46 protein-coding genes and 1 other annotated feature (2 of these 47 running past the window's edge) are annotated in these 57,671 nt (G+C 33.6%); of the genes, 2 read left to right on the forward strand and 44 right to left on the reverse strand.

The genetic code is table 11. From position 1 onward, the window contains the following. The 6 genes from R9X47_RS07700 to R9X47_RS07725 form a co-directional block, all read right to left on the reverse strand. A protein-coding gene (locus R9X47_RS07700) for an ABC transporter ATP-binding protein (RefSeq protein WP_432666192.1) crosses the window boundary here: on the reverse strand, positions 1-576 show its 5' portion. The gene continues 1,263 nt to the left of window position 1, outside the view; only the first 576 of its 1,839 coding nucleotides appear in the window; the start codon lies at positions 574-576; the stop codon falls past the left edge of the window. A gap of 530 nt (positions 577-1,106) precedes the next feature. Continuing rightward, entirely contained in the window at positions 1,107-1,784 is a 678-nt protein-coding gene (locus R9X47_RS07705; protein ID WP_432666193.1) for a DUF4397 domain-containing protein, read from the reverse strand. Between the two features lie 159 nt (positions 1,785-1,943). Beyond that, a complete protein-coding gene (locus R9X47_RS07710) occupies positions 1,944-2,354 on the reverse strand; it encodes a bacteriohemerythrin (protein ID WP_432666194.1) in 411 nt (136 codons plus the stop codon). A 347-nt stretch (positions 2,355-2,701) separates the two neighbouring features. After that, a complete protein-coding gene (gene ileS / locus R9X47_RS07715) occupies positions 2,702-5,818 on the reverse strand; it encodes an isoleucine--tRNA ligase (protein ID WP_432666195.1) in 3,117 nt (1,038 codons plus the stop codon). A gap of 215 nt (positions 5,819-6,033) precedes the next feature. Beyond that, positions 6,034-6,268 (reverse strand) — a binding site (T-box leader). A 169-nt stretch (positions 6,269-6,437) separates the two neighbouring features. After that, positions 6,438-7,403, reverse strand: a complete 966-nt coding sequence (locus R9X47_RS07720) for a 3'-5' exoribonuclease YhaM family protein (protein ID WP_432666196.1) — start codon at positions 7,401-7,403, stop codon at positions 6,438-6,440. A gap of 254 nt (positions 7,404-7,657) precedes the next feature. Next, a complete protein-coding gene (locus R9X47_RS07725) occupies positions 7,658-10,108 on the reverse strand; it encodes a PAS domain S-box protein (RefSeq protein WP_432666197.1) in 2,451 nt (816 codons plus the stop codon). A gap of 247 nt (positions 10,109-10,355) precedes the next feature. Here R9X47_RS07725 and R9X47_RS07730 point away from each other — a divergent pair, with 247 nt between their 5' ends. Beyond that, positions 10,356-10,625, forward strand: a complete 270-nt coding sequence (locus R9X47_RS07730; protein ID WP_432666198.1) for a hypothetical protein — start codon at positions 10,356-10,358, stop codon at positions 10,623-10,625. A 371-nt stretch (positions 10,626-10,996) separates the two neighbouring features. Beyond that, positions 10,997-11,179: a Spo0E family sporulation regulatory protein-aspartic acid phosphatase gene (locus R9X47_RS07735; RefSeq protein WP_432666199.1), complete on the forward strand. Its 183-nt coding sequence runs from the start codon at positions 10,997-10,999 to the stop codon at positions 11,177-11,179. A 214-nt stretch (positions 11,180-11,393) separates the two neighbouring features. Here R9X47_RS07735 and R9X47_RS07740 read toward each other — a convergent pair whose 3' ends face one another. The 38 genes from R9X47_RS07740 to R9X47_RS07925 all read right to left on the reverse strand — a co-directional run. Further along, positions 11,394-12,782: an MATE family efflux transporter gene (locus tag R9X47_RS07740; RefSeq protein ID WP_432666200.1), complete on the reverse strand. Its 1,389-nt coding sequence runs from the start codon at positions 12,780-12,782 to the stop codon at positions 11,394-11,396. A gap of 42 nt (positions 12,783-12,824) precedes the next feature. Then, entirely contained in the window at positions 12,825-13,712 is an 888-nt protein-coding gene (locus tag R9X47_RS07745; protein WP_432666201.1) for a YitT family protein, read from the reverse strand. A 159-nt stretch (positions 13,713-13,871) separates the two neighbouring features. Continuing rightward, the gene (locus R9X47_RS07750; RefSeq protein WP_432666202.1) at positions 13,872-18,119 is read right to left on the reverse strand and encodes an acyl-CoA dehydratase activase-related protein; all 4,248 of its coding nucleotides are present in this window, start codon (positions 18,117-18,119) and stop codon (positions 13,872-13,874) included. A gap of 443 nt (positions 18,120-18,562) precedes the next feature. Then, entirely contained in the window at positions 18,563-19,147 is a 585-nt protein-coding gene (locus R9X47_RS07755; protein WP_432666203.1) for a TetR/AcrR family transcriptional regulator, read from the reverse strand. 182 nt (positions 19,148-19,329) lie between these two features. Further along, a complete protein-coding gene (locus tag R9X47_RS07760; protein ID WP_432666204.1) occupies positions 19,330-20,574 on the reverse strand; it encodes a cation:proton antiporter in 1,245 nt (414 codons plus the stop codon). A gap of 184 nt (positions 20,575-20,758) precedes the next feature. Continuing rightward, a complete protein-coding gene (locus tag R9X47_RS07765) occupies positions 20,759-21,742 on the reverse strand; it encodes a YeiH family protein (RefSeq protein WP_432666205.1) in 984 nt (327 codons plus the stop codon). A 98-nt stretch (positions 21,743-21,840) separates the two neighbouring features. After that, entirely contained in the window at positions 21,841-22,722 is an 882-nt protein-coding gene (locus tag R9X47_RS07770) for a LysR family transcriptional regulator (protein WP_432666206.1), read from the reverse strand. Between the two features lie 32 nt (positions 22,723-22,754). Further along, the gene (locus R9X47_RS07775; protein WP_432666207.1) at positions 22,755-24,614 is read right to left on the reverse strand and encodes a sensor histidine kinase; all 1,860 of its coding nucleotides are present in this window, start codon (positions 24,612-24,614) and stop codon (positions 22,755-22,757) included. A 190-nt stretch (positions 24,615-24,804) separates the two neighbouring features. Continuing rightward, positions 24,805-25,425 carry a peptide chain release factor H gene (gene prfH, locus R9X47_RS07780; RefSeq protein WP_432666208.1) on the reverse strand — a complete coding sequence of 207 codons (621 nt, stop codon included), beginning with the start codon at positions 25,423-25,425 and terminating at the stop codon, positions 24,805-24,807. Positions 25,426-25,429: 4 nt separating this feature from the next. Beyond that, a complete protein-coding gene (locus R9X47_RS07785) occupies positions 25,430-26,530 on the reverse strand; it encodes an RNA ligase RtcB family protein (RefSeq protein ID WP_432666209.1) in 1,101 nt (366 codons plus the stop codon). A gap of 206 nt (positions 26,531-26,736) precedes the next feature. Then, complete coding sequence (locus tag R9X47_RS07790; RefSeq protein ID WP_432666212.1) at positions 26,737-27,903, reverse strand: amidohydrolase; 1,167 nt, start codon at positions 27,901-27,903, stop codon at positions 26,737-26,739. 222 nt (positions 27,904-28,125) lie between these two features. Continuing rightward, entirely contained in the window at positions 28,126-28,260 is a 135-nt protein-coding gene (locus R9X47_RS07795; protein ID WP_432666213.1) for a hypothetical protein, read from the reverse strand. Between the two features lie 107 nt (positions 28,261-28,367). Further along, positions 28,368-31,442, reverse strand: a complete 3,075-nt coding sequence (locus R9X47_RS07800; protein ID WP_432666214.1) for an efflux RND transporter permease subunit — start codon at positions 31,440-31,442, stop codon at positions 28,368-28,370. 14 nt (positions 31,443-31,456) lie between these two features. Continuing rightward, positions 31,457-32,542: an efflux RND transporter periplasmic adaptor subunit gene (locus R9X47_RS07805; protein WP_432666215.1), complete on the reverse strand. Its 1,086-nt coding sequence runs from the start codon at positions 32,540-32,542 to the stop codon at positions 31,457-31,459. A 153-nt stretch (positions 32,543-32,695) separates the two neighbouring features. Next, on the reverse strand, positions 32,696-33,283 hold the full coding sequence (locus tag R9X47_RS07810; protein WP_432666216.1) for a TetR/AcrR family transcriptional regulator: 588 nt from the start codon (positions 33,281-33,283) through the stop codon (positions 32,696-32,698). 169 nt (positions 33,284-33,452) lie between these two features. Next, positions 33,453-33,875 carry a PPC domain-containing DNA-binding protein gene (locus R9X47_RS07815; protein WP_432666217.1) on the reverse strand — a complete coding sequence of 141 codons (423 nt, stop codon included), beginning with the start codon at positions 33,873-33,875 and terminating at the stop codon, positions 33,453-33,455. Positions 33,876-33,903: 28 nt separating this feature from the next. Then, the gene (locus R9X47_RS07820; protein WP_432666219.1) at positions 33,904-34,716 is read right to left on the reverse strand and encodes a Na-translocating system protein MpsC family protein; all 813 of its coding nucleotides are present in this window, start codon (positions 34,714-34,716) and stop codon (positions 33,904-33,906) included. Then, the gene (locus R9X47_RS07825) at positions 34,706-37,141 is read right to left on the reverse strand and encodes an ATP-binding protein (RefSeq protein ID WP_432666220.1); all 2,436 of its coding nucleotides are present in this window, start codon (positions 37,139-37,141) and stop codon (positions 34,706-34,708) included. Before R9X47_RS07825 ends, R9X47_RS07820 begins: the two co-directional genes overlap by 11 nt. A 109-nt stretch (positions 37,142-37,250) precedes the next feature. Next, positions 37,251-38,762 carry a tripartite tricarboxylate transporter permease gene (locus R9X47_RS07830; RefSeq protein WP_432666221.1) on the reverse strand — a complete coding sequence of 504 codons (1,512 nt, stop codon included), beginning with the start codon at positions 38,760-38,762 and terminating at the stop codon, positions 37,251-37,253. An 18-nt stretch (positions 38,763-38,780) separates the two neighbouring features. Then, positions 38,781-39,278, reverse strand: a complete 498-nt coding sequence (locus R9X47_RS07835; RefSeq protein WP_432666223.1) for a tripartite tricarboxylate transporter TctB family protein — start codon at positions 39,276-39,278, stop codon at positions 38,781-38,783. Positions 39,279-39,424: 146 nt separating this feature from the next. After that, positions 39,425-40,456: a Bug family tripartite tricarboxylate transporter substrate binding protein gene (locus R9X47_RS07840; protein WP_432666225.1), complete on the reverse strand. Its 1,032-nt coding sequence runs from the start codon at positions 40,454-40,456 to the stop codon at positions 39,425-39,427. Beyond that, positions 40,457-40,999 carry a citrate lyase holo-[acyl-carrier protein] synthase gene (gene citX, locus R9X47_RS07845; protein WP_432666227.1) on the reverse strand — a complete coding sequence of 181 codons (543 nt, stop codon included), beginning with the start codon at positions 40,997-40,999 and terminating at the stop codon, positions 40,457-40,459. It abuts the gene before it with no gap. Positions 41,000-41,014: 15 nt separating this feature from the next. Continuing rightward, the gene (citF, locus tag R9X47_RS07850; protein ID WP_432666228.1) at positions 41,015-42,553 is read right to left on the reverse strand and encodes a citrate lyase subunit alpha; all 1,539 of its coding nucleotides are present in this window, start codon (positions 42,551-42,553) and stop codon (positions 41,015-41,017) included. A 1-nt stretch (position 42,554) separates the two neighbouring features. Continuing rightward, positions 42,555-43,445, reverse strand: coding sequence for a citrate (pro-3S)-lyase subunit beta (gene citE, locus R9X47_RS07855; RefSeq protein WP_432666230.1), 891 nt, complete (start codon positions 43,443-43,445; stop codon positions 42,555-42,557). Next, positions 43,446-43,748, reverse strand: coding sequence for a citrate lyase acyl carrier protein (gene citD / locus R9X47_RS07860; protein ID WP_432666232.1), 303 nt, complete (start codon positions 43,746-43,748; stop codon positions 43,446-43,448). 14 nt (positions 43,749-43,762) lie between these two features. Beyond that, positions 43,763-44,812, reverse strand: coding sequence for a [citrate (pro-3S)-lyase] ligase (gene citC / locus R9X47_RS07865; RefSeq protein WP_432666233.1), 1,050 nt, complete (start codon positions 44,810-44,812; stop codon positions 43,763-43,765). A gap of 502 nt (positions 44,813-45,314) precedes the next feature. Beyond that, a complete protein-coding gene (gene citG / locus R9X47_RS07870; protein WP_432666235.1) occupies positions 45,315-46,184 on the reverse strand; it encodes a triphosphoribosyl-dephospho-CoA synthase CitG in 870 nt (289 codons plus the stop codon). 65 nt (positions 46,185-46,249) lie between these two features. Next, a complete protein-coding gene (locus tag R9X47_RS07875; protein WP_432666237.1) occupies positions 46,250-47,410 on the reverse strand; it encodes an ROK family transcriptional regulator in 1,161 nt (386 codons plus the stop codon). A 249-nt stretch (positions 47,411-47,659) separates the two neighbouring features. Continuing rightward, positions 47,660-48,367: a Firmicu-CTERM sorting domain-containing protein gene (locus R9X47_RS07880; RefSeq protein WP_432666239.1), complete on the reverse strand. Its 708-nt coding sequence runs from the start codon at positions 48,365-48,367 to the stop codon at positions 47,660-47,662. A gap of 68 nt (positions 48,368-48,435) precedes the next feature. After that, positions 48,436-49,209, reverse strand: a complete 774-nt coding sequence (locus R9X47_RS07885) for a glycosyltransferase family 2 protein (protein ID WP_432666241.1) — start codon at positions 49,207-49,209, stop codon at positions 48,436-48,438. Then, positions 49,202-50,545: a TIGR03111 family XrtG-associated glycosyltransferase gene (locus R9X47_RS07890; protein WP_432666243.1), complete on the reverse strand. Its 1,344-nt coding sequence runs from the start codon at positions 50,543-50,545 to the stop codon at positions 49,202-49,204. The genes R9X47_RS07885 and R9X47_RS07890 overlap by 8 nt, the downstream gene beginning before the upstream one ends. Next, positions 50,545-51,126, reverse strand: coding sequence for an exosortase family protein XrtG (gene xrtG, locus R9X47_RS07895; RefSeq protein ID WP_432666246.1), 582 nt, complete (start codon positions 51,124-51,126; stop codon positions 50,545-50,547). The genes R9X47_RS07890 and xrtG overlap by 1 nt, the downstream gene beginning before the upstream one ends. 7 nt (positions 51,127-51,133) lie before the next feature. Further along, positions 51,134-53,629, reverse strand: coding sequence for a 6-pyruvoyl-tetrahydropterin synthase-related protein (locus R9X47_RS07900; protein ID WP_432666247.1), 2,496 nt, complete (start codon positions 53,627-53,629; stop codon positions 51,134-51,136). 11 nt (positions 53,630-53,640) lie between these two features. Then, positions 53,641-54,000 carry a 6-carboxytetrahydropterin synthase gene (locus R9X47_RS07905; protein ID WP_432666248.1) on the reverse strand — a complete coding sequence of 120 codons (360 nt, stop codon included), beginning with the start codon at positions 53,998-54,000 and terminating at the stop codon, positions 53,641-53,643. A gap of 2 nt (positions 54,001-54,002) precedes the next feature. Continuing rightward, positions 54,003-54,386 carry a GtrA family protein gene (locus tag R9X47_RS07910; RefSeq protein ID WP_432667603.1) on the reverse strand — a complete coding sequence of 128 codons (384 nt, stop codon included), beginning with the start codon at positions 54,384-54,386 and terminating at the stop codon, positions 54,003-54,005. Positions 54,387-54,799: 413 nt separating this feature from the next. Then, on the reverse strand, positions 54,800-56,872 hold the full coding sequence (locus R9X47_RS07915) for a CotH kinase family protein (RefSeq protein ID WP_432666249.1): 2,073 nt from the start codon (positions 56,870-56,872) through the stop codon (positions 54,800-54,802). Positions 56,873-56,921: 49 nt separating this feature from the next. After that, a complete protein-coding gene (locus R9X47_RS07920; RefSeq protein ID WP_432666251.1) occupies positions 56,922-57,602 on the reverse strand; it encodes a DUF4956 domain-containing protein in 681 nt (226 codons plus the stop codon). 26 nt (positions 57,603-57,628) lie between these two features. Continuing rightward, positions 57,629-57,671 carry the 3' end of a polyphosphate polymerase domain-containing protein gene (locus R9X47_RS07925; RefSeq protein WP_432666252.1) on the reverse strand. Its footprint extends 662 nt past the window's final position, so the window shows 43 of its 705 coding nt (coding positions 663-705); the start codon falls outside the window, past its right edge — the gene reads right to left on this strand; the stop codon is at positions 57,629-57,631.

Raw genomic sequence — 57,671 nt, forward strand, 5'->3', positions numbered from 1 at the left:
AAATGCAAATATTATAGGAATTAGTGATATAGCCACTAAAGTCATTGTAGGATTTAAAGAAATCATTATCCAAAGTGAAAATATCAACATGAATAGCACTCGACCAATTTCAACAAATTGAACGGCTAAAAATCTTCTTATAGTCTCAACATCCGATGTACATCTTTGAATCAAGTCTCCTGTTTCAGCCTTAATATGATAATCGTAAGCTAAGTGCTGCAGATGATTATATAATTTTTCTCTAATATTCTTAGCAACAGATTCCGATGCTACAGCAGACCATTTTCCCTTTAAATATAGGAAAATACCATTTACTATTGTCAGTATAACTATTGCTCCTCCACATATCCATAGGTTTCTTAAAAGTATTGATTTCCCACCAATTGCCTCGATGAAATTTATTATCCAATAGGGAAGTTCTATAGGTTTACTGCCTATTACAGAATCTATTGTTACTCTTAGTACCAGTGGTACTACCATTTCGAAGCACGTAGCTATTCCTATAGCTAAAACAGCTCCTAAATACATAAATCTATTACCTTTCATAAACTTTAGTAAAAGCTTTAACTTGTTCAATCTACATCCCCTCCAATTCCGCTGCAAAATTTCTGCTGTAAAGTTTTTGGATACGGTTATTTCTTTAAACTAAGTAATTTGCTACTCAGTCTATAGAGCTACCTCCATCCTTTTCTGGAGCTTAATTTTTAATCACCTTTCTATACCTCCTTTTATACATAAAAAAGCCATAGGCGATTATACCCATGGCTTAAAAACACTAATAAACTCTCTTAATCTATATCACTAATAGTTAAAGCCACAGGCAATAATACACATACCTATGGCTCTTCTTTATCAATTACATATTACTTTAAAAAACTGTTACAATACTAACTGATACTCCTAGGTCGTGTACTCAATATATAGTTTGAATGAAAAACTTTTCTTAAACTCCAACTAATTAACTTCTTAGTGTTCATCAACACGACCTCCTTCATAAAAATTTATTTACACATACAGTATATTATTTATTGCCAAATATTACAACTATTTTTACTATTTGTAATATTTTTGTAATATATAAGTTAAGGCTTCATTCTCTTTGTAGACTAAACCTTTATATAGGAATTCCCATCTAGTGGAATTACTACTTGAAGTGGTGGTCTCTCACCTGCAAGACCTATTGCATATACAGTGTAAAATCTATTTGGCTTTAGATTGATATTTGGTACATGTAGTACTCTTTTATCTGTTCCAGTCACATACAGGTCTATTGTATAGTCTCCTGGCTCAACAAGTTTATAATCTGTAATCTCCTTATATTCTACATCTTCGAATAAATTTCTTCCATTTGGTAACCTAACATCTACGGCCGGTGCATTTGGAGATAAGTGACCTACTCTTACATATGTCTTACCCATCGGTATAGGCATAGGAGTATCCTCTATTGCATATAGGCTCAGGTCTTTCAACTCATTAATTGCCGCAACGGTTAATATTGTATTCGGTGGTATATTGACATTTGTATTTATTACAGGATTCATAGTTCTTCCAGCGGGGAAGACCTTGACATTGCTTACACCAGGCGGCAGTGGAAGATATTCTGTAAAACTTCTGTACCTTAGATTTGACACTACTGGTTTATTATTTACATATACATCAACTGGGGGTGCATCTGGGGATGCATGGAAAATCCGAACATAGGTAGTATCTATAGGTTCAGGGGGCATTCTAAAGAAATTGCCTCTATAGAGATTCATTGGATAGAAATCATAAAATCTAAACATTTATTCAACACCTCTCAAAATACTTTTTAAGTCTTCACTATTAGAATATTCAAGTATTTTGAAATTGTTACAACAAAAAAAAGCGTCAATGACGCCTTTTTAAAGCAATAATTTAGCTTATCCCGTTTACTATAAACAAAAGTTGATTCTATTTCTGTTCTAAAATACTCCTTTTTCATTTAAGAAGTCTTTATACATATGGTCAACTTTAAGTATGTGATTTTCTATCCAATCGGCAATAAAGACTAGAATTTCCATCGTAACACCTTTTTGATTCTCATCTATATCTTCACTACCAACTTCATTTACCTTATCAATAAAATTTTGATGAACTTGTTTATGCTCATCTAGTCCATCAAACCCGTATTTCTCCATTAAGTCCTCTTCAGTCTTGAAGTGATAGATTGTATATTTTTTTAGTTCATCAAGAAGCCCAATAATTTCATCATAATGGTCTACATCCCTTGTACGAATTAAAGATGATAGGTCAGACCCTATCTCCAATAATCGTTCATGCTGCTTATCAATCTCCTCAATATTACAAGAATAATTCTCTCTCCATTTAAACACTCTTCTTCCCCCTTTTTTTAATTCACAAGATATCCATACACTATAATACAACAAAATATTACCAAATGAAAGTAGAATTTTGATGGAGATTGGAAAATCGCATCCATTGATTATACTATGTTACAAAAAAATAAAAGGGAACACTTTTATATGTTCCCTTCAGATTGTAGACAAAGTCTACAAGATGGCAGACTGTTGAGAAGTCTGAAGTTCGAGGCGTGCCGAAAGTAAGAGACCGCAGCGTATACAGACATACGTAAGGGTTCTTGTTGGAGGCAACAACGAAGAAATTCGGGTTTCCGGGCAGTCTCAAGGGAACAATTTTATATGTTCCCTTTTACCATTAATTAATTATTAACTTTTTCTAGCTTCACACCGGTTTCATGTCCATTTAAGTCTTGCTTCTCAAAGCTTTCATCTGAAACTCTTTCAATGCTCTTAGCTAAAGTTTCTTCCATAATATAGTCTTTATGGATCTCTACTGCATTTGCTATTTCATCATCTCCATCGAAGAAGATCTTAATATTATCCATCATTTCATAACCATTATTCTTTCTTAGCTGCTGAATTTTAGAAATAAACTCTCTAGCGAAACCTTCGTCGATTAACTCTTGACTTAAGGTTGTATCTAAGATAACAAATAGATTATTTTCCATTTCTACAGTAAAGCCTTCTTTAGCTGAAATATTTATCATTACAAGCTCACTTGTAACCTCTAAATCTTCGCCATTTAAGTCAATTACTATTGATTCTCCATTTTCTAGCTTAGGCGCTGCCACTGAAGCATCGAGTGCAGCTAAGGCCCCACCGAAGGCTTTTATATTCTTACCAAGCTTCGGTCCAGCAACTCTAAAGTTAGGTTTCAAACTAAAGTCCATAAATTCTTTTAAGTCCTTAGCAAATACTACTTCTTTTACATTTAGTTCTTCCTTTACTAGTGGAACTAGGTCAGATACAATTTCCTCAAATTTACCATCAACAAGGACTTTTTGAATAGGTTGACGAACTTTGATTCTAACCGCTTCTCTAGAAGCTCTACCAAGTTTAACAAGATTTCTAACAAGGTCCATCTTTTCTTCAAGCTTAATGTCTACAAGCTTCTCATTTGAAACTGGATAATCACTAATATGAACTGATAAATCACCAGTTAAATTTCTATATATCTCCTCTGATAAATATGGAGCAAATGGAGCAACCATTTGGCTTATGCCTACTAGTATTTCATAAGTAGTATTGTAAACTGCCTTCTTATCTTCTGTCAGCTCAGTAGCCCAGAAACGTCTACGTGAACGTCTTATATACCAGTTTGATAGGTCTTCATTAACAAATTCTTGTATCTTTCTAACGGCCTTTGTTAAGTCAAATACTTGTAAGTCTTCTGAAACAGATTTTAAAAGGCTATTATATTTTGATAAAACCCATCTATCTATTTGCGGTCTATCTTTGTATTCAACAAAGAACTCCTTTGGATCTATTCCATCGGTATTTGCATATAGTACGAAGAAATTATAAACATTTTTAATTGTACTAAAGAATTTACTTTGAACTTCCTTTAGTCCTTCTTCGTCAAACTTAGTTGGAGTCCAAGCAGGTGAAACATAAAGTAGATACCATCTAAGGGCATCTGCACCATACTTATCAAATAGTGCAAATGGGTCTACAGTATTCCCTCTTGACTTCGACATTTTTCTACCATCTTTATCCAAAATAAGGTCGTTTACTAAAACTCGCTTATAAGATGACTTTCCTGTAACAAATGTAGAAATTGCTAATAGTGAATAGAACCATCCTCTTGTCTGATCTATACCTTCACATATAAAGTCTGCAGGGTATAACTCATCAAAGAACTTGTCGCTATTTTCAAATGGATAATGATGTTGTGCAAAAGGCATTGACCCACTATCAAACCAACAGTCAATAACTTCCTTAACTCTTGTCATAGTGCTCGAACACTTCTCACATTTAATATGGATATCATCCACATACGGTCTGTGTAGTTCTATGCTTTCATCTATATCTTCTATCGCTTTTTCAGCTAATTCTTTTCTCGATCCTATGCTGGCAGTATGATTACACTCATCACATCTCCAGATATTTAGTGGAGTTCCCCAATATCTACTTCTTGATATAGCCCAATCATTTAGGTTTTCAAGCCAGTTTCCAAAACGTTTTTGACCAACATAGCCTGGATACCACTCAATACCATTGTTGTTTTCAATAAGTTTATCTTTAAGTTTAGTCATTTCAATATACCAGCTTGGTTTAGCATAGTATAAAAGAGGAGTCTTACATCTCCAGCAATGTGGATAATTATGTGCAACCTTTTGCTTTTTATAAAGTTTACCTTCGTTATAAAGCCACTTAATAATCTCCACATCGGCATCCATAACAAACATGCCTTCCCAAGGAGTAGTAGTGTACTTTCCTTCTTCACTTACAGGTTGAAGTACAGGTAAGTCATATCTCTTACCAGTGTTATAGTCATCTTCCCCAAAGGCTGGAGCCGAGTGAACTATACCAGTACCGTCCTCAGTAGTAACATAATCAGCAAGGGTTACAAAGAAAGCTTTTTTCTCTGCCTTTACAAATGGCATAAGCTGCTCGTACTCCATATACTCTAGGTCTTTACCCTTACACTCTTCTAATACTTCATATTCCCCTTCTACAACACTACTAGCTAAATCCTTTGCTAAATAGTAAACATCTCCATTCTCAGCCTTAACCTTTACATATGTTACCTCAGGATTAACCGTGAGAGAAACGTTTGAAGCCAATGTCCACGGAGTAGTTGTCCAAGCAAGGAAGTATTCATTTTCCTTATCCTTAAGCCTAAACTTTGCAACAACTGTGTTGCTCTTGATTTCTTGATAACCTTGAGCAACCTCATGGCTAGCAAGGCCTGTTCCACATCTACTACAATAAGGAAGAATTTTATGTCCTTCATACATAAATCCTTCTTTATTAAACTTGTCTAAAATCCACCATACACTTTCAATATAATTATTATCAAGGGTAATATAAGGATTTTCCAAATCAATGGCATAAGCCATACGCTTAGTCATTTCTCTCCATAGACCCTCATACTTAAAAACAGATTCTCTACATTTTTCATTAAATTTGTCAAGGCCATATTCTTCTATGTCCTGCTTGTTTTTAAGGTTTAACTGCTTTTCAACTTCGATTTCGACAGGTAATCCATGGGTATCCCATCCTGCTTTTCTCTTCACCTGATAACCTTGCATAGTTTTGTATCTACAAACTGAATCCTTTAGGGTTCTGGATATAACATGGTGAATACCTGGTCTTCCATTTGCTGTCGGAGGTCCCTCATAAAATACAAAGGATTCTCTTCCTTCTCTAGATTCTACACATTTCTCAAGAATATCTATTTCATCCCAAAAGTCAGATACTCTTTTTTCATTTTCGCTAGTAGACAAATTTGATAATTCTTCAAACTTTTTCATCACTTCACCCTTCCTTATATTCTCCCGAACTATTCATGAATAATTCAGGATTATCTGTACTATTAATAGATTTATAATTCTTATGTATAAAAAAGTCTCTTATAAAAATTCTCAAGGTTGACTTTTTTGAAATACATAGCGGAAATTATATTTGTTCATAACTTTAATTGGTTTATAATTTCCTATATATTATAAAAAATCCCTAAGTCAATAGACTTAGGGACGGATATTTCCGTGGTACCACCCAAATTATAGGTAAAACCTATCACTCATTACTTTTAACGTATTTATACGAGATATCTTACTATAACTCATTTCAGATATCTGGCTCAAAGGTGATCTTCACAAGGATGTAAGTTAATGATCTTTCAGCCATGGATCATCTCTCTTAGGTTTCGATTATATACCTTAAACTCCATTCCAAGCTACTCTCCTGTTCACAGCCCTTAACCTTATTCAATTTTTAATCTTTTACATTTTATATACTTTACTACTAATATATAATACATTAAAAAATCATAATTTGTCAAAATTTTTTTTAAGATTTCTTCAAAATTTATTAAATAGTTTTGCCAAATCCTCACTTTTCTATACATATATAGCTTATTAACATCTCAAGCTATCCTTCACTGCGCTGTCTATATGCTACTTTGTATAGCTTTCTATTGTTTAACGTCCATACCTTATCAGAAAAACCTCTTGGCTTAACATTTTCTAATGTCTTTCTCATGTCGAACATCCTCGCATCGATTACATCTAGATAATGTAATATTTCTGCCTCTGGAATCATTGGCCTCTTAGGGCTTCCAAACTCAGGTTCATAATGATGGGAAAGAACCATATGTTGAAGCAAAGTCGTTATTTCTTTATCTGCACCAACCTTATCAGAAACCTTTTCTATATTCTTTATACCTTGAATTATATGTCCTAAAAGCTCTCCTTCACTTGTATATGATGAAACTATTCCGAGTTCATTGGAGTCCATCTCCTCAAGCTTTGCCATATCATGGAGTATTACCCCACCAAACAATAAATCTCTGTCTAGAAAAGTATATATTTCACAGACTCTTTCGGCCATCGTTAACATAGTTAATGTATGATACAACAGCCCTCCATGTATCGCATGATGATTGGATTTAGCTGCTGGATAAAACATTAAACGGTCTTTATTTTCTTTAAAAACATAACTTACAATATTATGTACGTCCTTGTTATTCATAGCCTCAATATAATTTAGTATCTTTTCATACATTGTTTCCGATTCTTCCGGTGCAGTAGGTACATAATCATCTAAGGATATATAGTCTTCATCATCAGCAAGCCTTATTCTCATAATTTTAAGCTGAAGTCTATTTTGCCATTCTGAAACATTTCCTCTAGCCTTTATAAGTTTTCCTTCAACAAATTCATTTTCGTCTTCCTTTGTGCTGTCCCATAGCTTAGCATTAATTTCACCAGTCTTGTCGGCTAAATTAAGATCAAGAAATGTTTTATTATTACTTGATGTCTTCACAGCTACAGACTTTATAAGGTAGAAGCCCTCAATGTTATCTCCTACTTTAAAATCACTAATTTTCTTGTACATAAATATCTCCTCTGCATTTTATTTGCTGTCTATTCTTATTTATAGTGTTCATATAAAGAAAGTTCCAAGTAAATCTTAATTTACGCATATCAAAATATCCGATGTTTCTGGAGATTTTTGATGTGTATAAATTAAAGTTTTGACTGGAATCTCTATAATAGAAATTTTCAATGAAATAAGTATACCATAATTAGATGGGCATATCTCTAAAATCGTTTATTATAATTCATATTAATTATAACATTTATTCGAAATTATGCGTATATATCAGAAAACTCAATATTAATTATTTCAATTAAGTTACTCTCCATTTCGTTTTCACTATTCTCTCTTATGATAGTTACATCGTCTTCTAAAATCTTTGCTGGTAGTTCAATAACAAATTCACTGCCCTTGCCATACTCACTATTTACATTTATAGTTCCACCATGTAGTTCAACCAAGGATTTCACCAGTGATAACCCTATACCGCTTCCTTCGTGATTTCTTGTAAAGGACTTGTCAACCTGTCTGAAGTGTTCAAAAATATATTTTAGCTCATCTTTCGGTATTCCTATCCCCGTGTCCTTAACTGATATAACAATATTCTCACCCTTATCAGTCATAGTTACGAATATGCTTCCATCAGGCTCCGTAAACTTAATAGCATTCGAAAGAAGGTTTAGCATTATTCGTTCAATTTTGTCTGGATCACAGGCAACATTTTTTTCCTCAACATCCGTATCAAAAACGAGTTTTAATTTTTTTTGCTCAACATACCCTGCCACTGACAGAGTTATTTCTTCAACAACGTTTACTATATTATGGTTTTGCAAGCTAAGCTCATAAAAACCGGCATCAATCTTCGTAATATCAATTAGGTTGTTTACTAACCTCAATAATCTATAGCAATTTTGCTTTAAAATCTTTATTCTATTTTCAAGCTTTTCATCTTTATTCTTAAGCGATTTTTCTTTCATATACATGGTTAGAATTTGAATAGTTCCTAATATTACATTAAGAGGGGTCCTTAATTCATGAGAGAGATTTGCAAAAAATTGTGTCTTTAGCTTATCAAACTCAATTGCATCGTTAAAGAGTTTAATATATTTTTCAGCCTTTCTTCGATCGCATAAATCTCTCATTAGAATAAGGGTTGCTTTTTTATTACTATAGTCAAAAACTGTCGATGCAATTTCTGCGTCCAGAACAGCGTTATCGGATTTTCTAATTATCTTAACCTCATCAAAACTGCTAAAATTATTCATTTCCTCTTTTAAATTCTCCATTGTCAAAGTTTTGCTTTCACTTGGATGGAAGTCTACAAACTGGAAAATGTCTTTCCCGATAAAGTGGTGTCTATTTTCTCCACCTAAAAAGCTAATAGCAGCATTATTAATATAAAGAATTCTCCCATCCTTTTGCAATATGATGGGATCTGGCAGTAGCTCTACCAATCTTCTATTGCGTTCTTCACTTTCTCTTAAGAATTTTTCTATCCATTTCCTACTAGTAATATCTCTTACAATAGAAATTATTACCTCTTCTCCGAAAAGTTTAAACTTATGGGCATTAACTTCAACTGGGATCTTGTCTCCATGTTTTGAGACATGTACTGATTCAAAGGTATTATGCCCTTCTTTAATTACTTTTCCCACCTTTTTCAATATATCATCGTGATCTTCGGGAGTCCTAAGATCCTCTATTGTCATATTTAAAAACTTCTCTCTATCATACCCATACATCTTGCAAGCCATGTCATTAACTTCTCTAAAATTAGCAACAGTCCCATCCCTATTTACGTTGCACAACCAAATGGCATCATTAGCTTTATTAAACAATTCTTTAAATTTTTTCTCACTTTCATCTAAAGCACTTAAAATCTTCTTCATCTTAGTTAAATCATGTACAATAAAATACAGTAGATCTTTACCATTAAAATTTACCTGATTACAATGCACTTCAACAAATCTTGTTTCATCATTAGCTAATCGTTGATTTAAGTAAAAACGATTCTTTTTACCTTCAACAGCCGTCTTTATTACCTTTATTAGTTTCTCATCGCTATTCAATATATTTAGCTTCGAAATATTCATGTTCATCAATCTTTCTTTGCTATATCTATAAAACAAGCACGCTGCATTGTTGGCATCTATTATCTTACCACTATTTGGATCTATTAAAAGTATAACGAAGTGGTTCGTTTCAAACATATTGCGATAGAGCTTCTCTTTTTCTAAAATTATTTTTTGAATCTTTTTTCTTTCACTAATCTCCCTTAAAACTACACATGACATAGCATCTCCAACCGTTGGTATCTTTGTAATAGTTGCTTCTACTGGTATGCTTTGTCCATCTTTTCTTTGAATTATCCACTCAAAAACAATCTTCTCATCGGTATCATCCATTACCTCTTTATATCTTGAATCAAGTGAATTCTTCTCCATCTCACCAGAAATTTTTTCAAACACAATAGACCCTATTAAATCCGTTTTAGAAGTATATCCAAACATTATGACGGCTGCATTATTACACTCAACAATTCTTTCATTTTTAATGAAGATATAGCTTTCTTTAGAATTTTCAAAGAACAATTTACATATAAAACTTTTTTCCCCACCGAAAACACCGTTATTTAAATGGTTAATTTTGTCTTCTAATTCTTTAATCCTCTGATCTCTTTTTCGTAGTTCTTCAATTATCTCCCCTTTTGTTTTTTCTAACACCTGAAAGCTCCCCCTTAAATAAACGCCTCGAACTCCGAGAATTTGTTATTGAAAAATAAACTCATATTTTCTTTTTAATTTATTATTCCACATTTTCTATATAATTCCTACCATAAAATGCCACAAATTTCATATTTTTTTTTACCTCAAAGATAATTGATTCGTAAATGCATTATATATATTTGGATATACTATAGAAAGCCTAAATATTTTCTTAAATTTTAAAGCCTATAAGGAGTGAATTATATTGAAGATAAATGATATAAAGAAAGTAGTTTATAACAATGATATGGTTGAAGTTTTTGTCGAAGTTGAATTAGAAGCAGATACTCTTAACAGGTGGGAATTAGCAGATCCTTACGCCTTAGTAATCTACAATTCCTTAGATAGTTTTCAACTTGATCATATAGAACTTATTGATAAAGGTATGAAGGTTCACGGTTATGAATTCTCTGTGGAAGAAGAGGACGAGATTTCTAGTTTTTTAGAAACAGAATTGTCTAAAATAAATCATTAAGCTAAATGATAAAACTCTGATTAAATTTTTTGAACATATTTTGACAAAAGTTTTGAAAACCAGAAAGAAATATGTTATAATCTTACAGATATTGTATTATTTAATAACCTATTACATTGACTGGTTTTCTTTTCATATATATTGACTTTCTAGAGAGTAATCAAATTAAAATTCTCATTATGAACTAAATTTCAACTTGATATTTACCTATAGAGTTTTAGAATTTCTACAAATTATGTCATATTTCCTTATGATTTGCTGGGACTTTTGTAACATTTAATTTTTTTGTATATAAATTTTATTTTTTGACAATTTATGACACGGAAAATGGGTATAATTAAAGTATACTTCAATACCAAAGGATGATGTGTATGACTTTAGCAAATTCTTACGACAACTTAAATGCTTTAGAAAAGAAAATAAGATCTCTTAGATCTAGGATGCACGAGCTTATTGAAACAAAAGGAGATATCAGTGCTCCTGAGATAATTGAGATTAGTCAAATACTTGATAAGGTTTTAGTACAGTACCTAAAGCAAAAATCCTTTGAATAAGTGTTCTGTAACGTCTATACTCATAACTAATAATAGGTCTATCCACTCTCTCTAATTATTCTAATACAATCAGTAGTTAGATATGTGGATATGATCAAGTATTTGACTTTATTTCTAATTACCATATGAGTTTTATGATACAACTCAGCCTCTCTTTTTGAAACTTATCTCTTCATGCTAAAGTTTCTTAGTTTTTTTGACAAAAATTTTTCTTTTATTCGTATCTGACTTTCTTCTGTTCGATTTTATAATCAGAACTATTTGAGCCTTTATAATTTTCACGAATAAACCACATCACTAGTATAATTCCTTTAAATACACTGCTTAAACTGATACTCCACCAAACTCCATTTAAACCCAGTAGTTCAGGTCTTGAAAGAATCCATGCTGCCGGAATTCTTAAACCTGTAAAAATAATACTAACGATGGATGGCGGTAGTGTCCTTCCCAAACCATTAAATGCTCCAGCAGTGGCTATCTCAAGACACATAAAAAGTTGAGATAATCCTAGTATCCTTAAATATACAACTCCATATGCAATGGCTTCTTCTTCAGGAATAAATAGGGCAAATATTGGTCTTGCACAAAGGATTAATAATAACGATGTAGTAAGTCCTATAACTGTCATAATACCTAGTGCAGTGAAATAACCTTTATTGACACGTTTCCATTTTCCTGCACCATAATTTTGCCCGACAAATGCGCTAAGGGCCGTTGCAAATCCGTTGGCCGTCATCCATGAAATTGATTCTATTTGTGATCCTACTTTCTGTACAGCAATAGGTAAAGGACCCCAGCTTGCAATAATTCGAGCTATAAACATAGCAAAGATTGTAAACATCCCACTTTGCAGTGCAGCTGGATAACCTATTTTAACAATTCTTTTTATATAATCCACTCTAGGCGCTAAGAAAAACCTTACCCCCGACATAACAGATGTATCTCTTTTTATATATATTAAGAAAGTTATAGTTACTATCATCTGAGCTATTACAGTTGCTATAGCTGCCCCTTTAACTCCCATAGCAGGCAAAGGTCCCACTCCAAATATCAGCAAAGGATCTAATATCATATTAACTATCAATCCAATAGTATTAATCGCAAAGGGTGGCCTACTTTTACCAGATCCATTGAAAATACCTGATAATACTGGATTAGCAAAGAAAAATATAGATCCCATAGCAGCGATGCTTAGATAATCTATTGACATTTCTACTACATAAGAGTCAGCTATATTAAAAAAGCTAATTAGAGGTCTTCTTAGCAGTATAAGAAATAATCCATAGGATATAGCTATTACAAAGTTTAACTGTATGGCACTCTGAGCATAATTTCTAGCCTCTTTTATATCTTCTTTTCCAATGGACTGCGCCACTCCAACTTCAGCACCGATTTGCGATATCCTAATAAAAGCCATTGCCAGCCAAAGGAAAAAACCTGCTGTTCCAACTGCAGCTACAGCCTTACTACCAACACGACCAATCCAAATCATATCTACCATGTTATAGGCCATTTGTAAAAATGATGTTCCCATTATTGGAATCGCTAACTTTACTAGTTCTTTAAATATATTTCCTTGTGTTAATGAATTTTCTTGTCTCATTTCTATCCCAACTTTTTACTTATTTATTATCTAATATTAATCTTAGGCCAATTCTTCTTCTATAAGACTATCAAAACCTACTCCTTTACCCCACACTGAAATAACTGGAAGAACATCTACGAAGGCGTTAGGGTCAGTCTCTGCAATAAATCTTTTTATCAGCATTGATTCACGTGGAGAACATATTGATATGATCTTTTGCTTATTTTGATTTGTATATCCACCTTTTATCTCATAAGCGCTAATCCCTCTTTTGATCGAATTCATAATATAATCCTGAATAATTTCGTTCTCATCACTAATAATCTCTATCTTAACCTTCTTTGACCCAAATCCAAATAGTATTGTATCAAAGGCTTTCGTAAATACTACTTGAGTTAGAATCGCATATAATGCAACCCTACGATCATATATAAATGCTGACATGGTTATAATCACTAAGTCTATTCCGAGTAATATCTGGCTAAGACTCATAAAAGGAAATATTCTTCTATGGATTATCTTCGCAATCGTATCGGTTCCACCCATGGAAAATCCTCGCTTCAATATAAGCCCACAACCGGCTCCAGCTATAATTCCATAATAAACTGAAGCTAATATCATGTCATCTTCAATAAAGTCAAAATTCAAACCTTCAAAAACTATCAACAATGTAGGAAAAAGTAAAGATAAAAGTATGATCTTTAAAGCTTCCCTTTTGCCCAACAATATCCTTGAAGCTATAAGAATCAATAATGATAATGCATAATATACATAGGTGTATTTTATATTTAACAATTTATCTAAAATGACTGAAATCCCCGTTACTCCTCCAGTTACTAATCCATTAGGCTTCAGTATAGAGGCAATTCCAAAGGCAAGCAATGTACAACCCAATGCTAAAAACAAGAAATCAATCCCTAACTTTTTATACTGCTCTTTTTTAATCAACTTTCTTACTCCTTTCAAATTTCATTTCTGTAATAGTATAACTTATTATATGCTTTGTGAATAGTTCTTTAAGGTTAAAATTTTGTAAAAATAAAAAAAGCGATTAAATCGCTTTTTTATATAACACTAAAAACTTCTAATTAACCCTTAATTACCTAACTACATTGCAAAACTTTCTTCCTGTTCTAAGTTTTTAAAGGCAACTGAAAGCATCAGCTTTATGCGGTTTAATTGATTAACCTCACTAGCTCCAGGATCATAATCTATAGCTGCAATATTAGCCATTGGATAATTTCTTCTAAGTTCCTTTATCATTCCTTTCCCTGTTATGTGATTAGGCAAACAAGCAAAGGGTTGTAAACACACTATATTGTTGATTCCATCTTCTATGAGCTCAACCATTTCTCCTGTTAACAGCCACCCTTCTCCCGTTTGATTTCCTAGGTCTAAATGTTTTGCCGCTCCCATTGCAACTTCATGGATATGCTTAGGTGGTTGGAATCTTTTACTAAGGCTTAGGGCTTCCCTCATTTGTCTTCTATAGCCTTCTATAATTTTTATGACTGCACTGCTAGTAATCATTTTACCCAAGCTTCCCGATAGTTCTTGATATTTTACCTTACTGTTATATGCACAGTATAATAAGAAGTCTATTAGATCCGGTACTACGGCTTCAGCTCCTTCAGTTTCTAATAGTTCTACTATATCGTTATTTGCTGTAGGATGAAACTTAACTAATATTTCTCCTACTATCCCAACCTTTGGCTTAACTATATCTTCATCGATTTCAAGATTGTCAAAATCCTGTACTATTCTATGTATATTTTCAGTAAAATCCTTCGTTTTTCCCGATCTTAATGATTTTTGGCACCTTTCTACCCAATAATTATATAAATCGTTTGCTGATCCATTCACCTTTTCATAGGGCCTAACTCTATAAAGGACTCTCATAAGTAAATCCCCGTAGACTAGCCCCCTCATAAGATTATCTAACATAGGTATTGTTATCTTAAATCCTGGGTTCTTTTCTAATCCACTTGCGTTGAGAGATATAACCGGTATATATTCAAGCCCTGTATCCTCAAGAGCCTTTCTCAAAAATGCTATATAGTTTGTGGCACGGCACCCTCCACCGGTTTGCGTAATCAGTACTGATGTATTATTTAAATCATATTTACCGGATTTTAATGCCTTCATTAGCTGGCCTACTACTACTATTGCAGGATAGCAAGCATCATTATTAACATATCTAAGACCTTCATCGATTGCAGTCTTGTCAACGGAGGGTAGTATTTCTACATTGTAACCAGCCTTTTTAAATCCGGTCTTTAGAAACTGGAAATGTACTGGTGACATCTGAGGAGCCAATATTGTATGGGTCTTCTTCATTTCCTTTGTAAATATTTTTCTATCTGAATCCGATGACATCTGCTTGGGCAGTGAGGCAATTTTATGCCTTTCATTTATTGCTGCTATTAAGGATCTTATACGTATCCTAGCTGCCCCAATGTTACTGATTTCGTCTATCTTTATTAATGTATAGGTCTTTCTATTCTTTTCTAATATTTCTTTTATCTGATCTATAGTTACTGCATCCAGACCACACCCAAAGGAATTGAGCTGAATGAGTTCTAGGTTCTTATTTCTAGCCACAAATGTGGCTGCAGAGTACATTCTAGAGTGATACACCCATTGATCTATAGCCCTTAGTGGTCTTTCTACTTTAGCCAGATGTCTAACGGAATCCTCCGATAAAACCGCAAAGCCATAGGATTTAATCATTTCCGGAATTCCATGATTTATTTCTGGATCAATATGGTATGGTCTTCCCGCAAGTACTATCCCCTTTATTCCTTTCTCTTCTATATATCTTAGTGTTTCTTCTCCCTTTTTTCTTACATCTTCTTTGTATCTTTCAAGCTCTCCATATGCTTTTTGGGCCGCTTTATTTATCTCTTCCTTTGATATTCCTTCAGTAGATAATTCTTGAGTCAGTCTCTTTATCATCTTTTTAGGATTATCTATAGGTAAAAATGGATGTAATAGTTTTACATTATTAGTCCTAAGTATATCAATGTTTGCCTTAATGGTCTGGGGATATGATGTTACGACAGGACAATTATAATGATTTCCTGCTTCTTCATCCTCCTTTATATTAAAAGGAATACAGGGATAGAATACTTTATCAACTCCTCTTTTAACTAAGTTAACAATATGACCATGTACAATCTTTCCAGGATAACAAACTGACTCCGAAGGTATAGTCTCCATACCCAGTTCATATATTTCCTTGGATGACCGTCCTGAAATTATCACTCTATAGCCAAGCTCTGTAAAGAATGTAAACCAGAAGGGATAATCCTCATAGATATTTAATACCCTAGGTAGCCCTATAGTACCCCTTATAGCCTTTTCCTTAGATAATGGTTTGTAATCAAATACTCTTTTATATTTATAGTCATAGAGGTTTGGTATGTCATTTTTTATAATCTCTCTGCCTTCTCCTCTTTCACATCTGTTACCTGAAACAAACTTATCACCATTTGAGAAATGTTTTATAGTAAGAAGACAATTATTGCCACAAAGTCCACACCTCTTCATTGATGTTTCCATCTCAAATTTCGCTATTTCTTCGCTCCGCAGAAGCCTCGAAATATGTCCTTTTTTATATCGATTCTTAGCGATAATGGCTGCACCAAAGGCTCCCATTATTCCCGCTATATCAGGACGCACTACCTCTCTGCCAATTATATTCTCTATTGATCTTAGTACAGCATCATTATAAAAGGTTCCACCCTGAACAACTATTTTTTCTCCTAGTTCCTCAGCACTTCTAAGTCTAATCACTTTAAATAGGGCATTCTTAATGACAGAAATCGATATACCTGCAGAGATATCTTCAACATCGGCCCCTTCTTTTTGTGCCTGCTTTACTTTCGAGTTCATAAAGACTGTACATCTAGTTCCTAGATCTACTGGGTGCTTAGATCTAATACCTGCCTCTGCAAAGTCTTTAATTTCCATGTTTAGGGATTTAGCAAAGGTTTCAATAAATGAACCACATCCCGACGAACAAGCTTCATTTAGCATAATAGAATCTATCACACCATCGGTAATCTTTAAACTTTTCATATCCTGTCCGCCAATATCTAGGACAAATTCTACACCGGGAAGGAAAAAGTCAGCAGCCTTATAATGTGCCACGGTTTCGATTTCTCCAAGATCTACCCTAAGAGCCGCCTTTATTAAATGCTCTCCGTAGCCAGTTACTGTGGAGTTTACTATTTTTGTTTCATCATTTAATTTATCGTATAGATTCTTTAGGGCATCTATAGTAGATTCCAATGGACTTCCCATATTGCTACCATAGTAGGAATACAATAATCCACCATCTTTATCTATTAATGCCATCTTAGTCGTGGTAGAACCAGCATCTATACCAAGGAATGCATCACCAGAATAATCTTCCAATGCTGTTCTTCTTACCTTAAATTTATCGTGTCTCTCCCTGAACTTAATATATTCCTTGTCATCAGAAAATAATGGCTTTATTCCATTATTCTCTTTAATATTTAACTCACTGATACCAGGTACACTTTCATAAAGGCATTCAAATGGAATAGGCTCTTCCCCCCTAGAGGACAAGGCTGCTCCTATTGCGACAAAATACTGAGAGTCATTAGGAAATATAACGTTTTTATCCTTAAGTCTTAATGTTTCTATGAAACGCTTTCTTAGCTCCGACATAAAATGCAGCGGTCCTCCTAAAAAGGCTACATTTCCTCTAATAGATCGTCCTTGGGCTAGACCCCCTATACTTTGGTTAACCACGGCTTGGAGTATTGAAGCTGCTATATCTTCCTTAGCAGCGCCTTCATTTAACAGGGGCTGGACATCTGTTTTCGCAAATACTCCACATCTCGATGCAATAGGATAAATAGTCTTATGTCCTTTTGCCAATTCATTAAGCCCTGATGCATCGGTCTGCAACAGCGATGCCATCTGATCAATAAAGGCTCCAGTTCCCCCAGCACAGGTTCCATTCATTCTTTGTTCAATGGAGTCTCCTAAATATGTAATTTTAGCATCTTCACCGCCCAGCTCTATTGCCACATCTGTATTTGGAATAATATTTTCAATTGCATTTGTGCATGACATTACTTCCTGAATAAAGGGCACCTTAAGTCTCTCTGATATATTAAACCCTCCAGAACCTGTGATCATCATAGTAACTAGGTTTTTTTGAAGTATTTCCTTTGCACTTTCAATCATAGATACTACAGTATTTTTTATATCCGAAAAATGCCTATTATATTTTTTATAGAGGACATTGCCTTCCTCATCTAAGATAGCCATTTTTACAGTTGTTGAACCAACATCTAAGCCAACATTCAAAATCTTGCCCATCTATAATCCCCCTTATAGCGTAATACAACATTATTTCTTAAATAAAACCTAGCTTTACTTAGCTGCTCACTTGTGTATAAGGACAATAATGTCTAAATCAAAGATGTCTATGTTACTTGTTTTTCAATTATAGATAAACAACATTAACATTCAAAATAAATTTCAGAGAAAATAATGAAAGCTTTTACATTTTTTCTTTGAAATTTATTAAACTTTAAAGTTGTTTATCTCTAATCTTTCTAATCTAAATCCCAATTTTATTACTTTAATAATTATTTGTACCCTTTATATTTACATTTAAGCACATTATTTTTAAGAACCATTAAAAACAAACAAGCCTATTACTAATTAATATTTCAATGCTATTAACTTTAGGATAGTTTTTTTATATCCATATAAAATTTTACAGATTCTATATACAATCCTGTAGATTTTTCTACCTTCTATTTACAAGAAATAATCCCCTTAACAAAGGTATTGACAAACTCTCTAATACAAGTATTCATTTCTGCATTCGTATCATAGACCTGGAAAATTATAAAACCAGCAAAGATCCCAAAGTTGCCTGATAAAAAGTTAATAGCAAGTACCTCAGGATTGTTTTTCACAATATCCAGCTCGTTCATTTTAGTAAAGTATTCAACTAGAAATTTTTTAAACTCATTTGGAAACTTCTTTAGTGGAAAATCAATATCACTTTCAGAATCATTACTTTTAAATTGCATTAGTATTGTGCTTCTGTTTTCAATTAGAGCCTCCTGATAAGCTGAACTTATTTTCATAAGATCTTTCTCTAAATCCCATTCCATCTCTTCATTGAATACTTGCTTTATTTTAGGTGAAAATATGTATCTATCAACAGCCTTTTCATATAGATTTTGCTTATTTCGAAAATGACGAAACACTGTCATTTCGCTAATTTCAGCCATTTTTGCAATTTCCTTTGTAGTGACATCCGTATATCCTTTTTCCGAGAAAAGATTCATGGCTGCCTCTAATATTCTTTCAGCTGTACTTACTTTATTCACTAAATCCCTCCCAACAGCATGTTAGTGACAACTAACATAATAATTATATCATTTCTAGAATTTATTTACAATTAATCCTATGTTAACCTATGATTAAAAAAATGAAAAAACACCTTCAGTTTTTCAAATTTCTGAAGGTGTTTTTTTAATCTCTATTTATTAAGATTTTACCTAAATTGACTCTACACATTACTATAGCTTGTTTCATGTTCTTGATGCTCATCTTGTTCGTCTTTGAATCCACAAATTTGATTTGCTTCACCAGCCTTAAATATAGCTATCTTTGCCATTAGTGGTCCTATTAATTCATATACAACTGTTGCTGCCAGTATAATTGTTCTTACTCTCGTTCCAAATGGCGCTGGCAATGTACTTTCGGCAACCATTGCAAGTCCAATAGCTACACCTGCCTGAGGAATTAGCGTAAATCCTAGGTATTTTTGAACTGTTTTAGGTGAATTCGCAATTCTTCCTCCAATATAAGAACCTGCGATCTTACCTATCATTCTAATCACAATATAACCTGCACCTACCATACCAACATCTTTAACTAATACTAAATCTAATTCAACACCAGCAAGTGTAAAGAATGCAATATAGATTGGTGGAGTAAAGCTTTCGACACGATGCAGTACTCTTATATTTTTTATATGGGGTACTACATTACAAACAGTACCACCTAAAATCATACAGAGTAATATTGGCGAGGCATGGAATCTATGGGAAAGACCCACTCCTATAAATAGAACAGATACAATTATCGCTATCAATAACTCCTCTTCTTGCATTTTCTTGATAATTATACCTAGTATAACGCCTAATCCAATTCCAATTACTATTGACGCAAATATTTCTTCTAAGGGCATCAAAATCATGTGTGTCATAGACAGGTGAGCTCCAGCACTTGATAGGGCTGTGGCCACAGCTGCACAAATACCAAAAATTACAATACCTAAAGCATCATCTAGAGCAACAAGTGGAAGCAGTGTATCAACTACTGGACCTTTTGCTCTATATTGCTTTACAATCATCAATATAGGACCTGGTGCAGTTGCTGTTGCAATGGCACCCAATATTATACTAAAAGGAACTGGCTGTTTAAATATGTAGATCATAGCTAAGTCCACTAGTACAACGGCTCCTACTGCTTGAAATATAGTTATTATCACAACACTTTTACCTGTTCTTTTAAGATTGTTAAAGTTAAATTCACATCCGATTGAATATGCTATAAAACCAAGGGCAATTTCAGATATTATGGTCATCTTTGAAGTTTCAACATGAGGCACCAGCCCTAATATGCTTGGTCCTATGATTACTCCACCTATTAGATACCCTGTAATGTGAGGAAGCTTAAAATACGATGCTACCTTCCCCATAATTAAACCCGAAGTTATTATGACTCCAACATAAAATAGAATATGCATTACCAGGACTCCTTTTTCTCTAATTTAGAATTAGTTCGATAATCAATATTATATAAAATATTCTGAAATTTTTCAAAAGTTTTTTCTTAATTATGTATAGAAAAAAAGACCAAAATATATGGCCTTTTCCATTAGTTATTATCTATTACATTTTTATTTACTCAAATTTATACTTACCACACATTTATAAGAAATTTATAATCGTAACCAAACTTAGAGATGATAGAATTATGAACATTATCGTTCCTATAAGCAATGCTTTAATTCCTTTGTTTATTATACTCTTAAAATTAACAGATAGTCCCATAGCAGTCATTGCCATCAATATAAATATAGAACTTGATTTTGTTAATATCTTGGTAACCGATGGTGGGATTATTCCTAGTGAATTTATAACTCCAGCTAATATAAAGTATAAAACATACATAGGAAATTTTGCTTTTTGACTTTTTGATTTTTCTTTATTATATATATATCCTAAGGCTAACGAAACAGGAACAAGCATAAGCACTCTTGTCATTTTGACAAAGGTTCCTATCTCTCCAGCAGAGTCCCCTAAGGCAAAGGCTGCCGCTAGGGCATGTGAAACACCATGAAGTGTCAGTCCAGACCATGCTCCATATTGTATTTCTGTCAAGTCAAGATTACCTGCTGCTACTGCTGAATATATTAGTACTCCAATCGTTCCTAAGAAACTAACTATCGATACAGCAATTACTGAATCATCATCGTCTGCACCAATACATGGAGTCAATGCCACTACGGCTGAAGCTCCGCATATACACGATCCTACACCTATTAATGTTGCCAATTTGTTATTTGCCTTTAAAGCTTTTCCTAATATCATAGCTAGTATCAATGCAAGAGGAACATAAATAATTACCATAGTAAGTATTTGAGGACCAAGCTTTAATATGGCATGGATATTTAACTTGAAGCCTAGCAGAACTATACCTACCTTCAGCAGCTTTTTTAAAGATAGTTTAACACCATCCTTGAATATATCTTGGGTTCCCACTAGGTTATTATAGATAATCCCGATGATAATAGCTATTGTGAGTGATTCAAGATTAATATATGCTTTGAGATAATCGCTTAAAAACATAGCTACATATGAAATACTTAGTACAAAAATAATTCCTGGAATATATCTCTTGATATTTGTCATTTATAGTCATCCCCTTAAGAATTAGTTGACAAGGGTAATTATATCACCATATAACCATAAAGTGAAATTATAAAAAATTATATTTCTATAAGTAAAATTTATCCTTTCTCACAAAATTTAATAAAATTATCGATAAAGTCTTTATTCAAATCATCTAGATATATAAAATTGAACTCTCTGCAAATCTCAAAATCCTTTATTGGAATCGTCTTTAGCCTATTATCTTTCAAATATGATTTTATCGCTTCTTTAGAAATAATTGTACATCCTAGGTTGGATTCCACTAAAGATATTAATGCCATTATACTGCCTATTTCCATATAGATATTCATATCCTCTAACTTATGTCCCGATGCTAAAAGCCTGTTCTCAAAAACTTTTCTAGTGCCAGATCCCTTTTCCCTTAATATCAACTTATCCTGTAGAACTTCATCAATAGATATGGACCTACGGCTGGCAAATGGATGTAAAGGCGAAAACGCCAATACCAATTCATCATCCCTGTATTTCCTATACTTAACTTGGCTTCTATCAAATGGCCCTTCTATTATACCCATATTTATTTCACCATTAAATAGCCTTTTTATTATTGCTTCAGTGTTTTCTACATGTAGGATGATATCAATATTTTCATGTATTTTTCTATATTCACCTATAATATTCGGGAGCACGTATCCACCTATTGTTAGTGTGGCACCAATATAGTATTTTTTTATTATGGTTGATTTATTTTCTATTTCAAGCTTCATCATTTTGCTCAATCTATCTAGCTCTAGAGCATGCTTAAATAGCACTGATCCTTCTTCTGTCAGCTCCATTTGTTTCCCACTTTTATATAAAAGCTTTGCATTATAATATTCCTCTAATGCTTTTACATGTTGCGATACAGCTGGTTGGGTTATATTCAAAATGTCACCGGCTCTTGTAAAATTTTTTGTCTTTGCTACGATTATAAATGTTACAAGTTTAATATCAATCATTTCCCTACCTCATTAAATTCATTTATACACTTCTAATCATATATATCAGAAAACTCGATCTGTATTTTTTCAACATTGCTTTGTTGTGAAAATTCTTCAGTAATATGATTTTTCTTTTCCTCATAAATAAGTTTTACAGGTAATTCAATAACAAACTCAGTTCCATTTCCTTCTTCACTTCTAACTATCACCTTTCCACCATGCATCTCGACTAAAGATTTTACCAACGATAGTCCTATTCCACTGCCTTCATTGCTTCTACTATATAGTGGATTAGCTTGAATGAATTTGTCAAAAATTATTTTTTGCTTATTCTCTGGAATACCTATCCCCGAATCCTTTACTGAAATTTGAACAGCATCTTTCCTATCATAAATCATAACCGCAATACTATCTCCAGCCTTTGTAAATTTAACGGCATTAGATATAAGATTTAAAATGATTCTTTCCATTTTTTCTGGATCAAATGCAATTATTTTTTCTTCTATTTCCGTATCAAATACTATATTTCTACATTTGCTTTTCACATATTCCGCTGTTGATAAGGTTATATTTTCTACCACTTCCACGATATTTTCATTTTTAACATTCAGCTCCATAAAGCCAGAATCAATTTTTGTAATATCTATAAGATTATTAACTAACCTTAACAGCCTATAACTATTTTGTTTTATCATATCTATGTATTTATTTAGCTTTGCAGGGCTGATATCTTCTTCTGCTTCAGAGGTACATAAATATAATAACTGAGTTGATGAAAAAATTATATTTAACGGTGTCTTCAATTCATGGGATATATTAGAGAAGAATTCTGTTTTCATTTTATCATATTTTATTGTTTCATCTAGCAACCTTTTGTTTTCCTTTATCAATGTATTAAAACTGTCAGAAAGTACTCCTATTTCATCCTTAGATGATATATCTGAATGAACTGAAAAATCTCCTTTACTTGCTATTTCCATATACGTCTTTAAAGTATTTATAGGTTTAACTAATGCCTCTGTAAGAAAATACAGTATTAATAGAATTATTATTACGATAACCAGTCCAAGAAATAAAATACTATTTCTAAGTATCAAGACCCCCTTAGTAGCCTCATTATAGTCAGCAGCCATTCCTACAGACCAATCAATAGAGCTAATAGGTTTATAATATATCATTTTCTTCTCACCCTCAAAATTATAGAAGCCTATTCCAGTTTCTCTATCAACCATATCCTTAATTATTTGTTGAAAGCTTGTACTTTCACTATGCTTTAAAGTATTCTTAAGTAAGAACTCTGCTCTAGGATGTGCAATGGTTTTTCCTTTTGAATTAACCATATAGGCGTATCCACTATCGCCAAGCTTTTCTTGATTAATACTATCCGTAATTTGAACTAAATTTATAGTGGCTCCAATTAAGCCTATAATATCTCCATTATCATTTCTAATAGGTGCTGCAATAAGAATGATTGGGTTACCTGTTAATTTACAGGCTATCGGTTCCGATATAACAGTTTGTCCATTTATAGCTTTACGAAAATAATCTCTATCTATTATATTTCCTTTACACCCATTTGAAGCTATAAAATTCCCATTTTTATCAGAGATAAGAAACACCTCATACTGTTTAGAAATCTCCTCAAATTTTAGCATTTTCAAGAAGAATTTCTCATGTTCCATCTTCTTTACTTCATCAATTGATGCGAGGAGTTCCACTTGATTAGTCCACTCCTTTAGCTCGCCATCGATAAAATTAACGAGCTTTTCTACCTTATCCTGTATTACGACTTCTACATATCCAGTTACTATTTGCTTTGATTCATTGTATGTAAGATAAGATAATAGAATAATTCCTAGTGTTGCAACTAAAAATACGGGTATCATGATCTTATATTTAAGGCTTCTCATCTTCTCCTCCTGCCGGGTTAGATCTCTAATAAAGCTAGAAATCCTATTTTCTTTTATTAAATTAAGGCTCCTATAATATAGTAAAACATTTTCCATAAAAATCTTGTTCTTATTTGTCGATATTAAAAATTTAAGATACGTAAAAAAAACAGAACATATTAAACTCTTAATATGTTCTGTCTTAAATAACCTATAAAATTTCTCTAAAATCCCTGCCTTTAAATACTCTTATAGGATAACCTCTTTGTATACTCTGGTGCTGTTCCCAACGATTTCTTTCGACTTTTCTACTTTTGTCATTATTCAATTTATCTAGCGCTTTCCTTAATCTAGCCATTGCAAGTTTCTTGTTCTGATACTGGCTTCTCTCTTCTTGAGCCTTTACAGCAACACCTGTTGGTAGATGGGTTATTCTAACACCAGTCTCAAGCTTATTAACATTTTGACCACCATTTCCACTGCATCTAAGGGTTTCAATTCTTACATCTTTAATATTAAACTTATACTTTTCTTCTTTACCAAAAGTCTCTATTTCAATAAACCAGTTCTTTCTCTTATGGTTAGGTCTATATTGGCTTTTACATATCCATTGCATACTTCCTTCAAGACCAGATACGTATTCATTAACACTTTCGCCGCTTAATCTTAAGAAAGCTGATTTTAGGGTTTCCTTTTTATCTCCTTCAACGCACTCCAAAAGTTCTACTTTAATATTTCTTTCCATACATTCTTTCTTCATATAATTTAAAAACAGATAAACAAACCTACAAGATTCAATAGGTGCTAAACCTGCGCTAATCTGAACCCACATCAACTTATACCTTATAGGTAATAAGAGGATTTAAACTTGCAACAAGCTTTATCATTTTTTCTTCTAACATATCCTCTATTACTCTTTCAATATTTTTGTAAGCTTCTGGAGCCTCTTCGAACAACACACTTTTTTCTTTATAGATTAAATTATTTGAAGAAATATTACTTTGTCTTATGGCCTTTTTTGAGTAGATTTTTTGGAGTTTTTCCTTGCAACCAAAGCGAGACCATTTTCTCCCTGCACCATGGGAAACTGAAAATACATATTCAATCAAATTATCAGTCGGCTCAACTATATAGGATTTTGTTCCCCTTGAACCCGCTACTACCACATAGCCTACATCAGATGGTGCAGCTCCCTTTCTATGAATATAGTAGCTCTCACCGTTAATCACTTTTTCAGTTATACTATTATGTGTACTATCTAGTAATTTATTACTGTCCCTTCCATTTATAGCATTTAAAAATCTATAGGCAATTAATTCCCTGTTTAAGGCTCCATATTCCATGGCCATATTGTGCTTAGTTAAGTATTCATTGAATCCTTCGCTAGACACCTCAAGACCTCTTTGGCAAGAATGCTTATCTATGCATTCTCTTAAAATCTGCTCTCCATAGCTCCTTGATCCACTATGAACTAATAAAAATATATTTTTATCATCGATACCAATATCATCTAAAGCCTCTTTATTATACACAGTATCAATCTCTTGAATTTCTGCAAAATGATTACCAGAACCTATAGTCCCTAACTTCTCCTTAAATGGAAACTTTACATCTTCAATAAAGTTCTTTATATCAATATCTCCAAGGCTCTCTAGCCTTTCAAGCTTTTTTAAGATTTTATGGGTCTTAAATTTATTTTTCTTTATACCCGTTGAAAAAAGGGCCATTCCACATCCGATATCATTCCCGATCAAATGAGGATAAATAATTTCCTTAGTCATATAACTGGCTCCAACGGGAGTCTTTCCCACATGTAAATCAGGCAGGCCTACAGCTCTTATTATTCCTCTAAGCTCAGAAGCCTTTTTAAGCTGATCTACAGCATTACTTTCTATCCATGATTTCTCACTTCTAACTATTTTTACTCTTTTATTCATATTCTCTCCTTAATTTTTTTCTTTTTTTCACCCTATGGAGAGAATATAACTAGAAAAAAATTTATTCTTAACTATATCCTCTCACCTTTTTTAATCTCAACATCATGCCAATCACGTCCTTTCGAAAAGACTATTATATTTATACAATCACATATATTTTATCATAAATATTTTATCTTATACAGTTATAAAGGTTTGCTTGATTATTATTTATCTTCAGAAGAATATATAATTTTACCATCTATGATAGTGTATATAACCGAGGAAAATATATTAAGAGGTTCATCATCCCATATTACAATATCTGCGTCTTTTCCAACTTCTAGACTTCCTACACGATCGTCTATTCCAAGAATTTCCGCTGCATTTATAGTAATGGCCTTCAATGCTTCTATCTTGTCTAAACCTTCCTTAACAGCTAAAGCAGCACAAACAGTAAGGTACTGGAGCGGCACAACTGGACTATCGGTTGTTATTGATATTTTTATTCCTTCTTTATTTAATATTCCCGGTGTAATAAAGGATTTATGCTTTAATTCGAACTTTGAACGATGGTTAAAGCTTGGTCCAACTATAGCATTAAGCCCCCTATCCTTAATAAATTCCTTTATAAAGTGTCCCTCAGTACAGTGGTCTAGGGTTATCTTTATATCAAATTCCTCTGCAATACGAATGGCTGTTAAGATGTCATCTGCACGGTGGGCATGCACCTTTAGAGGTATCTCTCTATTGATGACTGGCTGCATTGCCTCCATTTTCATATCAAATGCTGGAGCTTTTGTTGGGTCATCCTTAGATGCCTCTAGCTTTTTCCTATATTCTTGGGCCTTGAACAAGGTTTCTCTAAGTAGCGATGCAATTGCCATTCTTGTAGTAGGTGCTTTCCCTTTTTGATTGTAAACTCGTTTTGGATTTTCACCAAAGGCACATTTCATGGCAATAGGCTCTTTTATAACCATATCATCTACTCTTTTTCCATAGGTTTTTATTGCAGCAAACTGTCCCCCAATAACGTTTGCACTTCCCGGACCAGCTGCTACAGAAGTAACTCCAGCCTCATAGGCTTCTCTAAATGTCACATCCATAGGATTGATAGCATCTATGCCCCTCATCTGAGGTGTTATTGGATCAGTCATCTCATTGTGATCCATCCCTTCAAATTGAATCGAATCCTCCTTAAGCCCTAGATGAGTATGGGCATCAATAAATCCCGGCATTACTATCTTGCCCTCAGCGTCAATTATCTTGGCTCCTTCCGGTATAGATATGTCACTTCCAATTTCCTTAATTTTTCCATCAACTACTAAGATACTTGCCCCTTCTAATATTTCCCCATTCATTGGCATAAGCTTACCATTTTTGATTAGTAACATAATAATCCTCCTCTATAGTTTAACTAGTAATTTTAATTTATAATCCTTTCAGCAATAGGAGTATTCTAGAAAAATATTCTAATTCCTGCATTTCATTTTAGCATTATTTACTAAAATAAAACCGAAGAGAAATCAGTTCCCTTCGGTTTTAATGATATTTCTATCTGATAAATACTTTATATCAAAATATCTATTTATTAAATTGTTTTATAAATCTGTTCATCAGTTGCTTACACAAAGATACTTGGGTCTATTCACTTCGTAATTAGCATCCCCATCGGAATCCTTAAGCCTATCTTCAATATCCCGTAAAGTTATCATTAACTCTATCATCATCGTTATTGCCTTATTCTTCAATTAATTACCCCCTAGATTTGAAAAACTAAATTGATATTTTTCAAATTCTTATTAAGGAAATGATTCTCTCTATATCATTACTTCCTATTTTTATAAATATTATCTTCTTAACCTTGTGTTAATGGTTTTCCTTTATTGCTTTTTCTTTTTTCAATAAAGGTTTCAATTAAACTGTATATAACCGGTATTACAACCATCGTTAAGAATGTTGACACTAGAAGTCCTGACATTAATGATACTGCCATAGGTGCAAACAAGCTGCTTCCAGCAATAGCAAGAGGTAGAAGTCCCATTATCGTAGTTCCTGCACTTAGAATTATGGCATTAAATCTCTTCCCTACTGCATCAACGCAGGCTTCATCTATATCCTGCCCTTCTTTTCTTGCATCATTTATATACTCAATAAGAAGTATACCGTTTTTAACTACAAGACCGATTAAGGCTATAATCCCTAGGAAAGCTGTAAGGGATAGTGGTTGATTAAATATATACAATCCAAGTATAGAACCAATTAGTGATAGAGGTATAGTTACCATTATTACAATTGGCTGAATAAAGGAGTTAAACTGAACTACTAGAATCACATATATTATGAATATAGCAAATACAGCTAACAGCCCAACTATACCAAAGTTCTCAGCTATAGACTCTCTTTCTCCATCAAAATCAACTTTTACTCCTGCCGTATTGATATTTGGTAAAAACTCATTTTCAAGCTTGTTTTCGACAAATACAGGGTCCCCGGATGGAAGAGTATCAGCTTCCACGGTTATAGTTTGCTTTCTATCATATCTCTTTATAGCATCGAGCTTAGACCCAAATCCTATTGTAGCAAACTGCTTAAGTGGAATCTTGTTACCCGTCATAGAAGACTTTATCTCTATATTTTCAAGTTCATTAATGCTCTCAATATCGCTCTTTACAAGTATGCTATATTCATTACCATCCCTTCTATAAACCGAAGGCTTAGCACCATATAGAGCTATATTTATCTGTCTTTGTATATCATACTTTGTTATTCCAAGGTTCATCGCCTTGTCTTCATCTACATTTACTTCATATTGATATGTTCTGTCCTTCATATCGTCCCTTACATTTGTGGTTCCTGGAATTTCACGAAGGCTATCCTTTATCTCCTCAGACACTTCTATTAAACGATCTATATTTTTACCTGAAACTCTTAATACTACCTTTGAGCCCGGTTCTGCCAATTGAAGCTGATTTACAGTACATTTTCCTCCTGAAATATTTTCATCTAAAAGCTTTTGTATATGTTCAGCCAATTCCCCGTTACTTTCAAATCTTCTACTTTTTTCATCTCCAAGATCATACTTAATTACCATTTGAGCATAATCTTGGGATGGTGTAGCTGGTGGTACAGTAACATAAAACTTTGGAATACCATTTCCTACTGATACGGTATAACTGGTTATCTCCGGTTCCTTAGATAGTAGGTCTACAACTTCATCAGAAAGCCTTTCTGTTGCGTCCATATCTCCAGAAACCTCTGTGTCCATCTCTATATAAAATACATTCTTGTCAGCGAATGGGAAAAATTCCGATGGTAGCATAGGCATTACAACCTGTATAACCATCACTAGAACTACAAAGACAGCAATAGTAGTTACTAGCTTCATTTTTAACCCTAGTTTTAGAGTGTTCTTAAAGAATTTTCTTAAGAAACCTTCTTTATCGCTCTTCTTCTTACTCTTTTTAAAGAACACTGCGGACATTGCTGGAGTTATGAACATAGATACTATATACGCCGCAATTATTGATATTATTAGTACCTGCGGTATCGCACCTAAAAATTCACCAGCTGCTCCAGGAAGCCCTAAAAGCGGTGAAAAGGCTGCTACAGTCGTAAGGGTGGCTGTAAATATTGGAACAGCTGACATACTAGTTCCCTTAAAGGCAGCTTCTGTCCTAGACTCTCCATTATCTATTCTCACTTGAATGGTATCACTTATTACTATGGCATTATCCACTAGAACTCCTAGGGCAACTATCAGTGCCGTTAGGGACATTTGGTGTATATATATATCCGTTAGATACATTACGCCAAAGGTCATCAATATTGATAGGGGTATAGCTGCAGAAACTACTACTGCGTTTCTAAGACCCATACCTAAGAATACTACTATAACAACGAAGATTACGCCTTCAATTAGATTTATCATAAAATCATTTACCGACTTACTTACATCATCGGGCTGGTATATAACTTCTTCTACTATAAGATCCTTTGGAAGGCTCGCCTTCACTTCATCAAGAGCCTTTCTAACATCCTTACCTACTATAACTACATTTTTACCTTCTTGGAAATAACCCGTTAAAAGAACGGCATTTTTACCATTTTGCTTATATTTCTCTACACCTTCCTCAAGTCCCATATATACATCTGCAACATCGGAAAGTCTTGTAACAACTCCTGTTTTTTGTGATACTCCTATAATAGTATTTCTTATATCGTCAAGGGATGTATATATACCCGGAGTCTTTACTTTTATCTTTCCACTCTCTGTTTCTATATCACCAGAGGGTATCTCAATGTTTTGAGCCCTAAGTATGCTATATAAGTCCTCTAGGGATATTCCAAGCTGATTTAATCTTGCTGTATCAATGTCAACCTTTACTTCCTTATCAAGCTCACCTTCAATGTCAAACTTTGATATTCCAGAGGTATCCGCTAACTTATCTTTAAACTGCTCCCCAAAGGAAGCCAGCTGCTCATAACTGTAGTTATCTCCCGACAAACTTATTATAATTCCTGCGGTTGAAACTAAATCTGTGTCTATTTGACTATCCATAACTCCACTTGGAAGTTCGCTCTTTGCATCGGCCACGGCATTTCTTACATCCTGCATTGCCTTATCTGCATCTACGTTATTTTCAAAAGCAACCACTACAATGGACAATCCTTCCTTAGAGCTTGAATTCGTATAATCATAACCATCTAATTCGTAGAGTTCATCCTCTATCTTCTCAGTTACTAGATCGTTAACATCCTTCGCAGAAGCTCCTGGGTATGGAGTTATGATCATAGCCATTGGAAACGATACATCGGGACTTTCCTGTCTAGGCAAAACGTAGTAAGCATAAACTCCTAAGAAAGCAATTATTACTGCTAAAAATAGGGTGACTTTTCTCTTATCTATTAGTACCTTTATTAGTTTATTCATTGGAGCGACCCCCTTTACTCACTAATATTTATCTTAGAACCGTCATTCAGATTCTTCATTCCACTTACAACAAGTAATTCTCCAGGACTTATTCCCTTTACCATAACAGTATCTTCATATAGCTTTTCAAGTTCAACTATTCTTTTAAATGCTCTGTCTTCCTCTACAACATATACATAATCTTCTCCATCAGACATAATAGCTGAAATAGGAACCCATACTCCACTTTCTTTTCCAATATTGAACTCTAGCTTTGCAATTGAACCTAATCTAAAGCTTTTATCTGCAACAGTAACTTCGGCATTATATGTTCTTGTTGCTTCGTCCGGTGCTTCTGCTATATTAGTTATTACCCCTATAGCTTTCTCACCATCAACGTCAACAGTTGCTTCAGTACCAAGTTCTATCTTTTTAAGATCCCTCTGAGCTATCCCTGCATTTACTATCTGACTAACGCTTCTAACTATCACAGCAGGATTTCCTCCAGGAACTAATTCTCCTACTTCAAATGGAATCTCTACAATACTTCCATCCTGACTAGCATATATAGTTGCATCCTTTACTAAACTCATTTTATGATCGTAATCGGTCTTTGCAGCATCATATTGAGATTTAGCTTGATTATATGTCGTGCTTGAAGTATCCATTTTTAATTTTATTTGATCGTATTGGTCCTTTGATATACTTCCTTCTTTATACAGGTTATCCATTTTGTTAAACAAATCCTTATCATAGCTAAGTGCGTCCCCTGCTTTTTTAATATTAAGCTGCGCTGTATCTAGAGTTGACTTAGCTGCAGAAAGTTGAAAATTTAAGTCCTGCATATCTAATTGTGCTAATCTATCTCCCTTTTTAATCTTATCTCCCTTTTCTACAAAAACACTTCCTAATTTTCCAGTTGACTTAAAGCTGTATTTAATCATGTCCTTTGAATTAACTGTACCTATATAGCTTAGGGTTACGGGATTCTCTCCTTCTTTTATCTCCCTTACCTTAACTGCCCTTGCCCTTTCTTCCACTACAGTTTCTTCTGCCGCCGAGCATGCTGCAAGTGTAAACATCAGACTCATCATTAATACTACTGCCACAAACTTTTTCATGAAAATTTCCCCTTTCACAGATCCTTCGTAATTTACAGAAAATTATAAAAATTTAATGAATGAATTTTCATTCATCTTTTTTGTTTTAAAAAATGAAATTTTCTTCATTTATTCTTAAAAAAATGAAAAACCATTCATTTATATTTAAAAAAATTACTTTAAGGCATTTAAAATAATTTCTGTTATCCTATCAACTTGTTTTTTTCCAAACTTTTCTTCACTACCATCAGTATCTAGATTCATTGTTATATAGCTAAATGGAAGAGTAAATAAAGCAAGGACTACTTCTTCTGATGTGGTATTAGGTCCTATTTCACCATTTTTAATCCCTAGCCTTAGAACAGTCTCTACTAGCTTCTTAACTTTCCGATCTTCTTCTCTCTTTCTTCTAACTTCGAAATTTTGATCAAAAACAAGAACACTTAAAAATTTTGCATGTATTGGATCACTAATTGATACGTGAAACAACATATTAACTACATCATGTATAGTATCCCTAGCAGTGCCTTTTTCCTCTGCAGTTTTACAGAATATATCTTGCACCACTTGAAAATTATTATCAATCAAATCATCAATTAGATCAGTTTTCCCCTCGTAATGCCTATATAAATATCCAGTAGAAACTCCCGCTTTTTTTGCAATAGCACTAATAGAAGTTCCTCTATAACCATGCTTAACTACTAATTCCATAGTAGCCTTTTTAATTCTCTCTAGCTTTGTCGGGTCTGTTATTCTCGCCACGCTTTCACCTACTTAAATGAATCTTTTTTCATTTATAATATTATACCTATTTTTGCTAAATGTCAACATCTTTTTCTGATATTTTTATATAATAAATCTTTTACATTTTTATTCCTTAAATAGCCAAGGTTTCAAGGCTTTTTAAGGAATAAAAATGTAGCTTTATAAATTAAAATTTATACAGATTTAATCCTACTTCATCATTAAATTTCCTATCTACTATGCCATCTATTATATCAATTACTAATTCACATGTACCACTTATTACAGCTTCATTTAAATGGCCTCCAAAGGCTCTCATATCGTGGTCAGATAGTGTTATATGAAGATGTAAATAGGTTTCTCCATCCATCGTAGAAATATTCCCAGTTAGGTTAGTAATTTCATAATCACTACCACTAAATTCAATAGAATGATATTTTTGCTTTTCTACATTGAAAGCCCCTACTTTAATTCTATCGGCTGCACCTAAACCACTAATTGATCCCAAAGTGATTTTTTGGTCAGTACAAAATTCCTTGATTGTCTCTACTACCTCTTCACCTCTATCAATCCTCATAACCACCTTGTTACCAAATCTTTTAAACTCCATATGCTATACCTCCTATAATAAATCTAAATTATAATGCTGGCTTCGTTTTAGACTCTCTATTCAAAGTATAAATTCTAAACTTAATTTGATCAATATCTAATTTAGAATCAATTATTATTTCGTCAATTTTTACATCTGTATTTAGTATTTCTCTTACAATAGATTCTATTTGTTTGCTACTATCCTTAAAAAACAATTCTCTATTATAGTCAACTAGTCGAATATTCTGGTGATTTGCCAGTAGCGTCTTTTCATAAACTGTCCTTGTTTCGAAAAATTGAACGGTAAGCATATCCCCTTGAATAAATGCCTGAACGTTTTTAGGCCCCTTGCCTGTACATGTTTTAATAATCTTTGCCATTGCAGTTTGAATCTCTGCTTCTAATTCCTTCTTCTTTGTTTTTTCAAGAACCATTGAATTAATTACGGTTTCCTTTGACTTCATCTTGTAAAGCTTTAATGCGACCTTCTCCATGCTTTCAACCAATTCATTAGTATCAATAGGCTTTATAATATATTTATCAATACCAACATCTACTGTATCAATAATAGACTCAGCATCTGATATAGCCGTTGTAACGATAATTGGGCAAATGCTGTCAATGTTTCTAATCTTCTTTGACATTTCAATTCCACCTATTTTAGGCATTCTTAAATCTGTGATAACTATGTCCGGTCTATATTCATTAAACTTTAGTAACCCTTCTTCACCATCACCAGCTAAATATAGCTTTCCAACGCGTCGCTTTATAAAGGTTCCCAATTGTTCCCTTAGGAACTCTTCATCTTCTATATATAAAACCTTAAGGTTATACAAAATACTTCTTTGCTTATTCTTCATTACTATCAACTCCACTTCTTGGAACTGTTATAGATACACATAACCCATCATTTTGATTAGTAATATTTATATGTCCTTGGAAATTCTTTTCTATAATCACCTTTGACATATAGAGCCCCAGGCCTGTACCCTTACCCTTACTCTTAGTAGTAAAGTATGGTTCAAAAACATCTCCAATAATGCTTTCATCTATTCCCTTAGCATTATCTTGAATTTCAACAACTTGCTCGAACCCATTTGGAAAAATTCTTATATCAATTCTACGTCCATTTAGTCTATTCTCTATCAACGCATCAACTGCATTTTGTACAATATTGAATATCACTTGGGAATACTGATTTGAATGGCCATAGATCATCCCATCTTCTTCAACATCAATACTTAAACTTATCTCATTGAATCTCAAGTGCTCATCTAAAAAATCAATCGTTTGTTTAATATTTTCTTGTATAGAAAATGCTTCTTCTTCGCCCTTTGGATTGAAGAAGTACCTAAAATCATCAATAGTTTGTGACATACGTCTAATAAGCTTTTTAGACTTTTGTATTAGACCTGCCAAATACTCATCAGTTAACTCTCCATAGTTATGTGCATCCTCTATGTTTGAAAATATTAGCCCCAGTCCACTTAGTGGTTGGCGCCATTGGTGGGCTATGTTTCCAATCATTTCACCCATTGCAGCCAGTCTTGACTGATATATCATTAGAGCTTCTTTTTTACTATTTTCATCTACTTCATTTTGGAACATTTTCTCTAGCTTAATATTTATTTCTTCCAATTCTAAGGCTATACGGTTCTTATTTTCTATCTCAGAATAGTAGGTATTTGTTTTCTGGTCTGTATCATAGATATCTATATATTTTGGATTTGCTTCTTCTGAAATCTCTGTAGCAACTTGATTTATGATCTTTCTAAAACGCTCTTCACTTCTTCTTAAAGCGTCTTCTTGTATTTTTCTACTGGTAATGTCCCTGGATATTAAAATCATTTTCAACTGGTTTTCCAGCTTGAACAAATGAGCACTAATTTCTACAGGAGTTAGCTTCCCTATTCTTGAAATCAGAGTGTCTTCAAATATTATTATTCTATCTCGCTTTAATGTTTCAACTATATTATTAAACTTTTCCTCATTTCCGTCCTTGGAAATATCTAAATACGACATGTTGAGCAAAGTTCCCTTATCATAATCAAGGCTTTTACAAGCCTTTCTATTTACCTCTAAAAACTCTGTAGGTAGATTCTTCTCATCTAGATTAAGCACAAATATACAGTCACTTCCACTATTAAAAAGACGCTCATACTTTTCCTTACTTTTAATCATCTCTTTTTCAAGAATCTTTCTCTGTTCAATATCTTCTTCTAGCTCCTTATTCAACTCATTTACTTGTTTTAATAGGCTTGCTTCCTTTTCTAATTGTCTCTTATCCTTCTTTATCTTATAAATATAAAACATACCTGCAATAAAAATAAGAATTATAATAAAATTTAAGGCAATAGTATAGTATGTCCGATTCCTAATGAATTCTGTCATCTCTAAATAGTCCATCGAAACTGTGATGATCCAAAATTGATCACCTATTCTAGCCGGTGAATATGCACTGAATTTTTTAATTCTTTTTCGGACCTTGTCATGATACCAGATTGAATGGTAAATGCCTACTCCGGACTCCCCATTCATCTGTTTTTCCACTAATTCTTCGAGCTCCGACCAATCATAGTATGGAAACTCTTCCTTTCTTGCTTTTATTACATGCGTTCCCAAATCCTCTTTTTTAGGATGCATTAATAAAATTCCATATTGATCTTTAACAGAAGCATATCCCTTTTCACCTACTCGAATTGGCTTTACAAATCGATTATAGATTTTCTCTAAGTCAAACTCTATGCACATAATCGCTTCTATCTTAGATTTATAGAATACGGGCTCATATAATCTAATATAAAATCCTCCCTCATATGGATAAACCCTGCTAAAAACCGATGACCTTCTTTGGAAAACCTTTTCTATGTCTTGATATAGATATGGATACATTGATGAAGCCTCTTTAGGGTAATTATCAATCACTTGTAAATCCGGTCTTATTAATTGTACCTTAGCAATATTGTCTGCTTGAATTATATAATAGTCTTCCAAACTATAAAATTTAGTATTATTATCATTGGATTCCATGAGTTTTTGGAATTGCTCTCTAAATAATCTATTCTTGCTTATTATCTTAAGATTTTCACTATGATAATCAAAAAAACGTTCTAAACTCTTAGATATTGACTTTGAAATAGTTAATAATTGCTGTTGCTCCTTTGTGATTACATGCTCCTGCACACTCTTATAATTAATATAGGAGGCCGATATTATTAGTGCTACCCCTATAAAAATAGATATTAATAATATTGATGTTTTTCGCACTTCTCTTTTCTCTGGCATTATGCAATATCACTCCTTAGAGCCATTATATCATAACAGCAGCAAAGCAACTTTTCTCAAGTACAACAAAAAGATTAGTATACTTAACTAACCTTTCTGTCAAAATTCTTTACACTGCTTTTTGTTGACGTGAACTTTTTTTCTTCTCTATATACCCCTTTAATATAGGGTATATAATTGAAACAACCGTTATTATTATCAAGGCGATTGAAACCCCTGACTTAAAAAATATGTCTACACTTCCATCTGAAATACGAAGTGCCTGTCTAAAGGACTGTTCCATTGTTCCACCTACGATAACAGCTAGAATCATAGGTGCTGTTGGTATCTTTACCTTTGTCATGAAGTAACCTAATATTCCAAATAGAACAAGAACATAAAAATCTATTACACTGTTAGAAATTGCATATGTTCCTACAAATGCCAATCCAAGAACTATCGGATATAGTATTTTTGCAGGAATGGCAAGTACTCTAACTAAAGCTCCTGCTAGAGGAATATTTATAACAGCCAAAACAATGTTTCCAATAATCATACTTGCAATTAATCCCCAAGCCATATCAGGGTGTTGTGTAAATAGTAAAGGTCCTGGTTGGATTCCAAGCATAAGCAGGGCTCCCATCATTACAGCAGTTGTACCTGAACCAGGAATTCCAAGTGTTAACATTGGAATCAACGCTCCAACTGATGCAGCATTGTTTGCAGATTCCGGTGCCGCTAATCCTTCTATTGCACCTTTACCAAACTCTTCTGGTTGCTTAGACATTTGCTTTTCATTGTTATATGCCATTAGCGATGCCATTGTTCCACCAGCACCTGGTAAAGCTCCAATTATGAATCCCAGTGGTGCACTTCTTAGTATAGGCCACTTACTCTTTTTCCACTCTTCTTTTGTAATCCAAATCTTTCCGAACTTCGTTTGAGCTTTTTTCTTACCTTCATTAATTGCCTTAAAGCTCTTGAATACTTCTCCTAGGGCATAGATCCCTATAATAACAACAAGAAAATCTATTCCTGTCTGTAGCTCTAATATCCCAAATGTAAATCTTTCTATACCAGATTGGGCATCAATACCTACCGTTCCAACCATCAAACCTGCAATCATTGAGATAAATCCCTTTAGCATATTTTTCTTTGCCATAGATGCGGTCATAGACAGGGCTGCAACCATTAATAAGAAATATTCTGCGGGACCAAATTTTAAAGCAAATTTTGATACAGGCGTTGCCAATGCTATCATAAAGACAACGGAAATAAGTCCTCCAATGAAAGATGCTATCGCAGAAATAGCTAGGGCTGATTCCGCTTTTCCCTTCATTGCCATTGGATATCCGTCAAATGTTGCCGCTAAAGCAGCACCATCTCCAGGAGTATTTATTAGAATAGAACTTCTGGAACCACCAAACATAGCTCCATAATAAACTCCTGTCATAGTAATCAATGCTGCTGTTGGTCCCATAGTAAATGTAATGGGTAGTAATACAGCGACACCCGTTGCCGGCCCTAGTCCTGGCAACATACCAACTATTGTTCCTAGGATTCCACCAACTGTAACCAGAAACAAATGGTAGGGCTGAAGGGCTACCAAGAACCCTGAAAAAAGATTCGTTAATACATCCATTATTGCACCTCCAAACAATTAGAAATAAAAATACGGTAACGGTGGTAAACTTACACCTAATAATTTTGAGAATATTACATAAACTCCTATACTAAAAAATACCGAAACTGTAGTATTAGTTTTCCATTTTTCTTTTCCATTTGTAATAGCCAAAATAACTTGTATAAATATAAACGTTGAGATAACATATCCTAAGTGATCAAAAATGATTCCATAAACTAATGATATAACGCATGTAATCCCTATCATTTTCCAACTTAGCCGATCATTCTTTCCAGCTTGCTCTTTTAGAATTTTGAATGATTCCATTGTCATTTTGAAATTACTTCTAACTAGTAAAACTCCTCCTAATACAACCAAAACCCCTGCTAAAATCAGTGGATATATGGATGGCGCCATAGGACTTCCTATAGTGGCACGAGGAAGGGTATAGGCTTTAATACCATAAATAAGTCCAAGTAACAATGTGATCAACCCAGTTAAGGCATTAAAGTCTAGATTTTTTCTCTCTTTCACTTGCTCACCTCTCCTTTTTAATACCAAAAGTCTTTTATAAAGATTTCCAAGGTTGGACTCTCTCAAACACCTATCTAGAACTAACCATTTTTTATGTGTCATAAAGGAATTCGTGCCACATCAGCACGAACTCCCCCTAAGTTGTTCTAGTTCTTAATCATTCCGATATCAGTTAATATTTCCTTATATTCTCCATTTACTTTTTCAAGGAACATCTCAAATCCTTCTTGATCTAAGTAAGCATCGTCCCAACCATTCTTCTTACGAGCTTCTTCCCATTCTTTAGTTTTAACCATTTCCCCTAGCTTTTCTCTCCAGTATTTAGCTGCATATTCAGGCATATCAGGAGCTCCAAATAATCCTCTCCAGTTTTCAAAGGTTGCATCAATTCCTTGTTCCTTAACAGTTGGAATTTCTGCCATTACACCCTCTCCAACACGATGACCAGCAGTATGTGCTAAGGCTTTTAAGTCTCCACTTTCAAGTAATTGTTGTACATCTCCTAAACCTGTTGATAGTAGGTCTATATGTCCACCTAGAATTTGTGCAGATGCTGCACCATCTTGGAAGCTTACATAGTCTATCTCCTTTAAGTTTGTAATTCCAGCAGCCTTTGCGATCATTAAGAATTGAATGTGGTCCATACTTCCAGCTGAAGAATTCCCGCCTATTTTTACACTCTTTGGATCTTTCTTTAAAGCCTCTATAACATCATTTATTGTGTTATATGGAGAGTCCTTAGAAACAACGAATACACCATAGTCTGTTATTAATCTTGCTAATGGAGTAGTATCCTTGTAGCTTAACTCAGTAGAGCCATTTAAGTTGATTAATAGTATTGGTGGTGAGTAAACAGAAATCAAACTATCTGAACCTTTTTTAGTTTGCATGTAAGCCAGGTTAACACCACCGCCACCACCTGGCTTGTTTGTAACTGGCATTGGTACTGAAACTAACTTTGAATCCTTTAATGCCTTTGCAGTAGTACGGATAGTTAAGTCCCATCCACCACCTGCTCCACCTGGTGCAATAAACTCCATTGCCTTTTCAGGGTAGCTATCTCCAGTTTGTGATTTTCCAGCAGTACCCGCATCTTTAGCACCACACCCAGCTAAAACACTTGTACCTAATAACGTAACCGCTAAAAGACCTGTAGCAATTTTCTTTTTTAACGACATTTAAATTCCTCCCTCACTTTTGTTTATTTTGAAATACGCCTTGGCAGTTTCTTCAATGAACTGAAGCATCTCCTCTAAGCTGTGTGCCCTAGTTCTTGCACATACCCAGACGTATTCATCACATAGAAAGCACTTCCTTTGACCTCTTCCAATTATTTCTCTTGATATAGACTTTCCAGAACTATCTATCACATCAAAGTCATATATTCTTCCCATACTGTCTTTTTCTTCAATTTCAATAGAAAGTGTTTTTATATACTTTGCATCATCACTATCTACTACTATGAAAGCCTCTGATCCAGTAGGCTCTAAAATCGAATCTTCAAAGACAATATCTATATGGTTTTCCTTTAGTGTATCTTTAAGCAAAGCTAATCCATTAATAAATATCTTTCTATATAAAGGACCATCCTTTTTAGGGCCTGGGATATTTAACTTGAAAGCAATTAATGACTTACTATACTTTTGTATAAGCCTTTTTTGATAGGCTACACGCTTCTCTCTCGCCTCTAAAATATTCTTTAAGTTGGCATTAACAGTCATAGCCTATATCAATCCCTATCCTACTTGTCTTATAACATCAATGATGCTTCCATCACGATATTCAACTACTGCTACAACCCTATCCTTATACTCAATTGGATTTGGTTTCCCTACTATCTTCTCAGCCATTTCCTTTAATTCTTCAATGGTTGTAATAGGTAACTCCTTATCTTTAAGAGATTCAATCAGGTCTGTGCGTTTTGGGTTAATAGCTATTCCTCTATCAGTTACTAATACATCCACTGTTTCACCAGGAGTAATTACTGTATTCACACTATCAACAACAGTTGGTATTCTTCCTCTAACAAGTGGTGCCACAATCATGGATAACTTTGCTGATGCAGCTGTATCAGAATGGCCTCCCGATGCTCCACGTATCACACCATCAGATCCAGTAATAACATTAACATTGAAGTTTTGGTCTATCTCCAGAGCACTTAAAATTACAATGTCCAACTGATTAGCAAAGCAACCTTTATTATGGGGGTTAGCATATTGGGAAGCATCTATTTCATGATGCCTTATGTTATCTGAGATAGATTCAGCAGCAACTAAATCAAAGCTTTGCACATCAAATAGATTTTCAATAAGCCCTTCTTCATGCATTTCAACCATTGGCTTAGTGATTCCACCTAAAGCAAATCTTGCACGATAATCTCTTGATTTCATCTCATTTTTTAGGAATCTAGTTACTGCTAATGAAGATCCTCCAGAACCTGTCTGGAATGAGAATCTGTCTTTAAAGTATTGCGAATTTATAATTACTTTACTTGCGTATTCAGCTATTAGTAGTTCTTTAGGATTTTTAGTAAATCGAGTTGCTCCAGATGCAATTCCATTTGGATCCCCAACGGAGTCTACCTTTACAACATAATCAACCTTTGTTTGGTCTATACTTGCAGGTACGTTAGGGTATGCTACTAAGTCATCTGTAATAATAACTACTGTGTCTGCATGCTTTGCATCTACCATTGCATAACCCAAGGAACCACACATCGTCTTTTCTCCCTTGCCCTTTGCATTGCCATACTCATCAGAGGATGGTACTCCAATAAAGGCAACATCAATTTTAACTTCACCGGCCTCAATTGCTCTTGCTCTACCGCCGTGGGAACGTATTACTATTGGCTTTTCCATTAAACCATTAGAGATGGCATCGGCTAATTTACCTCTTACACCACTGGTGTGTATTTCTGTAATAACTCCATTCTCTATATGTTCAACTAAGGGTTCATGAATGGAAGACAAAGAACTTGGCACAATTGCTATGTTCTTTATTCCCATCTCTGCAATAGTGTCAACAACCATATTTAGAATATAATCGCCACTTCTAAAGTGATGATGGAAGGATATAGTCATTCCATCCTTAAGACCTGTCTTCTTAATAACTTCCTTGATGTCATTTGCCAGCTTGGTATCTCCCGGTTTCACTTGCTTTAGTAATGGAGCTGCTTGTCTTCCAACCAGCTTCCTTTCAAAGGGTGAAGAATAGTTATGAAACTCACTATATCCAGCAATACTCTCTGGGATCTCACGACCAATAGAATTCTTCATTTTATTCTTCCTCCTTCTTCGGTAAAGTTATATTTGCCAATTCCAATATTCTCTCAGCTCTTTCAACTATTGGTTTATCAACCATCTTTCCATTTACTGATATTACTCCCAAGCCCTTTTCGTTAGCTTCCTCTATAGCCTTTACAACCCTTAAAGCATGGTCAATTTCTTTCTCAGTAGGTGCATATATCTCATGTACTGGAGCTATTTGTCTAGGGTTTATGATTGACTTTCCATCGAATCCCAATTGTTTGATTAGTTCAACTTCTCTTCTGAATTCTTCTTCATTGTTTACATCAGAATAAACCGTATCCAATGCGTATATACCTGCTACACGTGCAGCTATAACTATTTGGCTTCTAGCAAATAAAAGCTCAACGCCCTCAGGACTTCTCTTGGTCTTCATGTTTGTTACATAATCTTCTGCCCCTATTGCAATGCCAATCATCCTTGGACTTGCTGTAGCTATTTCCACAGCATTAATAACTCCTAAAGGACTCTCTATAGCCCCCATCATTTTAGTAGAACCAACAGTTCTCCCAATTTTTTTCTCAACTTCTTCTATTATTCTCTCAACTTCTTTTACATCTTCTGCAGTCTCAGTCTTTGGCAAACGAATAACATTTACTCCAGCACGAACCATAGCTTCGATATCACTTTTTCCAAATGGTGTATCTAATCCATTGATTCTTACTACGATTTCCATATCATCATAATCAACTGTCTTAACTGCGTTATAAACTAAAAGCCTTGCTGCGTCCTTTTCTGCAAGAGAAATTGAGTCTTCTAAATCGAACATCAAAGAATCAGCACCATAAATATGGGCGTCTGAAAGCATACTAGGGTTATTTCCAGGAACGTACATCATAGTTCTTCTAAGTTTGTTCTTCATCTAGAGTAACCCCCAATCTATTTCATTTTCCTTCATGGCAGCACGCATAACAGCACTCTGTACTCTAGCTCGAATGGTACAGTCTAAAGCTCCACGGTCGACAGCTCTAACAACAACATCATTTATTTTCATCTGATTTAGCGTCTCTAAAATAACTTTTCTAATTTGATGACCAAACTGTTTTTCAACTGAGCTAGTGAGATAAATTTTAATACCTGGCTCCTGGTTCTCTTCAACAACAATATTTATATCACTTGATTCCATTGTTCCAGCCATACCGGTTTTAAGAATTTTCACATTCATCACCCCTTTAAGCTTTAATGTCTTAGCTGTGAAGACTCTTTAATTTTTTCGATAACTTTATTCCCTTCACTTGAAATTAGAAAGGAGTAGGTCGAATTAGGTACAATAGATTTTATATTCTCTATTTCTCCCCTTTCAATCGCTCTCCTTACCTTAGATGCACTAATATAACCCATGTTTGCTTCCTTTCTAGGTACTTCCCTTACATCAACTTTAAATTTAGGCAAGATTAGCTTTAGTGTCTGATTATATCTATTTGTTGTTTCACAATATGGCTCTTGACCGATATAACGTCTATTAATTCCTAAGCAAGGTGCAATCACCCTTCCAAAGATCTTTGCATCTAGTTTTGTATGAAGGCGGATGACATCAGATTTTTCTTTTATAAAATATGAGGGGAAAGTTGCATTGGAAATAATATAATTTCCGCCTTCGTGTATTGTTATATTGTCAATATCTTTACTACCATCTTTAATCAGCTTCATACGTACCTTATAGGGAAAACTTGATTCATCAGATGATAGAACAAAAATATGAAGATGGTCACTTTCCTGTGATGCCTTTTCGATAAGATATCTGTGCCCTAATGTAAAGGGATTAGCATTCATCACAATTGAGCTAATTATATTGCCCTTTACTTTGTACTTAGATAACTTGCTTAAATAATTCTGCAATCCATCGGGCTTGTTTTCCATCAATACCACATGACTCTCTATCTCTTCTACAACATAAAAGCCCATAAATTCAAAGCTCTTTTTTGATGCTGGCTTTGTAAATAGAAATATATCATTAATGCCACGATGGTATTGAATCCTAATTAGCTCACTCATTAACAGGTTTAGTATCTTTCCACCTTGATATATTCTATCTACGGCTATGCACCTTAGGGTATTTGCCTTAACTCCACCTACAGCAATTAACTTTTCTCCATCAAAGACCCCTATTATCTTTTCTAGCGATAAATCTAAACTTAAATCATTTTGGTTTAAAAGATACAATACCTGGGATATTATACTTTGGTCTTTAATATTAATTTTTTCAACTCTGAATTCACCATATAGCATAGTTATTACTCCTCTTTGAGGCTTTCTTTAATCTTTAAGATGTGTGATCTAGAAAATTTCATAAACGAAAGTAGACACTGAGGTTTCCTTCTCAGCGATGTGGATAAACTTAAATTCTCTTTATCTTTTACAATTAAAAATTTAAGTTCACCGTCTGAGCGAGAAGGATTCTCAGTGTCTACTTGAGTTAGTTAAACTTCCCATTCACACATCCTGATAATAGTAAACAACAAAAAAGGCCAGCATATAAAACTCCAAGAAATTCTTAGAATCTTATATACTGACCTTTGAAAGCATAACAAGGGTTATCCTTCTCCTTGCCAATATTCATATTATATAGTTTTAAAAGCATTCAATGACTTCGCATCCAGCTTGCCATCTCGCTTATAGTCTGCCCTTGGCATCTATAGCAAGCATAGCTTTAATCTGAAAACGTTTTTCTAGGTAGATTATACTATAAACTAAAATTAAATACAACAAGTTTTTGAGATTTGATTTATCGTTAAAGCTTTTCTATAAAATACAGCATTATCGTAACGGCTAGTAAATCTGCTGAACCGCCAGGACTCACCCAATGTTTTATACACCACTGGTCAAGCTCCTTTATGGCCTTAGTACCCTTCTCAGAATAAATTCCACCTAGGTCAATGATTCCTTTTGCACGTTCCTGTATTCTTCGTAACATTTCTAGATCATGACGCCCAAGAATGTTAGAATCCTCGGAGTATGCCATTAGATATATCAATACCTGTACCATCCTATCGTTGAGAGATCCTTTTTCTGATTCCATCAATTCCTTAAATAATGGCAGGCCATATTCACGTACAGTTCTAAATCCAGAAGCAACTTCGCCACGTATTCCAGTGATGCCATATTTTACATATAATTCTTCTCCATAGGTTAAGGCTCTGTCAAATACCTTGTTCTTCAGTTCTTTATCCACTAAGCCTTTAGTCATACGTCTTACTTGCTCACAGACATTGTTAACAGTCCAAAGGCTGTCTAGATTTTCCTCATAAAGAAATCCAATAGCTGCCGATATAATCCCAAGGGAAAATACAAGTCCTTTATGAGTATTTACATCATTTGTAATAGAAAACATTCTTTTTTCTCCGTTAATTCCAATGGGTCTAATCGCATCTAATAAGGTCTCAATACCAGATTTATGCTCCATACCAGCTAAAACACATCTATAGAAGGTCTCTCCAAGTACAGAGCTACTATCTATAAAGGTGAAAATATCCATATCCTTATGGGCTCCACAATTATTTCGATCTACCAACCCTGGCTTTGGCGTAGCTGATACCTCATATAAAAGAGAACGGACTGCTATTGCTTCTATTTTTCTTGCAAATTCCTTTTTATCCTTCAAGAATATCTCTCCTAAAATTCATGATGCTTTTTATTATAGCACATTAGAAAAAAATGTCTCTTATTTTATTTGAATAGTACCCTTATTGGTAGAAGGGCTGCTCCCAGTATAGAGGAATCTTCTTTTAATTTTGAAAAAATAATTTTGGTATTATAGGATTCCAAAAGGCTGCTTTCTAATAAAACCTTTTTTGTAAGAGGTTCAATTAACATATCTTCATATCTGCTAATTTTACCACCTATTATCACATATTCCGGTGAAAATGCCAATATAACATTTTGTATTCCCATGGATAAATACTCTAAATACTCTTCTATAACACCCTTTACTAGTTCATCGCCCTTACGATATTCCTCAAGTACATCTTCTAATGTATCAATCTCTCTATCTACTCTTTTATTATAGCTTCCAAGTAATGCACTTTCTGACGCATATAGCTCCCAACATCCTGTTCTTCCACAATTACATCTCAAATCTTCCATGCTTATTTTCATATGCCCAATTTCTCCGGCTTTCCTATTTAGTCCTTTGTACAGGAAACCGTTTGCTACAATCCCAGCACCTATTCCTTCTGATATTTCTAAATAGACTAAATTACTTTTACTTTTAGCAATTCCTATTACCGATTCTGCTAGGGCAGCTGCATTTGCATCATTTTCCATATATATTGGCATCCCTAGTATACTCTCAAATTCTTTGAAATCAATATTCTTAATGCCTATGTTTGGAGCATTTTCTAGATAAAGATTTTTTTCATCCACTATTCCTGGCAAAGAGAAGCCTACACCCAATATATCTTCATATTGGATTTTTTGTTCTTCTATTATGCCGCTAATCCTTTGCTTTAATCTCTCTATAATCTCATTTATACCTTCTAATCCAATGTTGCTAAATGAGGTGTCAGCTTTAACTTCTAAATATAGATTTGCTAGAACAACTCTAGTTTCTCTAGATGAAATTTCTACACCAATTGAATATTTTGAATCCTTTACAAATCTTATAATAGCCGGCTTTCTACCTCCGGTAGAGGCGGCTACTCCACATTCCTCTATAATTCCCTCTTCCAAAAGCAAGTTAATATTGCTTATCACTGTAGGAATACTAAGACCTAGCGTCTTTGCTATCTCTTTTTTTGTAATTTCTCTATTTTCATAAACTAGATTTAATATCTTTGCTTTATTGGATTGTTTAGTAATTGTCTGATCAATATTATTTATCATTAACATAGTATCACCACATTCATTTAATCTTTTCTATCATTCACAGCATATTTTTAGTATATCCCATGCGGTGTATTTTTTCAACGAACTTTTTAAAATCATTTTAAAAAGTTTCTCAATTCTATTTCCTAGGCAATATTCTACAATTAATCACAAAGCTAATGAATATTAAACGAAAACCCACAGGTGAGATTTTTGCTAGGTCTCATTCTGTGGGTTCCTTCATATACTTTTAAATAAAATATTATTATATTCTTAAGCCTTCGCATTACTCTTAGTCCTATTTTTATAAGTTTTGTAGCCGATAAATGAAATAAAAGCAAAAAATACTATAGCCGACATTTGCCAATAGGTAGATCCCGTAGTCATAACTATTGGCTTTCCATTTGCAATCCAATCGTAGGGGTATAGACCCCTTTTATAGGATTTAATATCGAATGCAGACTTTAGCATAAACTTAATCTCTTTATTCTCTCCTTCAAGCCCTACTCTCTCTAATGGGATTCTAAACTCAACTCTTTTATTATTCCTAGATGCCGACATGCTACTTTCAATTCTCTCACCATTTAGATAAACTTTAATGGGGTTTCCTTTATTATTCTGTCTATAATTATGATCAGTACTTATATCAAACTTCACATACTTTTCTTTTTTAAAATCTGATGCTATATAGTAATTATACTTCTTATTATATTCGAACTTAGTAGGAATCACACCATACATTTTCCATCCTCTTTCTGCATTTAAAATCAATAAGTCAAAATCCCATGACTGATATCTTCCACCATTTCTCCGCTCCACATATAGGTACAGATATTCATCATCAGCAAAATATCTTACTTCGGTGAAATTCAGTGATGAGCTCACTATATCTCGTTTATAATCAGATACGTATGGCTTATCCTTCCAATCTCCAAAGCTACCATCTATTTCTATTTCCTGTGGATTCTGTAATCCCTTCAAGGCAAAGACCTCCGTCGAGAGGGAAATAGTGAACAGTAGTATGAGTATTATAATTATTAGTCCTTTTTTCAAAATATCCCCTCATTCGTTGACTTTTTTAGCCGTCCTATAGTAATCAAGCTTCTATTAACTGTCTTAAATACCTTCATTTTACTTTCTCCACCCTTTAGCTGATACTTTAAAATAAAGGGTACTTCCCCAATTTTAAAACCTTCGGCATTAAGCTTGAATAGAAGCTCCATCATGCATGCAAAGCCTCTTTCATCTAAAATTCTTCTATTATATTTCTGGGATAAAGATTCCAGTGCTGAAATTTTATACAATCTATATCCACATGTATAATCCCTTACCCCTTTAATATTAAGGGTAAGGCCATAGACTATCCTTGCACCATAGGATAAAAATCTTCTGAAGAATGATAGTCCTTCAACCCCTGATCCCGATCTATATCTTGAGGCTATTACGCAGTCTAGCTTTTCCTTTATCAATTTATCAATCATGGAATGGATATAGTACGGTGAATGTGTTAAATCCGCATCCATAATACAGAGCAATCCATCACTTCCCTTAGATAGTACATATCTTACCCCTGTGTTTAATACTTCCCCTAGCCCCTTATTTACTCCATGGCTCAGCACAGTTATATTATCGTAGTGTCTTTCCAAGTACCTAGATATCTTTAAGGTATTATCTTGGCTTCCGTCATCAACAATCACAATATTTAGCGAAATGTTCTGCTCTAATAATTTACTCTCTTGATTCTTCCATTCTTTTATTAGCTCTTTAATATTTTCTTCTTCATTATAGCAAGGTAAAACTATATATAAATTCTCTTTATCCATTGTTAACCCATTCCTTCGCTCTATAGTATAGATATAATCTTTTTCTTAACCTTTTCATAACGATACTTCTTTCCTCAGAAAATGTTTTAGTATTCCAAGTAGCGTATTTTTGGGCTGAGTTTATTATGCCGGCTACTCTCATTAAAAAGCCTATGAACCTATATAGAGGCAGTAGTAATACTATATAGCAGTGTTTTTTCATATACCTTTCTACACCAACCTGATTTTTTAAATATAGTCTAGATACAGAAAAATAAATGAAAGAGTTTAGAACATAGGCTAAATACATTATTATATTGGCACCAACTATAAGCTCTAGAGGATAATCAAGAAATGCCAGATAAACCATGGCAAAAACCCAGATAAGTCTTGGAAACACAAGAGTATGATCCTTAACCAGTGTATATTTCAAAACATTTTTAAGTCCTCTATTATTCTTTTTCGCTATATCCTTAAACAAGGACGATACCTCTACCTGACCCCTCTGCCATCTTTGCCTCTGGATATATAGCCTGTCTATATTTTCAATAGGGTCTAAGTAGAAAAAGGATTCTTCACATAGAGCTATTTTTCCCTTTAGAAATTCTCTAATCTGAGATGTCATATGGGTATCTTCTCCTAAGGTCTCATTGTTATAAAGCTGAGTTTTCAAAACAATGTCCTTTCTAAAGCATGAAAATGCTCCCGCAAGGGTAAACATTCGGTTCTTCTCAGATTGAAAACCCCTTCCTACTAAAAATGCCTCCGAATATTCAAATAGCTCGCAGCGCTGTAATAATCTCAAGAATCTACTCTCAGTTTTTTCTATTAAATCCTTATCGATAAGAATAACTCCTGTCATTGCATTAATATCTGGATTATTTTCAAATTTCTCAACTATCTTAAGCACTGCGTTTTTATCTAGTACACCATCGGAATCTATGTTTATTACATACTTTCCCTCTGACATGTACAAGCCTTTATTTAAGGCCTTGGCCTTACCTTGAGATGAATCTATCCACCATAGTCTAAGCTTTGGATTCTTCCCTTGAACTTCACAAAATACCTTGTAGGCATTATCTCTTACACCATTATTTATAAGAATAACCTGCAGGTTCTGGATAGGATAGTTTTGATTTGCTATGGATTCCAGACAGCTTTCTATAGTTTTTTCAGAATTATACACGGGAACCAATATTGTCACATGGGGGTAAAAGTCTATCTTCATTTTTGCTTTTTTGAAATATCCTGTTAGTACAATAAGGCCACCCCTAAGACCAGCCATAATATCTACAAGTAGTGGGATAACAAGCCAGATACCCCAAAATAGAAACTGTCTTATTAATTCCTGATTCATTACATCTCACCTACCTTCTGATACTTCAATTGGGTAGATGTGAACACAAAATAATATAATAGTACTGAAAATGCGAAAAACAGTATTCTTGCTAATAAGGTGTGAACTATATAATATGACGATGCTCCAAAGAGCTTTAACATAATCACAATAAATACTATCCTAATGATATTTGCAATATAAAGATAAATGTTTCCAGCTATTATAGATACAGATTTTCTTGTTATACCTCCAAAGGGAAAGAATAGTGCAAGTGATGTAAATACAAGCATTTCAATCACCCCTGAACACTCATAATTTATAATCATAGAAACAATGCCGTCAGCAGTATCTATTGAAATTATTGAGTTTCCTTTAAAAACTTCAAAAAGTCCCGTAACTTGTTCAATCATAATTAAGGCATTTGTAATTAAAGTATTTAGAACCTTGTCAAAGTGAGGTAGAAAAAATATCATACTGATTGTAAATACTCCAACACTTCCTGCTAAGAATTTAAAGAAGTACATTTTAGAATTTCTAAATATTAAAAAGGCAAACCCCCATACCATTACTATTAAAATAAATAATAAGAGCTTCTCCATAAATTTATCACCTACTGTCTAAAATACTTTTATTTCTCTTAATAACTACCGTTAAACCTATAGTTATTAGCAAAAATATTAATGAAAGTACTATCCCAGTTTTAAGATAAGGATAAATTATCTTAATCGTAAGTTTTGGCGTTTTTAGATAAATAAGATTATTGATTACGTCGTAATCTCCGTCAACTCTAACAAATCCATCTAAAGCCGCTAGAGGCAATACTATATTTGATTTTCCACCGGTTACCTCTATTATGCTACCTTCTCTTTTAACTCTTAGGCGATAAATCTTCCTATGTGGCACTTCAAATGCATTAAGATCAAACAGATCCTCTAGTATTTCTAAAGCTTCTACATCCTTAGTTAAGAATGTATAATAGGGTAAATTCAGTCCGATAAATATCAAATTATCATTATCTTTTCTTCCAATATAGTTGATTATTTTATGTTCTATAACTCCGTAGCTTTCTGTATCTTCAACCCCATTTAGAAATGAAGTTCTCCAATTTCTATACTCCCTCGGAAACTCCTTCATATCTAGTCTTTCGTTTTTATAATAAATCTCTCCATAATTATCCCTTATAGTAATCGGCTCAGCCCTTACATCTAGAAATTCATTGCCTTCAAATCCAGTGATATCAATTATAACTTTTACTCCGCTGCGTGAAAGCTTTAGTATTAAACTCTCTGCAGCATTCTGATTCCTAAACTTAAATCCCGATAAGAAAACCATCTTGTTATCCCTTAATTCATCATAGGTATAGTCATCTATAAATTCACTATCTAGAGTCTGAATTTTTGGAAAGAAATATATAACATTGGATGAATATCGCCCTATAGCCACACCTTCATAACTAACTTCACTACCAAATTTACTTATGTCTGGATACTTGTATATAATCACTTCTTCGTCTTCTTCATACTGATCATATCCCACAGCCTTAGCTGCTCCTTTTAGAGTTTCAAAATCATTTATTAGCCTCTTTCTTACAACTAATGTATCAGCTCCTAACTCTAAAGCTCTATCAAACATTAGATCATAGTATCCATTCTCTAAGGCAGTATTTAATGCAACTATGTTTTCAGAAGTAGTAGCTCCTTGCCATGCCCATCCATATATCTGATCTCTAACTCCATCAACAGGGTTATAGGCAATATAATAGCTTGGAAATGAACCAAAGCTTGAACTATCTAAAACTCCAATTCTTTGGGTAGCTATTTCTGATGCCCTGTCAAATATTTTAGCTTGGTCAAGGGGAAATTCTCTGTTAAAGCCGAGGGCATGAAATGAAGCTAGAGAATCTATTAACAGCAATCCTACTATGAGTATCAGAAGACTCTTCCTTAGGCTCTTCCATAGAATCAAGGCTAAAATAATCATTGCCATAGCAATCGATGTAAATCTCCTCATCCAGAAAAGTTGATTCATTGGTAGCTTTTGCAAGACTGGTAAAGCAGCCTTTGTTGTTCCTAATAGAACAATTATAGCTGTAATAAATGGAGCTCTTTCATCCTTGTTAGAGAATAGGAATCCAAAACCTGCAACTATAGCAAATGCTAAACCGAAATAATACACTTCAATATATTCAAACCTCAATAAGGGATTGAGGGAAATTCTAAATGGATACGTCAGACTCTCCATAACACTTGCAACCGCTTCCCTATTCAGTCCTATGATTCCTCCCTTTAGAGCTGGATACAGCCAAAACGAAACGATCATTGTCCCTAAGAAGGCATATATTAATGCCAATATATTATTAAAATACTTTTTGCTAAATACTGAATTGATACATGCAAGTATAAAAAGCGAAATTCCTACCATAGCCGTTATCATGGCATGGCATAATGTCATAATTCCCATTACAAATGTCAAAAAGAGGTAGTTACTAATTCTCTTCTCCTGTATAGATTTGTAATAATAAAGAAATACAAAGGGAATTAAGCTATTTACAATTACAAAGGGAATATTCCCTTCAGAAAATAGTACTCTTAAATTGTCAGGAACGAAAAACCAGAGAATAGCAACAACTAAGGACAGGTTATGTCTATTTGTATAACAACCCCAGCATAGCCATCCAATTCCTCCTAGTATAAAAACAAACATAATGAAAACATTGTAGGTTGTTACTATGTTGTTGGTAAACAGATTTATAATTGCTAAAATATAGTACGGAAGTGGCGCCCAATATCTAAAGGGCTGTATTCCATTGTACCAGCTTTCATTATAGTTTAAAAACCATTTTCCTTTCTTAAAGGCATCATATAGGATATTGCCTTTAAAAAGGTGACCATATGTGTCCGATCCCCAGGGATATCTTCCTGTCTTATTTATCATTACTAAGGTAAATAGTGCAAAAGCGGTTAGAATAATAAGATTCCTTATAAATAATTGCTTAGCTTTGCCTCTTCCTATACATATTAAACAAATCTTCGTATTTCTTAACTTCCTAACAGTGTCTAGATTTAATACCCTATCAATCTTTCTATCCCCATTCCCTTTCAAGCTCCTCACCTCTACTGGGCTTCAATAATATAGGTTCTCGTAGGGTTCTCACTAATTTCTACGGTTTTAAAATATAAATCCTTCTTGTCCAATAGCTTTTTTATATCTTTATATAGGATTTTTCCTATATTCTCCATAGTAGGATTTACATCCATAAACTCCTCTAGTTCATTTAAATATTTTCCCTCATAGTTAGCAAAATATTTATCAAGTTCCTTTTCAAACTGACTAAAATTCACTATTTCAGTAGTCCTAGAACCAAAGGAAATCGCTATTTCCCAGGTGTGAGGATGAATATTTGATGCTTTATCATCAAATATTACAGAATGTCTAGCATTGATATAAAACTTAAATCTATAATAGGTTTTCACTTCTATCCCACCTTGACTGGAGTCAGTTCTTTTTCCAATGTTATTTTTCTTATAAAATACGTTATGAAAAATGGCACCACTATTGACAATACCTTTGCAAAACTAAAAGACAGGTTTAAAAAATCAAAACTAACCCATATGGTAATATTAGCTAGTGTTAAACCAATAAAAAAAGTGATTATATAGATTGCAAAGGATTTTATATGCTTATTATTTGTAAAAATAAATTTCATAGAAGTAAAATATTGAAATATAAAGCCACAAAATATTCCCAAATTAGTTGAAAAAAGATAATTTAGTCCAATTTTCTCGTATAACAAATAGGAGAGATAGAAATCTATAACAGTGGCAGCACATGAAACTATAAAGTACTTAACAATATTCATTTTTAAAAACTTTGAAATCAAGTTCTCACTCCATTCTTTCAAGAAGAAGCATGTTTGATTTTATGTCAACTTTATTCAATTTAAAATATACTCAAATCTTGAAGTCCCAAATCATTTCAATATACTAAAAGCAAAACTTTTTTCTTCCAATACTACATTTTTACATAATTATACACTATAATGATAGTTCATTCTCGCACACCTTTCAATAGTAATAATATGTCACAATAGTAAATTTTAGTTGTTTACATAATATCAAGAATTGCTGCTATCAATTGCATTTCTCCTGTTCTAAATTATAATTTCAAACTAGTTTTATTGGCTTTTTATGAATAAAATACCAAAGTCAAAAAGAGAAGGGGCTGTCTCATAAATGAATCTTATGAGTACAGCCCTTCTCTTTTTATGTGTACTTATTTACTAGGCAGTTTTAAAAGCTTACCAGTAGGTATATTATTAATATCTTCTATATTATTCAATTTTCTTATTTCTTCTATCATACCTTGGTGACCATAAAATCTCATGCTAACATAAAATAGTGTTTCACCTGCTTTCAAGGTATATGTTTCGTAGGACTCATTAGTATTTTTATCACTCTCAATATCCTTGTCATCACTTAATGAGTTCTTGCCTTTCTTCAATTGATCTAGTTCATCATCCGCTACTTCCTTCTCAATAGGTTTTGCTTCTGTCATAGCCGTAGTATTATCTATTCTTGTAGGCTCGTCCTTTTGGCTTTCTGAATCTGTCCCTCTTTCTCCGAATATAGATAGGGTCATTCTGTCATCAATTCTAAACTTCTCTAAGCCATAATACTTATCTCCATATTCATCTCTAAAAATGTTATATGCAATTTGTGAATTTCCCTTTCCATCCTTTGCTATTACACGCCAATAGTATATTCCTTTTTTAAGACCTTTGATTTCATATTTTGAGTCTTTAATGTCCTTAGCAGCTTTAACAATTGTCAAAAAATCTTTATCCTTGCTCAGTTCAAAATCATAGTATAGGTCATCTTGCTGTATGTCGTACGCTTCTTCCCAAGTAAAAATTAATTTATTGTCAACATATTTAGGCTCTTTTAAATTAAAGGGCATGGGGCTTTCTAATAACTCATAGTAATAAAGGCGATTTCTCTCCGTTAATTCAGGTAGTTCTTTATATTCTCGTTTATAATCATCCAGAGTGATAGGTAAGTATTTTAAATCGGGCAACTTTGTAATATTTGATAGCATAATATCGTAATATCCATCTAGAAATTCTTTAGTTTGTTTCTTGTTAACTATATCACTTAATTCGTCAATCTTCTTATTTAAAGCTTCAATATTTTTAGGATCTCTAAAGAACCTTTTATGAAGCACGTTATTCCAATACATTTGCAAGCCTTTTTGCCATTTAGGTCTATCCTCGTTAAGTGTCCATGCTCCATCAAATTTTGATGCCATAAAGTACCATTTATTTGAATTCAAAGGGCTATATAGTAAGAAGTCCTCGTTTGCCCTTTCATAATTGTCAAATAGAATATTTATTGCTATCCAAGTTAAATAATTTTCTTTATCAAAATGTTTCTCTATAACCTCATTAATATCTTGACTGTAATCATTGACATCATCAAGCATCTCAATAAGCTTTTTGTGGTCTTCACTTCCCTTTATTTCTAGTATTTCTTCAAAATTTTTCTTAGAAAAGCTTTTATCTTTCTTGTTTTTTATATTCTCTGGATATCGTTGAAACTTAAAATCCTCAGCCTTATATAGATTACCATTTGGGTCTAATCCATGACTCTTTAAAAATAGCTTGTTAGGTTGCTCAATCTGAGTAAAAAAGCCATAATCTTTAAAGGTATCATCTGGAGCCGGGGCAGATAAGTCCTTTATAAATAGCCTCACAAAACGCGTTCTAAGGCTAGTGATATTCGGTATGATTTTAAGATAATCATAGGATAATCTACTACGTATGCGAAGAGAATCCGAGTAATGCTTATTAAGATTAATAATATTTTGATTATGCCATAGGCCTTCTCTATCAAACAACCTAACCTTAAATGACTTTTGAAGGTCTTTTCTTGATGAGCTTCCTCTTATTTCAAGGGTAGCATTTGGTTCCCTTATAAAAATTCCATTTTGAAATAGTTTTTTGTCCCCATCTTCAAAGAAAATTTCGAGTTTAGGCTTTGGCCCATCATCTTCTTGGTTATAGTTTAAAAGCCACTTAAAACTATTGTCATTATTTTCGGATCCATCCTTAGATTTTAAGATAGTGACAAATATACTATCCACCTCGAGTTTTTCGTCATCTTTATAGACATCTGGATTTTCAGTTATACCATTAATTTCGAGGGGATTTACCCAACTTGCCTCATCATAGGTTTCATAAAGAACTCTTTGACTCTTAAAATCTTCATATAGAGTAAAAAGGTATATTCCAAAATATACAGTGGCACAAGTTAACACAGAAATAATACCTAGCTTCATCCAGCGCCTCATGATGTCTTCCTCCATTTCACCAAGCTAATACTTTAAGAATTAATTACTCTTATTCAGCATAATCGCCATTATATTTCACTAGTATCGCACTATCTACTCCCTCTATATCCGATAAACTTTCTACATAGGAAGTATTCTCACCGACTTTTCTCAGTTCAATAGTTAGCTCCGTTTTCCCATTTGCAACTGTTTTAGACTTCAAGACATAATTTAATTTATTGAGTATCGATATAACGTCTTTTTTGGCTTCTTCACCATACTTAATTATCAGAAGATATGTAGTAATATGGAACTTCTTACGAGACATGATCAGCAATACTATACCTATAAACAACGAACCACCAAGGGCTACAGAGTAAATCCCTGCTCCTGAGGCTATTCCTCCTGAAATTGCCCAAAACATAAATACAATATCCTTTGGATCCTTTATAGCCGCTCTGAATCTTACGATACTTAGAGCACCTACCATACCTAGTGACAATACTATATTTGAGCTGATTGTCATAATAACTAACGAAGTAACTAAACACAACAAAACTAATGATGTATTAAATCCATGGCTATATACAACCCCTTGAAAGGTAATCTTGTATATATAGAATATAAATAAAGCAACTACTAAAGTAATGGTAAGACCTATTAGGATATTGATTAGTGATAGATCTGCAAAGTTATTAAGTTCAAGTATGCTCTTTTTAAAAATATCTTCGAATCCTAGTCTATTGTCCATTATGTCCTCCTTTAAAGCATTATAGTCTATTTCAAACTATTGATTACATTTCTGCACATTACGTATTTA

The sequence above is a fragment of the Wukongibacter baidiensis genome (assembly GCF_050888315.1).
Classification (GTDB): Bacteria; Bacillota; Clostridia; order Peptostreptococcales; family Caminicellaceae; genus Wukongibacter; species Wukongibacter baidiensis.

What these genes read in the sequence shown, in the direction of transcription:
- R9X47_RS07705 (WP_432666193.1), bottom strand. Translation starts at nt 1,784, where the DNA reads ATGTTTAGATTTTATGATTTCTATCCAATGAATCTCTATAGAGGCAAT.
- ileS (WP_432666195.1), bottom strand. Translation starts at nt 5,818, where the DNA reads ATGAAAAAGTTTGAAGAATTATCAAATTTGTCTACTAGCGAAAATGAA.
- R9X47_RS07720 (WP_432666196.1), bottom strand. Translation starts at nt 7,403, where the DNA reads ATGTACAAGAAAATTAGTGATTTTAAAGTAGGAGATAACATTGAGGGC.
- R9X47_RS07735 (WP_432666199.1), top strand. Translation starts at nt 10,997, where the DNA reads ATGACTTTAGCAAATTCTTACGACAACTTAAATGCTTTAGAAAAGAAA.
- R9X47_RS07740 (WP_432666200.1), bottom strand. Translation starts at nt 12,782, where the DNA reads ATGAGACAAGAAAATTCATTAACACAAGGAAATATATTTAAAGAACTA.
- R9X47_RS07750 (WP_432666202.1), bottom strand. Translation starts at nt 18,119, where the DNA reads ATGGGCAAGATTTTGAATGTTGGCTTAGATGTTGGTTCAACAACTGTA.
- R9X47_RS07760 (WP_432666204.1), bottom strand. Translation starts at nt 20,574, where the DNA reads ATGCATATTCTATTTTATGTTGGAGTCATAATAACTTCGGGTTTAATT.
- R9X47_RS07765 (WP_432666205.1), bottom strand. Translation starts at nt 21,742, where the DNA reads ATGACAAATATCAAGAGATATATTCCAGGAATTATTTTTGTACTAAGT.
- R9X47_RS07770 (WP_432666206.1), bottom strand. Translation starts at nt 22,722, where the DNA reads ATGATTGATATTAAACTTGTAACATTTATAATCGTAGCAAAGACAAAA.
- R9X47_RS07775 (WP_432666207.1), bottom strand. Translation starts at nt 24,614, where the DNA reads ATGAGAAGCCTTAAATATAAGATCATGATACCCGTATTTTTAGTTGCA.
- prfH (WP_432666208.1), bottom strand. Translation starts at nt 25,425, where the DNA reads ATGTGGGTTCAGATTAGCGCAGGTTTAGCACCTATTGAATCTTGTAGG.
- R9X47_RS07785 (WP_432666209.1), bottom strand. Translation starts at nt 26,530, where the DNA reads ATGAATAAAAGAGTAAAAATAGTTAGAAGTGAGAAATCATGGATAGAA.
- R9X47_RS07790 (WP_432666212.1), bottom strand. Translation starts at nt 27,903, where the DNA reads ATGTTACTAATCAAAAATGGTAAGCTTATGCCAATGAATGGGGAAATA.
- R9X47_RS07800 (WP_432666214.1), bottom strand. Translation starts at nt 31,442, where the DNA reads ATGAATAAACTAATAAAGGTACTAATAGATAAGAGAAAAGTCACCCTA.
- R9X47_RS07805 (WP_432666215.1), bottom strand. Translation starts at nt 32,542, where the DNA reads ATGAAAAAGTTTGTGGCAGTAGTATTAATGATGAGTCTGATGTTTACA.
- R9X47_RS07815 (WP_432666217.1), bottom strand. Translation starts at nt 33,875, where the DNA reads ATGGAGTTTAAAAGATTTGGTAACAAGGTGGTTATGAGGATTGATAGA.
- R9X47_RS07820 (WP_432666219.1), bottom strand. Translation starts at nt 34,716, where the DNA reads ATGAAGAATAAGCAAAGAAGTATTTTGTATAACCTTAAGGTTTTATAT.
- R9X47_RS07825 (WP_432666220.1), bottom strand. Translation starts at nt 37,141, where the DNA reads ATGCCAGAGAAAAGAGAAGTGCGAAAAACATCAATATTATTAATATCT.
- R9X47_RS07830 (WP_432666221.1), bottom strand. Translation starts at nt 38,762, where the DNA reads ATGGATGTATTAACGAATCTTTTTTCAGGGTTCTTGGTAGCCCTTCAG.
- R9X47_RS07840 (WP_432666225.1), bottom strand. Translation starts at nt 40,456, where the DNA reads ATGTCGTTAAAAAAGAAAATTGCTACAGGTCTTTTAGCGGTTACGTTA.
- citX (WP_432666227.1), bottom strand. Translation starts at nt 40,999, where the DNA reads ATGACTGTTAATGCCAACTTAAAGAATATTTTAGAGGCGAGAGAGAAG.
- citF (WP_432666228.1), bottom strand. Translation starts at nt 42,553, where the DNA reads ATGAAGAATTCTATTGGTCGTGAGATCCCAGAGAGTATTGCTGGATAT.
- citE (WP_432666230.1), bottom strand. Translation starts at nt 43,445, where the DNA reads ATGAAGAACAAACTTAGAAGAACTATGATGTACGTTCCTGGAAATAAC.
- citD (WP_432666232.1), bottom strand. Translation starts at nt 43,748, where the DNA reads ATGAATGTGAAAATTCTTAAAACCGGTATGGCTGGAACAATGGAATCA.
- citC (WP_432666233.1), bottom strand. Translation starts at nt 44,812, where the DNA reads ATGCTATATGGTGAATTCAGAGTTGAAAAAATTAATATTAAAGACCAA.
- R9X47_RS07875 (WP_432666237.1), bottom strand. Translation starts at nt 47,410, where the DNA reads ATGTTAATGATAAATAATATTGATCAGACAATTACTAAACAATCCAAT.
- R9X47_RS07885 (WP_432666241.1), bottom strand. Translation starts at nt 49,209, where the DNA reads ATGGATAAAGAGAATTTATATATAGTTTTACCTTGCTATAATGAAGAA.
- R9X47_RS07890 (WP_432666243.1), bottom strand. Translation starts at nt 50,545, where the DNA reads ATGAATCAGGAATTAATAAGACAGTTTCTATTTTGGGGTATCTGGCTT.
- xrtG (WP_432666246.1), bottom strand. Translation starts at nt 51,126, where the DNA reads ATGGAGAAGCTCTTATTATTTATTTTAATAGTAATGGTATGGGGGTTT.
- R9X47_RS07910 (WP_432667603.1), bottom strand. Translation starts at nt 54,386, where the DNA reads ATGAATATTGTTAAGTACTTTATAGTTTCATGTGCTGCCACTGTTATA.
- R9X47_RS07915 (WP_432666249.1), bottom strand. Translation starts at nt 56,872, where the DNA reads ATGAGGCGCTGGATGAAGCTAGGTATTATTTCTGTGTTAACTTGTGCC.
- R9X47_RS07920 (WP_432666251.1), bottom strand. Translation starts at nt 57,602, where the DNA reads ATGGACAATAGACTAGGATTCGAAGATATTTTTAAAAAGAGCATACTT.